Annotated in this window: 49 protein-coding genes and 2 pseudogenes (2 of these 51 only partly in view); 41 read left to right on the top strand and 10 right to left on the bottom strand. The window is 34.9% G+C overall.

Translation table 11 applies throughout. The annotated features are described in order from the left end of the window. A protein-coding gene (locus GRQ40_RS08950; RefSeq protein WP_159719788.1) for an aminoglycoside 6-adenylyltransferase crosses the window boundary here: on the top strand, positions 1-489 show its 3' portion. It extends 348 nt beyond the left edge of the window; only the last 489 of its 837 coding nucleotides appear in the window; its start codon lies off the left edge, out of view; its stop codon occupies positions 487-489. A gap of 698 nt (positions 490-1187) precedes the next feature. Here GRQ40_RS08950 and GRQ40_RS08945 read toward each other — a convergent pair. Then, on the bottom strand, positions 1188-2399 hold the full coding sequence (locus GRQ40_RS08945) for an MFS transporter (RefSeq protein ID WP_159719787.1): 1212 nt from the start codon (positions 2397-2399) through the stop codon (positions 1188-1190). Between the two features lie 207 nt (positions 2400-2606). On the opposite strand from GRQ40_RS08945, the gene GRQ40_RS18525 reads away from it, so the two are divergent. The 7 genes and pseudogenes from GRQ40_RS18525 (at position 2607) to GRQ40_RS08910 (ending at position 6180) form a co-directional block, all read left to right on the top strand. Continuing rightward, positions 2607-2993, top strand: coding sequence for a transposase (locus tag GRQ40_RS18525; RefSeq protein ID WP_236546429.1), 387 nt, complete (start codon positions 2607-2609; stop codon positions 2991-2993). Next, positions 2960-3148: a hypothetical protein gene (locus GRQ40_RS08935; RefSeq protein WP_159719786.1), complete on the top strand. Its 189-nt coding sequence runs from the start codon at positions 2960-2962 to the stop codon at positions 3146-3148. Before GRQ40_RS18525 ends, GRQ40_RS08935 begins: the two co-directional genes overlap by 34 nt. Positions 3149-3261: 113 nt before the next feature. After that, positions 3262-3720, top strand: a complete 459-nt coding sequence (locus GRQ40_RS08930; protein WP_159719785.1) for an integrase core domain-containing protein — start codon at positions 3262-3264, stop codon at positions 3718-3720. Between the two features lie 282 nt (positions 3721-4002). Beyond that, positions 4003-4170 (top strand): hypothetical protein, encoded by a 168-nt coding sequence (locus GRQ40_RS08925; protein WP_089097674.1) that lies wholly within the window; start codon positions 4003-4005, stop codon positions 4168-4170. A 145-nt stretch (positions 4171-4315) separates the two neighbouring features. Then, positions 4316-4837: a GNAT family N-acetyltransferase gene (locus tag GRQ40_RS08920; protein ID WP_159719784.1), complete on the top strand. Its 522-nt coding sequence runs from the start codon at positions 4316-4318 to the stop codon at positions 4835-4837. Between the two features lie 166 nt (positions 4838-5003). Further along, positions 5004-5590: pseudogene (locus GRQ40_RS08915) on the top strand (GNAT family N-acetyltransferase). Positions 5591-5703: 113 nt separating this feature from the next. Next, positions 5704-6180, top strand: coding sequence for a GNAT family N-acetyltransferase (locus tag GRQ40_RS08910; RefSeq protein ID WP_159719783.1), 477 nt, complete (start codon positions 5704-5706; stop codon positions 6178-6180). Positions 6181-6326: 146 nt separating this feature from the next. On the opposite strand, the gene GRQ40_RS08905 is transcribed toward GRQ40_RS08910, so the two are convergent. Continuing rightward, positions 6327-6950: a LysE family translocator gene (locus GRQ40_RS08905; protein ID WP_159719782.1), complete on the bottom strand. Its 624-nt coding sequence runs from the start codon at positions 6948-6950 to the stop codon at positions 6327-6329. Positions 6951-7356: 406 nt separating this feature from the next. On the opposite strand from GRQ40_RS08905, the gene GRQ40_RS08900 reads away from it, so the two are divergent. Next, complete coding sequence (locus tag GRQ40_RS08900) at positions 7357-8064, top strand: SAM-dependent methyltransferase (RefSeq protein ID WP_159719781.1); 708 nt, start codon at positions 7357-7359, stop codon at positions 8062-8064. Positions 8065-8428: 364 nt separating this feature from the next. Here GRQ40_RS08900 and GRQ40_RS08895 read toward each other — a convergent pair whose 3' ends face one another. Further along, complete coding sequence (locus tag GRQ40_RS08895; RefSeq protein WP_236546428.1) at positions 8429-9262, bottom strand: MFS transporter; 834 nt, start codon at positions 9260-9262, stop codon at positions 8429-8431. 592 nt (positions 9263-9854) lie between these two features. On the opposite strand from GRQ40_RS08895, the gene istA (GRQ40_RS08890) reads away from it, so the two are divergent. The 15 genes from istA (GRQ40_RS08890) to GRQ40_RS08820 all read left to right on the top strand — a co-directional run bounded on the left by istA (GRQ40_RS08890) (position 9855) and on the right by GRQ40_RS08820 (position 28806). Further along, the gene (istA, locus tag GRQ40_RS08890; protein ID WP_370514191.1) at positions 9855-11441 is read left to right on the top strand and encodes an IS21 family transposase; all 1587 of its coding nucleotides are present in this window, start codon (positions 9855-9857) and stop codon (positions 11439-11441) included. Further along, complete coding sequence (gene istB, locus GRQ40_RS08885; protein ID WP_159719780.1) at positions 11438-12202, top strand: IS21-like element helper ATPase IstB; 765 nt, start codon at positions 11438-11440, stop codon at positions 12200-12202. Before istA (GRQ40_RS08890) ends, istB (GRQ40_RS08885) begins: the two co-directional genes overlap by 4 nt. Positions 12203-12267: 65 nt before the next feature. After that, positions 12268-12804, top strand: coding sequence for a hypothetical protein (locus GRQ40_RS08880; protein ID WP_236546427.1), 537 nt, complete (start codon positions 12268-12270; stop codon positions 12802-12804). A gap of 267 nt (positions 12805-13071) precedes the next feature. Beyond that, positions 13072-13353 (top strand): hypothetical protein, encoded by a 282-nt coding sequence (locus GRQ40_RS08875; protein WP_159719779.1) that lies wholly within the window; start codon positions 13072-13074, stop codon positions 13351-13353. Positions 13354-13438: 85 nt separating this feature from the next. Continuing rightward, the gene (locus GRQ40_RS08870; RefSeq protein ID WP_020755374.1) at positions 13439-13684 is read left to right on the top strand and encodes a hypothetical protein; all 246 of its coding nucleotides are present in this window, start codon (positions 13439-13441) and stop codon (positions 13682-13684) included. Between the two features lie 544 nt (positions 13685-14228). Then, positions 14229-14753 (top strand): sigma-70 family RNA polymerase sigma factor, encoded by a 525-nt coding sequence (locus GRQ40_RS08865; protein ID WP_236546426.1) that lies wholly within the window; start codon positions 14229-14231, stop codon positions 14751-14753. After that, entirely contained in the window at positions 14750-15814 is a 1065-nt protein-coding gene (locus GRQ40_RS08860) for an anti-sigma factor (protein ID WP_159719778.1), read from the top strand. Before GRQ40_RS08865 ends, GRQ40_RS08860 begins: the two co-directional genes overlap by 4 nt. A gap of 22 nt (positions 15815-15836) precedes the next feature. Continuing rightward, positions 15837-16100 (top strand): hypothetical protein, encoded by a 264-nt coding sequence (locus tag GRQ40_RS08855; protein ID WP_159719777.1) that lies wholly within the window; start codon positions 15837-15839, stop codon positions 16098-16100. Between the two features lie 305 nt (positions 16101-16405). After that, positions 16406-16723: an ABC transporter permease gene (locus GRQ40_RS08850; protein WP_159719776.1), complete on the top strand. Its 318-nt coding sequence runs from the start codon at positions 16406-16408 to the stop codon at positions 16721-16723. A gap of 279 nt (positions 16724-17002) precedes the next feature. Beyond that, the gene (locus GRQ40_RS08845) at positions 17003-17464 is read left to right on the top strand and encodes a hypothetical protein (RefSeq protein ID WP_201295984.1); all 462 of its coding nucleotides are present in this window, start codon (positions 17003-17005) and stop codon (positions 17462-17464) included. Positions 17465-17713: 249 nt separating this feature from the next. Beyond that, positions 17714-18070, top strand: coding sequence for a hypothetical protein (locus GRQ40_RS08840; protein WP_236546425.1), 357 nt, complete (start codon positions 17714-17716; stop codon positions 18068-18070). Between the two features lie 668 nt (positions 18071-18738). After that, the gene (locus GRQ40_RS08835; RefSeq protein WP_236546448.1) at positions 18739-22257 is read left to right on the top strand and encodes a tetratricopeptide repeat protein; all 3519 of its coding nucleotides are present in this window, start codon (positions 18739-18741) and stop codon (positions 22255-22257) included. A 935-nt stretch (positions 22258-23192) separates the two neighbouring features. Beyond that, positions 23193-23471 (top strand): SunI/YnzG family protein, encoded by a 279-nt coding sequence (locus tag GRQ40_RS08830; protein WP_159719774.1) that lies wholly within the window; start codon positions 23193-23195, stop codon positions 23469-23471. A gap of 378 nt (positions 23472-23849) precedes the next feature. Continuing rightward, positions 23850-24665: a hypothetical protein gene (locus tag GRQ40_RS08825; protein ID WP_159719773.1), complete on the top strand. Its 816-nt coding sequence runs from the start codon at positions 23850-23852 to the stop codon at positions 24663-24665. 1549 nt (positions 24666-26214) lie between these two features. After that, positions 26215-28806: a DEAD/DEAH box helicase gene (locus GRQ40_RS08820; RefSeq protein ID WP_159719772.1), complete on the top strand. Its 2592-nt coding sequence runs from the start codon at positions 26215-26217 to the stop codon at positions 28804-28806. Between the two features lie 782 nt (positions 28807-29588). Here GRQ40_RS08820 and istB (GRQ40_RS08815) read toward each other — a convergent pair. Both istB (GRQ40_RS08815) and istA (GRQ40_RS08810) read right to left on the bottom strand, forming a co-directional pair. Continuing rightward, positions 29589-30353: an IS21-like element helper ATPase IstB gene (gene istB / locus GRQ40_RS08815; protein ID WP_066329639.1), complete on the bottom strand. Its 765-nt coding sequence runs from the start codon at positions 30351-30353 to the stop codon at positions 29589-29591. Next, the gene (istA, locus tag GRQ40_RS08810; RefSeq protein ID WP_066329642.1) at positions 30350-31612 is read right to left on the bottom strand and encodes an IS21 family transposase; all 1263 of its coding nucleotides are present in this window, start codon (positions 31610-31612) and stop codon (positions 30350-30352) included. The genes istB (GRQ40_RS08815) and istA (GRQ40_RS08810) overlap by 4 nt, the downstream gene beginning before the upstream one ends. Positions 31613-31834: 222 nt before the next feature. On the opposite strand from istA (GRQ40_RS08810), the gene GRQ40_RS08805 reads away from it, so the two are divergent. From GRQ40_RS08805 to GRQ40_RS08795, 3 genes and pseudogenes are all read left to right on the top strand, one after another. Continuing rightward, positions 31835-32434 (top strand): GNAT family N-acetyltransferase, encoded by a 600-nt coding sequence (locus tag GRQ40_RS08805; RefSeq protein WP_159719771.1) that lies wholly within the window; start codon positions 31835-31837, stop codon positions 32432-32434. Positions 32435-32520: 86 nt separating this feature from the next. Next, positions 32521-32964 carry a GNAT family N-acetyltransferase gene (locus GRQ40_RS08800; protein ID WP_159719770.1) on the top strand — a complete coding sequence of 148 codons (444 nt, stop codon included), beginning with the start codon at positions 32521-32523 and terminating at the stop codon, positions 32962-32964. A 117-nt stretch (positions 32965-33081) separates the two neighbouring features. After that, a pseudogene (locus tag GRQ40_RS08795) lies at positions 33082-33487 on the top strand (group-specific protein). 911 nt (positions 33488-34398) lie between these two features. Here GRQ40_RS08795 and GRQ40_RS08790 read toward each other — a convergent pair. Continuing rightward, positions 34399-35559, bottom strand: coding sequence for an MFS transporter (locus GRQ40_RS08790; protein ID WP_159719769.1), 1161 nt, complete (start codon positions 35557-35559; stop codon positions 34399-34401). A gap of 138 nt (positions 35560-35697) precedes the next feature. On the opposite strand from GRQ40_RS08790, the gene GRQ40_RS08785 reads away from it, so the two are divergent. From GRQ40_RS08785 to GRQ40_RS08760, 6 genes are all read left to right on the top strand, one after another. Continuing rightward, positions 35698-36615: a LysR family transcriptional regulator gene (locus GRQ40_RS08785; RefSeq protein WP_159719768.1), complete on the top strand. Its 918-nt coding sequence runs from the start codon at positions 35698-35700 to the stop codon at positions 36613-36615. 1011 nt (positions 36616-37626) lie between these two features. Further along, positions 37627-39483: an ATP-dependent nuclease gene (locus GRQ40_RS08780; protein WP_003250528.1), complete on the top strand. Its 1857-nt coding sequence runs from the start codon at positions 37627-37629 to the stop codon at positions 39481-39483. Positions 39484-39489: 6 nt separating this feature from the next. Then, entirely contained in the window at positions 39490-41034 is a 1545-nt protein-coding gene (locus tag GRQ40_RS08775; RefSeq protein WP_159719767.1) for a UvrD-helicase domain-containing protein, read from the top strand. A gap of 238 nt (positions 41035-41272) precedes the next feature. Next, positions 41273-42967: a hypothetical protein gene (locus tag GRQ40_RS08770; RefSeq protein WP_159719766.1), complete on the top strand. Its 1695-nt coding sequence runs from the start codon at positions 41273-41275 to the stop codon at positions 42965-42967. A gap of 242 nt (positions 42968-43209) precedes the next feature. Further along, a complete protein-coding gene (locus GRQ40_RS08765) occupies positions 43210-43494 on the top strand; it encodes a hypothetical protein (protein ID WP_159719765.1) in 285 nt (94 codons plus the stop codon). A gap of 238 nt (positions 43495-43732) precedes the next feature. Beyond that, positions 43733-44278: a hypothetical protein gene (locus GRQ40_RS08760; RefSeq protein ID WP_159719764.1), complete on the top strand. Its 546-nt coding sequence runs from the start codon at positions 43733-43735 to the stop codon at positions 44276-44278. Between the two features lie 497 nt (positions 44279-44775). Here GRQ40_RS08760 and GRQ40_RS08755 read toward each other — a convergent pair whose 3' ends face one another. From GRQ40_RS08755 to GRQ40_RS08745, 3 genes are read right to left on the bottom strand one after another with little or no spacing between them, the layout of a single operon-like run. After that, entirely contained in the window at positions 44776-44949 is a 174-nt protein-coding gene (locus tag GRQ40_RS08755; protein ID WP_155116388.1) for a helix-turn-helix domain-containing protein, read from the bottom strand. A 50-nt stretch (positions 44950-44999) separates the two neighbouring features. Beyond that, positions 45000-45287, bottom strand: a complete 288-nt coding sequence (locus GRQ40_RS08750) for a hypothetical protein (RefSeq protein WP_062677906.1) — start codon at positions 45285-45287, stop codon at positions 45000-45002. A 1-nt stretch (position 45288) separates the two neighbouring features. Beyond that, entirely contained in the window at positions 45289-45567 is a 279-nt protein-coding gene (locus GRQ40_RS08745) for a hypothetical protein (protein WP_159719763.1), read from the bottom strand. Positions 45568-45700: 133 nt separating this feature from the next. On the opposite strand from GRQ40_RS08745, the gene GRQ40_RS08740 reads away from it, so the two are divergent. The 8 genes from GRQ40_RS08740 (at position 45701) to GRQ40_RS08705 (ending at position 56836) form a co-directional block, all read left to right on the top strand. After that, positions 45701-46027 carry a helix-turn-helix domain-containing protein gene (locus GRQ40_RS08740; protein WP_159719762.1) on the top strand — a complete coding sequence of 109 codons (327 nt, stop codon included), beginning with the start codon at positions 45701-45703 and terminating at the stop codon, positions 46025-46027. 142 nt (positions 46028-46169) lie between these two features. Further along, entirely contained in the window at positions 46170-47648 is a 1479-nt protein-coding gene (locus tag GRQ40_RS08735) for a type I restriction-modification system subunit M (RefSeq protein ID WP_159719761.1), read from the top strand. 7 nt (positions 47649-47655) lie between these two features. Further along, entirely contained in the window at positions 47656-48843 is a 1188-nt protein-coding gene (locus tag GRQ40_RS08730; protein WP_159719760.1) for a restriction endonuclease subunit S, read from the top strand. Between the two features lie 42 nt (positions 48844-48885). Next, positions 48886-52227: a DEAD/DEAH box helicase family protein gene (locus tag GRQ40_RS08725; RefSeq protein WP_159719759.1), complete on the top strand. Its 3342-nt coding sequence runs from the start codon at positions 48886-48888 to the stop codon at positions 52225-52227. Between the two features lie 126 nt (positions 52228-52353). Beyond that, entirely contained in the window at positions 52354-53679 is a 1326-nt protein-coding gene (locus GRQ40_RS08720; protein ID WP_159719758.1) for a deoxyguanosinetriphosphate triphosphohydrolase family protein, read from the top strand. Positions 53680-53704: 25 nt separating this feature from the next. Continuing rightward, positions 53705-54082, top strand: coding sequence for a hypothetical protein (locus tag GRQ40_RS08715; RefSeq protein ID WP_201295983.1), 378 nt, complete (start codon positions 53705-53707; stop codon positions 54080-54082). A 586-nt stretch (positions 54083-54668) separates the two neighbouring features. Next, on the top strand, positions 54669-55181 hold the full coding sequence (locus tag GRQ40_RS08710; protein ID WP_159719757.1) for a hypothetical protein: 513 nt from the start codon (positions 54669-54671) through the stop codon (positions 55179-55181). Positions 55182-55372: 191 nt separating this feature from the next. After that, positions 55373-56836 carry a tyrosine-type recombinase/integrase gene (locus tag GRQ40_RS08705; protein ID WP_236546423.1) on the top strand — a complete coding sequence of 488 codons (1464 nt, stop codon included), beginning with the start codon at positions 55373-55375 and terminating at the stop codon, positions 56834-56836. Positions 56837-56875: 39 nt separating this feature from the next. Here the strand turns inward: GRQ40_RS08705 and GRQ40_RS08700 are convergent, their stop codons facing one another. After that, a protein-coding gene (locus GRQ40_RS08700) for a tyrosine-type recombinase/integrase (protein WP_159719756.1) crosses the window boundary here: on the bottom strand, positions 56876-57671 show its 3' portion. 110 nt of this gene lie beyond the right edge of the window; 796 of the gene's 906 nt are visible here — the last part of the coding sequence; its start codon lies beyond the right edge, outside the window — the gene reads right to left on this strand; the stop codon is at positions 56876-56878.

Below are 57671 nucleotides of genomic sequence, written 5' to 3'. Positions count from 1 at the left end.
CATCCTTCCGTATGGTTGAAAAATATAAAAATTATAAAAGACACGAATGGAATGCTGGCAGATATTTTAAATAAATCAATGGCTTTATCCTATGAACCAACAATGGAGGAATTTGAACTTTGGCGATCAAAGTTTTTTGCGTATTTTCATGAAGCTTATCGCAGAGTAATGAGAAAAGAGTATTATTACGCTTTGAAATGTATTGACAGCTTACGTTTATCAATGGCAACAGCTTGGTATATGGAAGCAGGAATCCAACCAAATACGTTTGGTGATTGGGCAAAATACGAAGGGAAAAGAAGTAAACTAGAAGCTTGGCAACTATCCCTCCTTGAAAGTTGGGAGTGTGGTAGAAATCCCCTTGAAATGATGAATGTGATGAAAAGTATCGTTCCAGAATTTAAAAGAGTCCATAAAAATCTTTGTAATAAGCTCGGAATCGAAGAAAATCCTGAATGGATAAATGGAATTATTAATATGGTTATTTAAGCAAAACACCCGCAAATGTGCGGGTGTTTTGCTTATAATCATTTTTAACTATCCCAAAAATTAGTATTCAATCTCAAAAAGAAAAACGGAATATCGATTTTTCCACAACGGAAGATTAACCGCTGGTAAAAAAGGTTCAGTAAAAATAGAAAAAGTAAAAAATTATGTTTCAAAATATGCCCCTGATTTATTAGTAGAAGATAAAATATACTTAGGTTCTCTTCCAAACAACATGTGTATCAGTTAGGACCAAGGACAACAATTTATTATGAATTTACTTTTGTACGCTAATATACGCGACAAACTTAGAAACGATATTAAAAAAAGATAAGCTGTTACAAAAGTATACATTTAAGAAAACACCCGAAATTTACCGAAAAACTCTGCAGAGAAAAATCCCTGCGGAGCTTTTCTTTTTTATTTATACTTGAGAGGGGAAAGATAAGATACAACGGTGACAATCAGTAGTCATTCAATGATGTGGCTAACAGAGCCATAAGAAAAGACCTGCTAAGAGGTTCGGTTCAGATTATAAAATATTAGCATTTTTCACCACTTATCTTAAATTATAGGAAATCCATTAAGTTTTCAGTGACAAACACTGCATAATTGTTTATTGTATGCAAAATACACAGGTAGTTCAACAACTCCTAAAGAACCTGTAACGCCAACTAATATATTCAAGCTTAACACCTCCTTTACATTACAGTTTCTCTTGGCGTACCTTTTCTCTCATTAATTAATAACGAAGATAAACTAGTAACTATACCCAAAGCACCTGCAATGAAGAAAAGATATTTTATATTGAAATAATCAACACTGACCCCAAAAATAAACTGGGCTACTGGCGTTGAAAGCATTGAAATCGCCATCATAATACTATTAACTCTTCCTAATAAATGAATAGGCACAGAACGTTGAACAAAAGTAGGTATAAGGACTCCTATAAAACCAGTAATTAAGCCAATTACAAAAACGAAAATTAGAATAATCAAAAAATTTTGGGTGAAACATAGTGCGGCAATACCAGCAGCTTGTAAAAGAAAAGATAAATAAATAATCTTCAATTCAACCCTGTGAATGCTTTTAACTGAAAAGATTAAACCAGTTAACAAACTTCCCATTGACATCGATGAATATATATATCCTAAATACTTAGCATCATCACTAACATTTTTAGCTAAAAAAGGGAACAATACATTAACCCCGTTTGCTCCAATATTTACAAAAAACATAGTTATAACCAAATAAAAAATCATTTTTTGTCTATTCAAAAAACTAAAACCAAGTCTTAAATCCGAAAAGTAAGAAGTTTTGTCATTATTATCGTTCATATTTTCAAGATGACTATTTTTAGAGTCAATAAACAAAATTAAAAAAGTTGAAAATACATATAAGATAGAAATAGCTATCAAGGAATGTTCTATTGAGATTGATTCAACCATCCAAGCGGCGATTAAAGGGCCCAAAATGATCGTTGTTCTTACAACAGTGAAGTATTGACTATTGAGACGACTCAAATATTCAGTAGCGACTAATCTTGGCTTTATTGATTCTGAGGCTGACCAATAAAAAGCATCAATCGCTCCAAACAAAACGGAGACCATTATGAGAATTACAAAAGAGATAGTATGATCCCATAACAGAATAGCCAAAACTAACACAATGATTGCCCTTATCATGTCTGACAACCATAGAAATAACTTTGCCCCTATTCGATCAATAACCGGTCCGCAAAGAAGCCCAGCAATAAATCTCGACAAACCTAGGGAAAATAAAACTGCTCCCATCAAAAACCCTGATTGCAAAACGTCAGCAATATACCAAGCTATAGCAACACTGTATATGACATCCCCAAAATTTGAAAGAAACGTTGCTATACAAAATTTCGTAGCGTTCAAAATGATCACCCCTAGAAAGATTAAGACTAGGCATGTAATGCACTTGTGAAACAGAACAAAATCATAGCATAGGGTAAGGGGATGTTGTAATATAGCTAAAAATTTAATATATTACAATTATATACAATAATTGTATTGAAAAAATAAAGTAATACAAAGAATTTTTTGTAATATAAGCAAGTTGGTGAAAGAAGCATTAGAAGCTGGAAATAAAGCATGGTAGCTAGAAAATACGAGCTTAGCCCGAATCTTGTGCAAAGATGGGTGAAGGCATATGAAGAAGGAAAACTAGGACAAGAAATGGTTTCCTCTCCCTCTTCAGTTGAAATCAAACGGCTGGAGGAAGAAAACGGGCAGCTCACGAAGCTATTAGGGGAAAAAGATTTAGAAATCGCGATTTTGCGTGATTTGATAAAAAAGAAGAACCCTTACACTTACCGAAAAATTGGAAGTAGCCGAGCAGTGGATCAAGAAAGGATATCCGATTACAAAAGTATTGGAGATTCTAGAAATCCATCGCTCAACCTACTATTATCAACAGAACGGAAAAGTCGAGAAGAAAACAGTAGGTGGGGGGGCGTCCAACACCCGGCTACTCTCTAACGGCAACTAGCGAAAAAGTGCCAGACGAACAAATCGAAGAATGGCTCTCTGAGCTTGTGATGGGAGAAGGATTTGCCTACGGATATCACAAGCTGACCATTCAGTTAAGAAGAGACCATCAGCTTGTGATGATCAGTAAGAAAAAAGTATATTGATTGTGTAAAGCGATGGACTTACTACGTCCGCAGCGAGAGAAACGGATTCCATATCCGAAGAAACTCGCTCGGAATCGCATCATTACAAGCTAAATCAGTTATGGGAAATGGATGTGAAATATGGATATATCGAAGGAGAAGAACGCTTTTTCTTGGTTTTGTCGCTCATCGATGTGTATGACCGTTCGGTGATTGATTGCCATATTGGGTTGAGTTGTTCAGAAAGTGATGCCGTAAAGACGCTTCAAAGAGCGTTATTCAAGCGTCAGCAATTTGAACAGGCAAATAAACCTGTGATTGCCTGTGAGCGATTTGGAATCGAACATGAACGGATTCCACTACGGACGCCGAATATGAATGCGCATATTGAAGCGTTTCATCGTGTACTGGAGGAGGAATGTCTAGGAAGAATGGCGTTTGACAGCTATGAAGAAGCTTATCAAGCCGTGATGGAGTACATGAAATTTTATAACGAGCGAAGGATTCATTCGAGTATTCTCGATCTTCCACCGCATGAATTTTACAAAAAAGTGCAAACGGAATCGTTAATCATCAAAGAAGTTCGCGTATAAGGCAAGAGGATTTTGTCTTCTTGCCAAGAAAAAACGAGAAATTTTGAGAATAACCTAAAATAAGATAGGATGTGTCCAAATTTAGGAGGTCAATCCGGGTGGTCATTTGTCTGAATGGTTAGTTTATGAAATCAGTTAGTGTATCCAGCAACTTTTTTAGGGTATTCGGATTATCTGGTGGAATACAATTTAGGTTTAGCATCTTCAAATAGTGTTTTGTGACACTGTTTTTTCGCAATAATTAATTGGTACCCATTTTCAATTTAAGGGGTGCGTATAAAATTGGATGATAAAAAGAAACAGATACAAAAACAGGTACAAAAAAGATACAGAGAGATAAAACAGCAAAGAAAAGAAGAAGAGGAAAAAAACAGTAAAGGAGAAGTGCTTATCGTCATTGCTATCGTTGTTTTATTTATTTTCCTAAATGCTTTTTTCAAAGCTTTATAACACGTAAATCATCTTCATGGTAACATATCCTATGGAAGCTTCCATAATCTGTGTTGAAACCTGCTTCATGGTTGGTTAAGGGGACAGAAAAGGTTAAAGGAGAAAGAAATTAAATAATTAAACCAAAGGGGAAGGGGATGGGTAAATGGTTGTTCTTGAAACACAAAGGTTGATATTAAGACAGTATAGAGATGAAGATATTACTTCTCTGCATCATATTTTTTCTGACCCAGAGACCATGAAGTTTTATCCGGCCCCTTTTAGCATTCAGCAAACCCAAGACTGGATTAAACGAAATCAAGATAGATATCGGAATGATGGTTATGGATTATGGGCGGTTTGTTTGAAAGAAACGAATGAATTGATCGGTGATTGTGGTCTTGTTAAACAAAAAATAAATGGCAGTATAGAAGTAGAGATTGGATACCACATGAACAAAAAATATTGGTCCAAGGGATTCGCAACAGAAGCGGCTAAAGCGTGCAAGGAATATGCGTTTGATACATTGGGTTTAAATAAGCTGATCAGTATTATTGATCCAAGAAATGTTCCATCCATTCGTGTGGCAGAGAAGATTGGTTTCACTAAGGAAAAAGAAGTATTTATTTTCGGTAAGAACCATTATATATACTCGGGGGTTAAAGAAAGTAACGAAGGGTTATATTGAACGAATGGTGCGATAGTTAAATAAAAAAATATGTACAAAAAAGCTGCCTTATCATCATAAGGTGGCTTTTTCATTGGTCTAAAATCAACCATTAGCGATATAGAGCCTTTTTAGAAAAGGAATAATAGCATGGATTGTTGAATTCTGTAAGATAGGGAGTGGATATATGTTACAAAAATTGTCGCTGACAGGAAAAAGAATATCTCTGCGGACACCGACGCAGGATGATTTGCCAATTCTATATAATCTGATATATGGTGTGGAGGATCCAGAATAGAAAAAGTATGATGCTCCTTATTATCCGCTTGAATTTTGTACCTTTGAAAAGTTTTCTAAGAGAATGGAAGAAAGAATGAATTTTACGGATGTACCAAGCCAAATGATTATGGAATATCAAGGACAAATTAGCTATTATTGGGAGGATAAACGTACACGATGGCTTGAAATGGGATCGTCATATATTCTCCTGAATATTGAAATGGTGGATTTGGAACCGAAGCATTATCTTTATTGATTGACTATCTCTTTGAAAATCTAACTATCGAGAGAGTGGGTCTGACAACTTGGTCTGGAAATTCACGAATAATAAGATGTGCGGAAAAATTGGGAATGCGATTAGAAGGGAGAATGAGAAAATGCCGCTACTATAATGGCGAATACTATGATTCCATCCGAATGGGTATTCTTCGAGAGGAATGGGATGAGTTGAAAAAGAATAATCCCTTATTCAATTCTCATGGAAGAACAAGTTAACTTCCATCATCTGTGGAGAAGCTTGCTTCATGGTTGGTTAACGAGTTAGTTGAAGAATAGCACTAAATTTGCTTTTATGATAGTCATACTTTTACAAATGAAGGGGGATTAAGATGGAAATTCGTTCAGTGAAAGGGTCAGACTACTATGTCATCTCTCCACTAATCAATGAGTGGTGGGGCGGAAGACAAATGTCTGATAAGTTGCCAAAATTATTCTTCGACCATTTTAAAAATACAAGTTTCATCGCCGAAAAAGATGGAAAAATCATTGGATTTTTGATAGGTTTTCTATCTCAAACATATCCAGAAGAAGCATATATACACTTTGTTGGGGTTCATCCAGATTATAGGAAACACGGTATTGGAAAACGACTGTACAATGAATTTTTTAATATTGTTAAAAAGAATGGCCGGAATATCGTCCGTTGTGTAACTTCACCAGTGAACAAAGTTTCCATTGCCTTTCATACGAAAATGGGATTTGAAATCGAAAAAAACGGAGATAAAAAAGTAGACGGAGTTTCTGTACATACTGATTATGATGGACCAAATCAAGATAGAGTTTTATTTGTGAAGAGGTTAATTTAATGATGAGCTTGTTCAACTAACGGTTGGCGATAGTTGAACAGGACATACACAAAAAAGACCGATTGATTTCGGTCTTTTTCTGTGGTCTAAAAATCAACATTGAAATTGAACAGAGACATTTATTAAAAGATAACACTCTAACGATTTCACTTTTCACTAAACGCAATCTGTATACCAATCAGCCCTAATAGCAAACCTTTTACAATGTTCATTCGCTTTGCTATGAACGAATTGGTAAGCAGGACATGGCGCAGTTTCTCTGAAAACACGCTGACCGCAACAAAAATCACTAAAGCCTGAACCAGAAAAATAACTCCCAAAATAAACATCTGTAACGTAATGTGACCCAGCGATTTATTCACAAATTGAGGCAACAATGCCAAAAAGAACAATGATACTTTTGGATTAAGCAGGTTCATGAGAATTCCTTTTTTATACAATGACGGATACTTGAAAGGCTTGTTATGGTTAAAAGCAAAGCCTTTTTCTTTTTCCTTGAATGATTGCCATGCTAAATACAGCAAATACGCCGCACCCGTATATTTGATGACGGTAAAAGCCAAAGCGGATTGATAAATGATGGTGGAAATCCCAAGCGTTGCAGCCGTGATATGTACAATAAGGCCTGAACAAAGTCCCAGTGCCGTTGCGATTCCCGCTTTTTTGTCCTGCGAAATGCTTTGAGCAATCACAAACAAAATATCTGGCCCGGGCATTAACGTCAGCAATATCGCCACTCCTAAAAAAGACATGGTTAGTGCAAAATCCATTTACAACACCTCTCTTGGATGGAATGGACACCATTCTTTGCTTCCTTTTCCTTCATTTGTCTTCCTGATTTATTTCGAGGGAAACCGCTTCATTCCTTCTTAATGGGCGATAAAAAATATAAATTGGTGTTTATCGGAATTAAACATCGCTATCAAGCATGTAGAGGCGCATCCGCATTTGTTAACATGTGAGGGGCAATTTCTCCTTCTTTAAAGGTTCTGTTAAGGAATGATGTTGATTTTCTTGTTAATCTATGGTGAAGATCGTTTCATGATTGGCTAACGAGCAGTATAACGCAAGATTAATGTTTTTAACCAAAAAGGCATTTTATATGTGCTAAATTATGTATATTTGGTATATTATTTACAGAGCTTAGTTCAGATTAGTTAAGAAAGGTGAGTGGAGATGAGTAAAGTTGAGTCAGTTAACAAGTGGGATTTAAATCGCATTGTCTTTATTGGTAGGACTTGGGATGAATACATGCGAATGTTTGGCCTTACCAAAGAAGATTTAGTGGGGCGTAAGATTCTTGATTGCCCTGCTGGGGCATGTTCCTTTACAGCAGTATCCAATCAACTTGGAATGGATGTTACAGCATGTGATATTGCTTATTATCTTCCTATTGAACAATTAGAGCAAAAAGGTTTACAAGATATTGAAACCACCATGTCTAACATGGAAAGGGCTGATATTCAAAAAAATTTTTTGTGGGATTATTTTAAATCAGTTGATGAGTTGAAACAGATAAGAACACAAGCAATGAATCAATGTATCTCAGACATGAAACGGAATAAGAATCGTTATATTCCTGCCGTTTTACCGACCTTACCGTTTGATGATAAGCAGTTTGACTTGACACTTTCAGCAAATTTTCTATTTCTTTATGAAGATAAACTGGACTATGAATTTCATTTACAGACTATAAAAGAACTTATGCGTGTAACCAAAGATGAAATAAGGATTTTTCCTACAACTAACTTTGCTTGTGAGAGATATAAATACTTGGATGAACTAATCCGTGATATACAAAATTTAGGATGGATTACAGAAGAAATTAAAGTTCCTTATGAATTTCAAAAGAACACCAATACTATGTTAAAAATTATGAGGTGAAAATAACTAAAAGGGGGTGTCCTGAAAGGGATTGCTTTTGGGACACCCTCAGTTTTATACTTTACAAAATCAACATTAAACATTGACAGAGACACTCATGCTAATTTTTTGGTACAACGATGCATTAAAATAAGCTGTTTCGTCCATACTATCAGGTTCATATCTTTGTATACCGTTTATTTTCAGAGTAGCCTTTTATTAAGAAAAAACTCCAAGCGGTCTTGAAAAGACCACTCGGGGTTTATTTTTTATATCCAAGTCTCTGTGAAATTTCATTGTTTATTTTTGACACCGATTGAGTATAAAGGTGATCCATATTATGTTTTTGTCAAATTTCGAGATAGTCTTTATTTCATTTGATTTTTCATGTTTTTTCTCGCTTGCCCGCGCTTTCTTTTGATGACACAATCCTCCATTGTCCCAATAAGGTCACTAATATTAGACAACCGGCAGCAAACGGAAGTCGGGAAGGTGCCAATCCGGCTAGCATCACCATCCCACCAAGAGCGGAACCTATTGCACTGCCTAAATAATTAGCGGAACTGTTTAACGCAACGACAGCTGCGCCGTGATTAGATTGTGAGCGAAGTAATTCATGTTGTTGCGGAGCTTGCGAGGCCCACTCCATCGCCCCCCAAAGAATGAAAGGCAGGAATGATAGCATCGGAAATGGAAGTACGAATGGTAAGCTAAACATGGCTAAAGCCATTATGGCTAAAATGCCAGCCATGAGCAAGTCTGGCCTCCCCGTTCGGTCAATCAAAGTGCCGATGGAAAAGCTCCCAATTACACCACCAATGCCCCATGCCCAAAGATAAGGTGTGACGATAGTAATGTCTGCCAGATTATCCAAAATGGTTGCGATATATGTATAGAGTCCCAAGCTGGCAATGCTGGTCATAAAAGTGATGCCAACAATTGCTGCAACCCGCCCATTGGTCATCATGGCAATACGTTGGCGTAATGAAGGTGGCGCCGAAGCTGGAAAATTTGGAAACCATATGACAATTCCTACCATGGCGATAAGACCTAGTGTGGTGATGAACCAGAGAGTTGCGTGCCAATCTAGATGTTCAGCAATGATCAATCCAAGTGGAACCCCTATGACCGTTCCCGTGCTCATGCCACCTAGCGTCATACCAAGAGCGCGGCCGCGTTTCTCTTTAGGAACAAGGGATGCGGCAGCTGTAGCGGCCAACGAGGAATAAAGCCCAGCTCCGATACCTGCTTTAGCTCAGTAAGTGTCTATATAATTCCTAGAAGAGAGTTAAATAATGTAGAGGAATAAGAACTTATCTTAAATCAAAGTTAACACACATTGAGAAAAAAAACAGTAAGGTAAAAAAGAATTGATACTTCTGCCACAAAAGGAATCAAAAAGAGACATCATTCTTTTCTTACTCAATTCCCACCACCGTCTTTGGTGTCGCGAAATACGGTATGGGTGGTGAACGAGAGCATTACTTCAATAAACAGGAAGTAAGGCCTTTTTTATTGAAGTGAAGAGCAGTTTAATTTAAGAACGAATATCAGAAAAATGGAAATTATGTTATAATTAACAAAACAGTTCAGGGAGGATTATTATGAATAAAAAAATAAAAATTGGTATCGGTGTATTCGGCATATTCGCATTAGGTATAGGGCTTTTTGCTTTTGCATTTGTACAATGTAACTGCTAAAATAAAGTGGACAGTTTCCGCCCAATAAAATTGGACACTTATTTACCAATTTTACTCCTAACAGCTATGATAGATGTTGAGATTTTATCTAGCTGTTGGAGGGACTGAAAGGTGGATAAGTGGGAAATGTATATGGAAATTTATCAACTTTTAAAACAAGGGTTTAGTAAAACATCCGTCGCTAAAAAATTAAAGATATCCAGAACGACATTATATAACTATTTAAAGCGTTCACCTGAGGACATGACAACATGGTTAGCTTCTACGAAGCAACGAAGAAAAAAGTTAGACCCTTATCGAGAGCTTATTTTACATTGGATTCAGAAGCATCCAGATTTATCAGCGTCTCAGGTACAAGACTGGTTAGAGGAACGTTATCCTGACCTTTGCGTGGGAGAAAGTACGGTTCGGAGTTATGTACGTAGTTTACGAGAGGAATGGAAAATCCCAAAGGAACCCTCGATTCGCCCATATCAAGCAGTGCCAGATCCACCAATGGGTCACCAAGCGCAAGTCGATTTTGGAAAAGTGAAAGTAAAACATCAACAAGGCAAGGATATCGATTTATATTTTATCGCCTTTGTGCTTTCGCACTGCCGTTATAAATACATGGAGTGGCTGGATCGTCCTTTTACAACGAGAGATGTCATTCAAGCTCATGAGAATGCGTTCCAATGGTTTGGTGGAATCCCAAACGAACTTGTTTATGATCAGGATAACCTGATTGTGGTTAGTGAAAATGCCGGGGACCTCATTCTTACCGCCGAGTTTGAAGCCTATCGAAGACAGCGCAACCTCACTCTTCATGTATGTCGAAAGGCAGACCCGGAAAGCAAAGGGAAAATTGAGAATGTCATAGGATTTATCAAACACAACTTTGCCAAACATCGGATATTTACGAATCTCGATCTGTGGAATGAACAAGGATGGGAATGGTTACGGCGAACAGGTAATGGGAGAGTTCATAACACAACAAAAAAGAGACCAGTCGACGTGTTTGAACTCGAAAAACAACACTTACGACCGATCTCTCTATCAGTGGACGTGACCTACGTCCAAAACCCAAACCTCACAAACAGTATAACAAGAACGGTTAGAAAGGACAATACGATTCTGTACAAATCGAATCGATATACGGTTCCGTGCGGAACCTATATGCCGTTTGGAAAAACAGTACAAATTGTCATACAAAGGGAACAGGAGCTCTTCATCTACGATTCTGAAACAGGGGAATACTTAGGAAAGCACACGATCGCTCATGGCAAAGGAAAGCTGATTCAAAACCGAAACCATTTGCGAGATCGAACGAAAGGCATCAATGCCTATATCAAAAGGGTTGCCAACCAGTTTGAACAACCAGATGTGGCAAAGGAATATCTAGAACACATACGAAAAGCCTATCCGCGATATATACGCGATCAATTGCAGCTCATTCAAAAAAAATTGGCTCACTCTCCGACGTCCCTCTGCAGCCAAGCACTACAAAAGTGCATCGAATTACAGCTGTATAGTGCTTCAGAGTTTACAGATATGGTCGGTTACTTACAACGGCAACATCGATTGAACACTTCCGGCAAAGCCGTTCAGGTAAACCGAATCCAATCATTGCAGGAGGAGAGTCATTCTATCCTTTGTGCACAACCAGCTGTAAGAAACGTTAATGAATATATCGGGATTTTGGAGGGAAGAACGAAATGAGCCAGTTAACGAATGTACAAGAGTTATTACGAGTATTACGTTTGACAGAAACGGCTTCTCATCTGCCTATATTAGTGAAACAAGCAGAGACGAATGAGGTGACATATCTACGTTTTTTATACGATGTGTTACGTTATGAACAACATCGTCGGGAGGAGAAATTACGGGAGAGGCGTTTGAAATGGGCGTCTTTCCCCTACTACAAGACGTTAGATGAGTTTCAACTACAAGAACAGCCATCACTGACGAAAAGACAATTTCACCAATTGCGAGAACTCTCATGGTTAGACCAACTCTTTAATTTGATTCTGTTAGGACCGCCAGGTGTCGGAAAAACCCATTTGGCGATTGGACTCGGGATTGAAGCGATTCATCAAGGGTATAAAGTGACGTTTATTACGATGGGAGAGTTGATTCAAGCGTTAAAAACGGAGGAAATTACTCGGAAATCACAAATTCGTCTTCAACGACTGAGGGAATCGAACTTAGTGATTATCGACGACTTCATGTTTATAGCGATGGATCAACGAGAAGCGAATTTATTCTTTCATTTGATTAATGACTTGTACAATCAATCGTCGATTATCCTAACATCCAATAAAGGGCCGAGTGAGTGGGGAGAATTACTCGGTGATCCGGCTATCACCACAGCTGTATTAGACAGAATCATCCATCGTGCCGAAGTGATTCATTTAAATGGAGACAGCTATCGAATGAAGCACAGAATTTCCATTTTTAGTGATGAAACTGTTCAAAATTAATGATCAAAAAGTGTTCAATTTTACTTGACGGTCACATACAAAGCATGAAGCCAGATGAGGATGAAGTGAAAAAGGTAAAAATACAAGCGCAGGAATATATAAAAAATACATTTAAAGATGAAATTGTTATTTATGATACACTATTTGATAATATGGGCAACTTCCCAACATTTGATTACGCTGCTAAAGCAGAGAACAAAAAGGATCATACACAGTTTTTAGTCTACTACAATGAAGAAACAAAACAGATGGAAGACTCTTATATTGCGGAGAAGTGGGAAAAGGAATTAGAAAACCATATACGTCCTTATATTGAGCAAAAGCTTGAAGTGTTGGATGAATTTTCGGTGCATTATGACGAAAGAACCGGAATAACGTATAACGTTAATCCAAATGAGCCAAGTAGTTATAAAGAATACGATGCGGCACCTACTATTATCATATCTGTACCTAGAAAGCCGGCTAAAAAGGATGAAGAAATTTTTAACGAGATTGTATCATTTATTCAAAAGAACGCTGGATTAAAACATGGAATGATTTCCATTAGTTATGTTAAAAAAGGTGTACCATTAGATGATAAAGAATGGCACAAGACCTTTTAACAAATTCTAAAGAGCATATTTATAAAAAGTCAAGTCCAAATTATTTTGTAAATTTCCCTTTGATAGACATCATGGGCCTGATGATTTGACGTATGGTAGGCAAGTCTGAAAATTAATATTTTCATTCTTCTGATGGTGCCGTATAGATGCGGCATGGTTGTCTCTCATGGAAGAACGAATGAACTTCCATCATCTGTAGTGCCGCGAAATGCGGCATGGGTGGCTATGATTCAAAAAGTTATTATCAACAAAAAGGTGGGGGTAATAGTGTTAGACAAGAAAAAAGTAGGAAATATATTAGGTGTCACGTCTTTGTTGCCTGTAATCATAAGTATCATTATTTTCTATGTTGAAAGAGGTCCAAATGCTGATGTTTATTTCGTGATAACAATTTATGGCATCTTATCAATTATTGGTATTTTATTAGCGGTGTTCTCGTGGTTGATGACAAAACGTTTCTTTCTGCCAATTATCAGCTTGATAGGAAATGGAGCGGTTTTGGCCATTGCTTTTCTTTTGCTATTGGCAATGGGGATTAGTGAACCATAAAAAATATTCTTATTCAAAGATTCTGCCCGTAGTCGCAATCTTTCTTTTTCTCCTGTAAATACACGAAAGTAGGTGGCATATAAAAATGGAAATGAGTAAGTTTATACTTCTTGGCGATATATTGATTATGAAAGTAAAGATTGATGGCGTTGATTATACATTTAGCATTAGGTGGAAAGCACCGAAGAAACCTTATGATGAAACTTGGGAACTTGTATCATATGCGAAAAATTCGACTGGTGAAAAAGATTTAAGTGAAGAACAAATTAAGAAGTTTATGGATACAGTTAATCCTAAAATGAATTGGAATATAGCAGATTTTCAAAAGTAAACTTCTTGAACTAACGGGTGTTTAGTTTAGTAAAAGATAAAAAGAACATACATATTATACATGACTAATATGTACGTTCCTTTATTTTTTAAGGCTTTTTATAATTTAGGTCTTGATAAGCAATGGGTTCTTTTTTATTTGCTAAATTATCAACATTATTGTTTAACAGAGCTTAAATTTTAAATTAAGTCTTAAATATTATAAGTGAGCCACAAATGTAGATAGGTTTAGATTGAAAAACAGACATAAGCAAGCTTAAAATTCTGCAAAACATGCTTTCTCCCTCCAATACTCTCCTCATTTCATACGAATCAAAATCCTCTTCATTTGATCGCTTCACTAATAAAAAATAACCTTATCCAGTGTTCAAGAAGGGCTATCATAAAAGTCTAGCGATAACCGCTTTATATAGTAATTAAAGTATGTATAGATGCTGTTTCAAAATGATGTTCGATGATCTTTCTAATTAATACATATGTTTCATAAAAAATTTTGGAAAAACAGAAACTTTTTTGTTTTTAATGCGTCTTTTATCGGAAGGAGGGTGGAAACCATTGCCAATAAATTTGAATTGGATATACTTATGCGCTTGTATTCCAAATCCCTTTTTCGCTATCTGTACAGATTAACCAATGATTATCATTTGGCAGAGGATCTCCTGCAGGAAACATTTTATAAGGTTTATTTACATGTAAGCGGCATAAGCGACATAGTACAAATAAAGCCATGGCTTTACCGGATCGCTTATAATACCTTCATCGACCACTGCAGAAAAGCCAAAAAGATGCAGCTTGTACAAGTGGATGATTTCTTTGCGTCGTTAAAGCTTGATCCATTATTAGAAACGGAAAACGCGTTTTTGCAAAAACATGAGCTGGAGTTGATTTATAAACATTTGTCCAACATGAAAGAACTGCAACAAAAAGCCATTATGCTCGTCGATATAAAAGGATTTAGCTACAAAGAAGCGGCGGAACTGTTAAACGTAAAACTCCCTTATTTAAAAAGCCTTGTGTTTCGGGGCAGGCGGGAATTAGAAAAACGATTACGCAATGAGGTGAAGGGATGAGAAAAGACGAGTTAAAACCATTATTGCAGAAATATCAAAATGGCACACTAAGCAAAGAGGAAGAACAGAAAATAGAGGAGCTTCTGGAAAGTTTTGACGTATACCATGAATTTCTCCATGAAACCCTTCATGATGAAGGGTTGAAGGAAGCCGATCTCGCAAAAATGATGAAAAAGGCCCAACAAAAATTCTTTTTTCGAAATACGCTGCTTGTTGTATCGTTTATACTCACGATTGTTCCCTTATTGACTATGTTTACTTTTGTTTATTACGGCTGGGGGCGAGATCATAACAGAGGGAACGAATTGATTGAAACCATTCAAACGGTTAGTGAAATGATGTCTCCAAATGTGTATGTAGATTACGATACGGTCGATGTTGAGATCAAGCCCTTTACCATGACTGTCACGGCCGACAAATATAAATGGATGGATGATAAAAGAAGTTATGTAGGTAAGGATACTTACAAACTATTTTTCAATGATGTGTTTGCTAAAGAATCGAATTATCGAGCGATTGGGTATTCGCTTCATCACATTGGAATCAACTTTATTCATCCGAAAGCCAAATACTTTTTACCTGACGAACGAAGAAAAATTGAATCTCTCCCAAGCGATTGGCCGGTTGAAATCTATATTTCCCTGAATCAGTCCTATTCCTTAAAAGAGATAAATGAAAAATTCAAGGTATATAATATAACATGGCTTGCGTTGGACACAGGTGTAGAGGAACAGATGAGGAATGATTTAGATTTCATCCAAACACCAGCAATTGGCTTCCCATACAAAAAAGTGCATGTAGATTCTGTATTCAATCGCTCGTTTACTGATTACGAAGAAGTAGTCAAAGGGCTCGAGCTATTGAGCAAAAACGAAAAATGGGCAACACAACTAACGGAATACAAAGACTTAAAGATGGCCGAGCGGCTAAAATGGATAAAAAAACATAAGGAATTGAAGATTTATGGAATCGCTATGACGGGAACCGCCAAAGATGTTTTGTCTCTAGAAAAGATGAAGGAAGTCAACGTGATTCGATTAGGTCAGATCCATTTGCCGTAGCAAAAGGAGGGAATAGTCGAAAATGATAATGGTAAGAATCAATATGCTAAATACATTGGTGGCTATATTTTTACTTATTTTGTTAAATGTACAAATTATAGCGGAGATTCCCGTTTTTGATATCCGTTACATTTGGATTTCATTGTTCGGATTGCTCATATGCTTGCTTGGCCTCCTAAAAGAAGATCGATTCTACTCCTATTTAGGCGGCATCCTTCACTTCATCCTAATCGTTTCTTGTATGGGAATGATTTGGTTTGGCATAGGAATTAACTATCAGCCATAAGAAAACTCATGGAAATCACAAACTGTCACCTTGCAAATTCACATGTTAAAACACTTACCAATCCCTATGTTAAAATTTATATTTCCATCTGATAAAACAGAAAGTTTCATGGATATTTATATTAAAATTAGAAGATATTTCATGAATGTCTATTGAATATATTTTATGGAGTTTACCCGATAACAAGTACTTATTATTAGAGATATATTAAGGAGGATTTCTTTATTAATTAAATGGAAAATGTTTAAAAAGGTCATGGAATTTTATGTTAAACTAAAATTAGAGTATTGATTAAGGGGATTACTGTGGATGGAGATGGATTAGTTTGGCTTATTATTTTGATACTACTTTTACTTTTTAACGGAACAGCTATTTACCTAAATAAAATTAACAAATTGCATTTTATATGGTCAGGAATAATTATATCTATTTTAAGTCCAATTCTTGCTTATTTAATAGGAGCTATTTTCGTAAAGATGAACCACAATATGGGCGGTACTGGAGAAGGTGGAGCATTTGCAGCTGCATTTATTGGTTTAATTATTGTTGGGAACGGGATTCTTTATTTTTTAATTGGATTAATATTAAAAATTTCAAATTACATTAAAAAATCGTCCAGTTAAATACTAGGCGATTTAGGTGAATGTCTGTAACCCATTTTGTTCCTAAACAGGGTATAATTCCTCATCAAAAACTTATTCGCACCTTTGTATCTCCTATGAAGAATTAATTAAACGGCATTTAAACGAATATAAAACAAATACGTGCAAACTGATTTCAGCAGGACTAAAGAAAGATTGGGACATAATCCAAGACATTGTACGAGCCGCTAAAAGAAGATAAGTTCAAAACTGAACAATAAAACGTATAGTGATGACTATGAAGTTAGAGAGGTTGTTGAGATGAGGATGAGAGTTATAAAAGGAATTGTAATTGGTGTTATTTATGGATTTGTCCTTTCTTTTTGTTCTGCATTGTTGTTTATGTTAATTGCACAATCGTTAGCAGGGGGAATAACAGTATTTTGGGGAGAAAATTGGCTTTATTTTGCTACTATTGTTCCGTTTATAATCACCTTTTCAATATTAGGGTATTATTTATCCAAACAGGAAAAAGTGACAAATAAAAAACTTTGGTTATTAAGCCTTTTATCAGCTTTCTTCATTACACTTTACAGCGGAACAATTGGTGCTATTTTCGGAGAATATATCGTAAGAGGTAGCATAGAAACAATAAATATAGATGGCACATTAAAATGGGGAACAATCTATGCTTTTGTTTTACTTCCGCTAACTGCTTCTTTTGGGCATTTGATAATTCATTTCTTTTATATGTTGTTAAATAGATTGAATATCTCCAATTAAGTTAAGCTAGGGATAGTGCCAGTGAATTAAGCATATAAGGACTTCCAGGCGTTGGAGATCCCGTTTTTTTATATAAATATCAACACAATTATCTTTAACAAAGCCTTAAAATTAATAGGAAAGCAGTTCTTTGATATGTAAGAAGTTAAGGTGCAAATGCAAAAAGAATATAGATACATATTTTTCTTTTTATCTTAATTTGCTTACACAAAATTTTATACATCATCTTTAAAAGCCCGAGGATTTGAAATGTACTTAACCAAAAACGAAAAACATATTCGTTTATATATGAGCGGCAGAAAAACGATTAAGGAATTTTATGACTGGATTTATCACGATAAAGGATTATATTTAAAACGCAAATTTGAAGCGTTCCCAGATAAAAATATGGATGCAGAAACATTGCAAAATGCGAAATTTAAAAAGATAAAACAAGCTGTTGTAGCAAGAAAAAAAGCTTTTATCGATGAATATCGAAAAACTTATTGCGTTCATCAAGCATGTGAAACAGTTGGAATTACATTAGGAACGTATTATACATGGTTGAAGCGTGACAAATCATTTAGCGAAGAATTTTATAAAATTAAAGAAAGGGAAGTTAAGTAGCCAATAACTGCTTTATGTTTTTTGGATTTTAGTTTACATAATATAAAGTGAAGGATAAAAAAATGATAAGTCAGTATGTTGACTTAATAATCGGGTATAAACTTTGATAATTCGTATAAAAAAATGATAATTGAAGCTAAAAACAAATTGAAATAATTTATGTAAATATTAGCACATGTGTTCCTATTTGTCCAGATATAAACAAGAAAATATGTAAGGGGAAAGCAGACTAAAATATTCTGACTATTTAATCCCTCATACCATTATTTTCACGATACATAAAACCAATGGCTTTTTTTGTTTGAATTTCTACCAAAATCATAACAGGATCTAAGATGTTTTCATTTGTTGTCTTAAAAGAGACGCAATTGAAAAGATGATAAATACTTGTTCAAAGTAATTCAATCCTTGTTAAACTAACGGAGCGATGCTTAAATAAGGCATCGCTTTTTTATTCATCTAAAGGAGCAGGATAGTTTGATAAGGGTTTTAATTTTACTCTTCTAAATAATATACGTCTTTATGAGATTAAAATAATGAGGGGATGATGGCATTCAACTGTCATAAATCAGAGGTTGCTTTATTTTTATCAATAGAATTAGAGTATAATAAAAGCATATATGTTTTGGAGTGAAGTTATAAAGATTTTAACAGTGGGAAATTAGGTGATGTATGTGGATATAAGTTTACTACTAAAAGGTCTAGCAAGTGCTTTTTTTACTTTCACTATACCTAAACTAAAAAATTTAAAAGCTGTTCGTGATTTTAAAGATAAGTGGATAAAGGATAATTATTCACAGAAAATAACGCTTATGTTTCAAGCTGGTGTAGACGATGCAAAAGCGATTTTAGATCTCCCAGATGAGGTAATAAAGGATTTACTTGAAGATAAAATAAATAGACAAGAAATTTTTAGATGGATTATTGAAGGAACATCGGATGATGCCTTTAAACCAGATCATTTCTTTTTGGACCCTTATTTTGAAAAATATCCTCAACATCAGGATAAATTACTGCCATTTTTTCAATTGATACTACTAAAAATAAATGAGTATAAAGAAAAAAATTGGGATCCAGAATTCCAAAATATCTTACATGGGATGGAAAGGATAAGAGAGGAACTTCGAACTGGCTTCGAACGTTTAGAAAAACAGAATGAAAGAAACATGAATCAAATTCAAGAAAATATACAGTCAACAATTCTTAATGCACTTGGTCCAGTTGGATATGATGATTTAAAAGAACTCCTTGAAAAAGAAAAAGTCATTACCGCACGAAAAAAAGCAGAGGAACGAATTAAGCACGCTCATTCTAATGAAGAAAAGCTAGAATTAAATGCGTTGATAGCAAACAGTTATATGTGTTCTGGTAACGAAAATGAGGCCATCCCATATCTATATGCAGCCATCTCTTATTGTCAAGATGAACCAAGAAAAAATCGGCTATATGCTCTTATCAAAATCATCGAAGATAAACTAGATGAAGCTCTTGTATATGTTAATAAAAATATAACTTTAGAAGGCTATACCCCAAAAAATATTGAACTACTTTTAAATATTTATTTTTTACAAAAGGATTATGAGAAATGCCTTTCTTTATTAGAAAAACATGGTGATACGGGTGTAAGGGAATTAAAAGCTCGAATATTACTATTCATAAATAAATTCGATCAAGTCTTAAATTTGACTAATGAGGAACTAAATCAAAACCCTCTTTCAAAAGAATGGATGTTGTTAAAAGCAGAGGCTCATGTTTTGCAATTGGAACATTTAATATCGAAGGGAATGCTAGTAAACCACGAAGAAACATTCAAGCTTGTGATCCCACTATTGGAGAAAATTGGGGAAGAAAATGAAAACAGAAGACATTTAAGAAGAGTAAAGGAGCTCTATGCTGCTCTTTACTTCCGAACAAGACGCTTTAAAGAAGCAGCTTTATGTTATGAAGAGTTATATAAACTTACTTCGGACGATAAAAAAGATTCCTATTTTCAGAATTTGATTTGGTCTTATTATCTTTGTAAGGAATGGGAAAATGTAATTGACTCACTTGAGAATAAGATTAAAGATAGTAATTGTGTAGAACATGTCACCTTATTAGCTAGAAGTTATATGGAATCAGGAAATCCAAAGAATGCGTTACAGACATTAAATGATTATGAAGATTTAATAGAGGTAGACGAGGACCTCCCAATAGAATATTATTTTGTGAAACTTGAGGTTCTCTATCGTTTATTTAAGCACAAAGAAATCATTTCCTTTATAAAAGAAGTAGAAGAAAAAGGCCAAGATCACCTTAAAGCTGTTATTAAGGGATATTATGCAATTTTACAAGATGACTGGGATACAGCAATTTCAAATTTTGAGTATGCAGTAAACCACTGGGAGGGCCGAAATCTATTAGAAATAAAAATTCAATTAGTGGATGCCTACAGGAAAAAAGGCACCTTTGATGATTATCAAAAGTTAACAGAACTAATTCCTACTATTCCACATTGGATTCATCATGAATTATTTGTTAACACTTATACTCTCTCGTTGTACAAGCTTGGTCAATACGACAAAATTATATCTCTTTACTATAACGAATTAAAAGAACCAACTGTATTTGTTCAGGATATAGTAGCTTCGATATTTTTCCAATCAGATTGGTACGAGATTTCAAAAGAAATGTATGAAAAGCTTTTCCATCAAACAGAAGATATCAAGTTCCTGTTTCGATACTCTAGTTGTCTTTTCCGACTTGGCGATACAGAAGGGTGCTTAAACACCCTAAAATTGGCAGAAAAGAAAGTCAGTGAGAATGCTTCTATTGAAGATTTGCAACTACTAACCTTTGCTTATTTGGATGCCATGGAATATGAAAAAGCATTGGAGTATGCTTATCAGACCTTCAAATACGGAGAAAAAAACCCTGATGTTTGGCGTGCTTATTTTGGGCAATTCGTAGAAATAACACAAATGCTTGAAAAACCTAAACAAGAGCATGTTGATGCTTTTCATAAAGTTATGAAAGAATTTCACGAAACATTTCCAGAAGAAGAAAAATTATTTGAGCAATATCAGGTGATTGAAAATGGTCAATTATCAAAGGACTTCCTGTCAAGACTTGAATCCCTTCAAACTTCACAAAAAGAGGTAGAGGATCTTTTTGTAAAATATAGATTACCTTTACAAATTTTCTGTGACTTGATGCAGGGAAAACCCAATTTAACATGGGGACACGTAGCAACCCAAGAAAAACTCCATTTTTGGGCTTACGAAACAGGAAATATTGAGGAAGTACAAAAAGGACTACAATGTGTTTTATCATCAAAAAATATACTATGTGATATATTTTCCATCCTGACACTTGATTATTTAGGTTTACTTGAACATTTATCTAAAGAATTTCGTGTTTATATTTTTCAAGAACAATTTAGTTCACTGTTTTTTGAGTATTCGCAGTTAAAGTTATCTCGTTATAAAGGACTTACGAGTATTTCATATGCTAATGGAAGAATTATAGCTCATGAATGGACGTCGAAGGAAGTAGAAGAATCACTTGCAAAGATGGAAAAGCTCATAAAGTGGATCAATGAAAACGGTAGAAAAGTTGGAAAAGCCTTGATTAATCCATCAAACAAACAAGAGAAGAATTTTTTTGATGACCAACTTCAATTATGCAAAGATAGTTTATTTACCATGATAGTGGACAGTTTTATAGTAAATAAATATGCAAAGTCTCAATATAAAATCAATACGTTTACAGTTGTTGATTTTGTGAATTATTTACTGTTAAAAGGGGTGTTAGATAAGGAAACCTATTATGAAACGATTGGAAAATTAATCATGATCGGGTACCGTTATATCACGGCAAAAGCGGATGTTTTCATTTATTTTCTTAGGAAAAACCAATTTAACTTAGAAGGAGAAGTTGAATGGTTGTTTAGATACCTTCGGGAAGAAGAAGTAAACAGAGAATACGTCTTCTCCATAGTATTAGAAATTCTAGACTGGTTGTCGGAAGAACAAATGGAAAACGTAGAACAATTATTAGAGTACTTATGTGATGTATTAGTAGGGGAAGAGAAAAACATCGAATGGTTAGATAAACTTTTTTTGATGTGTGAAAAAGTATTCAAAGGAAACGATGAATATCTCAAAAGATTGAAAAAAGTACTGGAAAAGAAAATTGCGGGTGAATAAGTTATTTTGAATAACATATTGAAGTTGACCCAACAGGAAAATTATCGAGTTTGGGTCATTTGGATATGAAATGGAAGAATTGGAATAATATCACCTCTTCAAATTCCTAAATCATTAAAAACCCAAAAACAACTATTATCTCCTTGATTCTTACAAGGTTGTTGTTTTTGGGTTTTCTGCATCCTGTATTCTTAGAAAGCAAAAGAATCCTTGTAAGAGTAATGAAATGCAAGCAAAAAAATTAACATTTTGGTTTCGAACGGATAATTTAGACCATTATTTTTCTAAATAATCAATCAAAATATAAAAGATATACAAATATAATAAATGATTCATCTACAAATACACTATTTCCGTTTGTCCTCGGCTTTCACTGAAGCGGCAACGCGATTAAATTCCCGAATCCGCTTTTTTCTAAGAAACAGAAGTGTAGATTATAGTGTGCAACCATATAACTTATGTTCGTCAAATAAATAATAAAATAAATCAGTTACTGTATTAGTTAAAAGTCAAAGGCGTTCCTTTCCCGGAACATTTCTGATTTTTAGGCTCTTATTGATAGGGATTATCTATAATTGATTGCAGATTAATTTTCCGATTATAGATGGTGTTGCTTATGGGACATAATTCTGTCGTTACAACTACAAAAAGAAAAGAATTCTGTCTCTATGTATAATAAGTTTGCGTGAAATTCTAATTTAACGAAAACTTACAGACGGATAGATTTATTATTTGGTATAATTTTCTTATATCATATATATTTTCCTATTTATCAATTAAAAGTCACTTAGTGATACTTCTCCTAATAAATATTTTCGGTTCATCGGATTATGTGGTGGAACTGTATTAGAACAAAAGTTTATCCAGCAATTGAGGGATTCGTTCAATAAGTAATATTTATATTTATAACAGTAACAAAAGACTGGAGAGATGTTATGTTAGGGATAAAAGTAGAAAAATTAAGTGATAACTTGGTGATTAGTTGGCTGTTATCGAAAATAGAAATACCCATTTCTGATATTGTAGAAGTAACACTTGACGATACTTATGCTGGGAAGGAGAAAACAGCTATCAGAATTGGTACACCATATGGTGAAACGGATAGAGTTGTCATTCAAACACATTCTAACACCTATATTTTATTTACGACTGATGCAGTCTCCATTAAAAATAAAATCTATTCGTTTATAAACGATGAACTCAAACAGAAATGAAACTCTATTTCATGGCAAATGTAAAAACAAATTTTTGTTTTAAAATAAAACGACAAAATAACTTTCCACCACACAATCCGAATCCCTATATTTATTTTCAAAGAAAAAATTAAAAGAAAGTTCGAAAGGATGGTTTATATTGAAAACTAATTTTATGATTGTAAATGCAGTTGTAGGTTTAATATCCGGTGTTATGTTCATCATCCTTTAAACGGTTTTCTTGTGCTAATTACTTTAGTTGCTTTCTTTTTACAATTTCTTTTTGGTAACAATGAAGAAAACAAAGAAACCCTAGAAACAGAATAATCTCTGCTATCGATATGAAAGTGTTTTAGAGTGATTTATATAATTTTTGAAGTAACAAATGCTTAAAGGAGATTGGTAAAATTGCTTTTAAACTGTCTAGACTATAATACGACTATTCAATCATTAGAAAATATTTTAAAAGTAAATACTGATAGGATTAGTGAGTTTCTCGATCAATGTAGGTTTAAAGTTACCGTTGAAGGTCCTTTTCGGTCTTTTGAACGTATAGAAATGCATGAAATTAAAGAGTTCTTTAATATTGACCAGTTTGATTTTAATGAGGTAGTGGTACACCATGTTGCAGCTATTATTAATAAAGAAAGTTATTATAGGAACGGAATATTGAATTTAGAAAATTTAGCAACGACGGATAATAGTTTTTCGGAATTTCTTGCACAATACGACATCTCATTAAAGATTAATCCAAGTGGCACCATCTACATAATGAAAGATGGAAAAGAAATAGGTTCGGAATACACTGCATACAGATTCAGTAAAGATCAGTGTATTAATGGTTTTCTTCTAGGTGAGTCTGCGCTTATAGACACCAATGTTAAATATATTAGGAGATGTCCTGAATTAATTTCTCATATTGGTAGAGTGATTATTCGTAATTCTGAAATTGAAAGAAATTGGACTGAAAGGGCAATCCCTTCACTTATCTCTTTTAGAGTTCCAATAGAGCAAATAGATGCTACAACCTTCCATGGAGAACTTGAATACCATGAAAAACAAGAATTTTTTATAATAAAAGCTCTTGAATATTTACTTCTTAAACAAACCGATTACGGGATAGAAAATCCCATGATTTTTCTAAAAGAAAAAGCAACTGTTCCACCGGAAAACATTATTTCTATTGATGAACTATACAATAAAAATACTATGTAAACTTCTCGTTATAATTGGATATAACGTAAACTTCGATACAAATCGACAAAGGGCGGTACCTTCTATTGGCAACGACATCACTAGAGCGTCGAAAACACGAACAGCGACTAGATCCATAAGTTTGCTTTCCTTTCAGTTTCGATAAATAAAAGACACACTCTCCAAACAAGGGAAAGTGTGCCTTTAGGGTCATCTTTTTTAATTCAAATAAGCAGTATACAGTGTTATTCACTAGAAAATATTGCTTGCTACCTCATTCATTAATATTATACTTTCAACTAAGCACGTTTTTAACTACCAGCTCGTGATTTAAACGTGTAACTCAAATATTATTATCAGTAGACTGGTTATAAAAATTCATATTATCAGAGTGGCCTTGTAAAGCAGTGCACCAATCTCTAGGACAAATTGTCCTAGAGACGATTTTTATCTTCTGATATACTCCTGAATAGACATAAAAAATTTTAGCAAATTAAATATTTTTTTAGTGAATAGATATGGTTTACTCAATCTTTTCTGAGTAAACCTTGTAGTTAAGAATGCCAAATTTGGCATTCTTATTTTTTTAGTTTATGATGCATTTAATGATAAATAGGCAATTTAATTAACAAAGATATTATTAGTGAAAGCTTACAATGAGCTTCACACTGAAAGCTTTTTGTATGCACTCATGTAGTCATGTTGCGAGCACCTGTAAGTAGTATAGAATCATTGGATTCGGAGACTAATAAATGAGCATTAAGAGCTTGCTTATTTAACTAAACATCCAGACCAACAACTGGATTCACTCTAACATCTTTTCCTTCAAAAATGAAATGGCCGGTACCCCTTCATTCCACCTTGTAGTATCATAGGTTCGCTTGTTATACGGGCTCACAAGTCCCCACCAGCCTGAATCATGTTTCTACAAGTAGGTGGGCAAACTGTTTAGCCGATGGGACTTATGTCCCACGGGCAGGGATGTTCTGCCTCGGCTATCGTTATAATAAAACCATATAAAAAATGGTCAACCGGAAATATCTGGATGACCTTATAAGACGAACGGATGCGTTAATGGAAGAAGGCATATAAGAGGGTCTGAAAAAAAGTCCTTTTTCTTTTGGTTCAATCATGTCTTCCGATCATGTTGCGCTATGTCAACCTGACATGAGTAGGATATGCAGCCAAAGTCCTCAACCATTGTTTCTCTCCGAATGGTGCAATTAGAAAAAAAGGATAGTGCTGAGATGGATTGGGGATCAATTATTTTTCAATTGGTCATATTTGCTTTTCTTATTGCTTTTGAAAGTGCGGTGTTCTTTGTAGTCAAATCATTAGTCGTGAAACAATGAAGTGAGATTGAAAAGAAGCTGGATAGAATCATTGAACTCTTGGAGAAACTCTTAACCACATCCGTGAAGTGGGAAACAATGTTGAAGATAAGGGGAATCGAGGACTTATACCAAAAAAGGCTGATTTTAGGTAACAATCGACAATTTAAATGGCGCTTTAACAGTTTTTTTGTAATATAATGAAAATAGTGATAAATATTAGTAAGGGGGGGTAATAAATGGCTTTCAAAAAAAAGATAAGATCAAACGTGTCTATTGAAAGTCCTATAGCTTTATTTAGAGATTTAAGGAATAGAAAAGTAAAAGGTTTGCTTGACCATCAATCTGAAATGTTAGAAATTTACCAAAAAGAATTTATGAATGAAGATAATATTGCTATGGAATTACCGACAGGTAGTGGAAAAACTTTAGTAGGTCTTCTAATAGCTGAATATCGCAGAAGAGTAAATAATGAGAAAATTGTTTATCTCTGTCCTACAAAACAATTAGTTAATCAAGTAGTTGAAGAATCAAAGGAAAAATACGGAATAAAAACAGTAGCTTTTACAGGTAAACAATCTGAGTATGATCCTATATCCAAAGCTGAATACAATAGAGCCAAAACGATTGCAGTTACTACCTATAGTAGCTTGTTTAATACCAATACTTTTTTCTCTAATCCAGATGTAATTATTTTAGATGATGCCCATGCTGCTGAAAATTATATTGCTTCCTATTGGTCCTTATCAGTAAAGCGAAAAGAATATAAACAGCTATACTTACAAATTATCGAATTGATAAAGGGATCTTTATCCCACGGACATTATCAAACAATGGTTGCTGATTCTCCACTTTATGAAGAAACTCTAATTATAGAGAAATTACCTACAGAAAAATTTTATGAACATTTAAATGATTTAACTGTTTTACTTGATGGGAACGTCGGGAATACAACCCTTCAATATCCATGGTCAGTTTTAAGATCAAACTTAGAAGCTTGTCATCTTTACATTAGTTGGAGCGAAATTTTAATAAGACCTATTATTCCGCCATCTTTAACCCATGAACCTTTTGCTAATGCAAAACAGAGAATATTTATGTCAGCAACTTTAGGTAATAGTGGTGACTTGGAAAGAATGGTTGGAATACCTAAAATTAAAAGGTTTCCTATTCCCGAGGGATGGGATAAACAAGGATTAGGGAGAAGATTGTTCTTTTTCCCAGAAACTATTATGCAAGAAGATGAGGCAATCAATTTTTCACTAAAGATGACTAAACAAGTAGAAAGAGCCCTAATATTGGTTCCCGATGAGAAGACACGTGAAGATATTGAAAGCTTAGCTAGAGAAATTACGGATAAAGAAATATTAACATCTAGAGATTTAGAAGTGTCTAAGAGCAGGTTTACAGAGAATGAAAATGCAATAGCTATTTTAGCTAATAGATTAGACGGTATTGATTTGGCAGATGACCAATGTAGGTTACTTATTTTAATTGATATTCCTAGGGCGACACATTTGCAAGAGCGGTTTTTAATGTCACGAATGGCAGCATCTGTGTTATTTCATGATCGTGTAAGAGCTAGAATAATACAAGCAGTTGGTAGATGTACGAGAAGTCCTGTAGATTATGCAGCTGTATGTATTATAGGGCAAGAGTTAACCGATGAGTTAGTTGAAAATAAAAAGATAAAATTATTTCATCCAGAGTTACAGGCAGAAATAATCTTTGGTCATGATCAGTCAATGCTTATAAAGGATAAGGAGGAATTTCTTGAGAATTTAAAAATATTCTTAGAACATGATGATGAATGGAATGCCGCAGAAGAAGAGATTTTTAATGAACGTGACTCCAGAAAACAAGAAATATTAGGGGCTTCTAAGAAACTTCTAGAGGCAGCTCAACACGAAGTTTATTATCAGTACGCGCTCTGGCAAAAAAACTATGATAAGGCAATGGAGTCAATTTCAAAGGTTGTTTCAATTTTATCAGGTGATGATGTAAAAGGGTATCGAGGATTCTGGTATTATCTAGCCGGTAGTACTGCATGGTTAGCTTCAAAAGATGGGATTGCTTCATATGCTGCAAAGGTAGGAGAATATTATAATAAAGCAGCTAAATGTACAAACGTAGTTCCATGGCTAAATAAACTTGCAAATATAACTAATCGAGAAGAAAACGAAAATTATTCTGATACTTATGTTTTAAGTTTAGTAGAAGGGCTTGAAGCTCAGTTAGATAAGCTAGGTATTTCTAGTGATAGAAAATTTGAACAATTTGTCGCGGATATTTTGAATGCTTTAAGTCAGAAAGAAAATGGAAATTTATTTGAAAAAGGGCATGAAATGCTTGGTTGTTTATTAGGATACAATTCAGGCAATACCGAGGAAACATCAGGGCCAGACCCTTGGTGGATTGTTGATAATAAAATTTGTATTGTTTCAGAAGATAAATTATACGAACAAGAAGATAAGAGAATACCTGTTAAGCATGTACAACAAGTTGCTAATCATCCAACTTGGATTAGAAAAAAAATTATTAATTTGGAAGAAGATTGTAAAATAGTTCCTATAATGATAACGACAGCTCATTATATAGATCGTGATGCAGTAACTTTTGCAGATAATGTACTGTATTGGAACTATGATGAGTTCTTACGCTGGGCTATTTCAGCTATTGATGTTATTAGACGTTTAAGACAAAGATACTCGGGACCCGGTAACCCTGATTGGAGAAATGAAGCAGTGGCTGAATACAAAAAATACAAATTAACCCCTTTGGAAATAATCAATAGTTTAAAAGATTCTTTGTTAAAAAATCTTCCTAACTAATGAAGGATTATATTATTTGTAATATTAAAAATCCCCTTTTTGACATAGTAATATTGAAAACGGCTGTGATTGTAAAGGTGTATATACTCTTGATTGATTATATAAAGTATATAAAGTATCAACAAGCGATTTTGTGGACTTACATAATTATGTTATGGATAAAGTCCAGTAGGCTCAATTATATCTGAGTAAACCTTGTGTTAGACTTAATGATAAACAGGGAATTAATTAACAAAGATATAAGGAGAACATATATTTAGTGAGAGCTTGCAATAGGTATCACATTGCAAGCTTTTTGTATGCACTCGTAATCATGTTGCGAGCATTTTGTAAGCAGTATAGAATCATTAGGTTCTGAAACTAATAAATGAGCATTAAGAGCTTGCTTATTTAACTAAACATCCAGACCAACAACTGGATTCACTCTAAGTCCTCCTCCAAAAATGAAATGGACGGTAACCCCTCATTCCTCCATGTAGTATCATAGGTTCGCTTGTTATACGGGATCACCAGCCCCAACCAGCTTGAATCATGTTTCTACAAGTAGGGGGCAAACTGTTTAGCCGACGGGGTTTATGCCCCACGGGCGAGGACGTTCTGCCTCGGCTATCGTTATAATAAAACCATATAAAAATGGTCAACTAGAAATATCTGGATGACCTTATAATACGAAGGGTAAGATAGTTAAATAAAAATAAAATATGTACAAAAACGCTACCTTATGTCAATAACGATTTAAAATTCCCCAATTTCAACGAAATGAAATTCCCCATTATGAACGTTTAATTAGGCAACTGGGCAGGATAAACTCCTGCTTTTTTCTTTTCTCGTAGACGATAAGAATCACCTTTGATATTAAAGGTAATGGCGTGATGTAATAGGCGATCTAAAATCGCTGTCGCTAGTACATCATCACCGAATACTTTCCCCCATTCGAGATAGGATTTATTCGATGTGAGGATCATAGAGCCTTGTTCATATCGTTTCGATACGACCTGAAAAAAGACATTCGCCGTTAGCTCATCAAAAGGAAAGTAACCGACCTCATCCATAATGAGTACATCTGGACGACTCCAACGATTCACTAATCGCTGGAGAGTCCCTTTTTCGTTTGCCTTTCGGCATTCAGCCACTACATCGTCTGCGGTTAAAAATAAAGCGGTATACCCTTGAGTGATAGCTTCCACCGCAAAGGAAATCGCTAAATGCGTTTTTCCAACACCCGGTGGGCCTAGTAAGATTCGATTTTCCCCGTTGGCAATAAACCGACAGGTCAGCGTTTCTTTGACTCTCTTTTCACTGATACTCGGTTGAAAGGAAAAATCAAAGTCATGAATCGTTTTGATAGAAGGTAATTTGGCTCGTTTCATTCGCTTTTCTAGTTGTTGAGACTCTTGATATTCAATTTCTTGTAAAACAATAGTGTTTAGAAACTCAGAATATGATACATTATCTCTAGAAGCGTCTTCTAATAAACTATCTAGTTGGTGGGCTGTGTGGTGCCAACCAAGCTTTTTTAAGCGTTCGATTAACAGCTCGTTCATCATACAGTCTCACCTTCTTCCAATGCTGCGTAAGCAGCGAGAGGGCGTTGTTCTACTTTAGGAGATGGGGCAGAAGAAGAAAGGTCGTTGGTCGCCAAACCTTGAACGCCTTTTCTTCTCTGTCCTTTTTCTTTTGTATGTAAGCCCTCATAATGTTCCATTTGAATATGAGCAGTTGCTTTTCCTGTCAAAATCGGATGTTTGGCAATACACTCCTGTTCATCATAAATCTCGATATGATGGTCGAGAGTTTCTTTCACTTTTACAACCTGTCCTGCATAGCGATACGGAACGGAATATTTTTTTCCTCTGTATGAAACAAAACAATCTCGACTTACCTCTCGTGTCTCCCAGCGACATGTCGGGAATAATGGTTTGACTCCCCATGCTTGAAGGAACTTCTGTTCCTGTTCCAAACGTTGAATTGGCGGTTCATTCGTCGTTTGATTCGGCTTTCGATTGGCCACTTGATCCAGCCATGTACGAACAGCTTCATTTAATGCATAGAGAGTAGGTTCGTGTTTTCGCTGAAAGAAATTATCTTTCAAATACTTTACCACTCTTTCTACTTTTCCCTTTGTTTGTGGACGTTTCGGCCGACATGCTTTTGGAACAATACCGTAATACGCTAGAAAATCCTCGAACGTCCGGTTAAATCGAATTTCGATGGGACTATGTTTCAGAACAACGGTTTTCATATTGTCATAAAGAATCTGTTCAGGAATGCCGTTAAAGTAAGCAAATGCGTTCATATGACATTTCATTAATGTTTCTACATTCATATTGGTCGTAAACTCCACATACTTCATTCGGGAATAACCAAGTACCATCACGAAAGCATAAATATCTTGATATTGACCATCCACCAAGTACTTTCCCACATAGGCCCAGTCCATTTGAGCTTGTTTGCCTGGTGGTGTTTCATACCGTAAGGTAGCTTGTTTCTTTGGCTGTTCTCGATACGGTCGAACAAAATCTCTTAATATCGTCATCTTGCCAGTGTATCCCATCGCTTGGATCTCCTCAAGGAGAACAACACAATTCGTCGTACCTTCTTGTATTCGTTGAAGAAGATAGCTTTTATAAGGATCTAGTTTGCTTTTTCTTTTTTTCTCACTGACTTTACGCTCTGGAAGCTTGTCCCCCTTTAGATACTTACGAATGGTTTTCCGATCAAAACCTGTTTCTTTGGCAATCGCTGTTTGAGTCCAGCCTTTCTGATATAACTCTCGAATCATAAAAAACTCCCCTACCTTCAGCATCGTTTCTCCACTCCATTTAAGATGTTGTTTCGAAACGATTATCTGTTATTTTTGGGGAATTTTAAACCGCTGTTATTGGGGATTTTATCACCGGTGATTACACCTTACATCATAAGGTGGCTTTTTCATTTGGTCGAAAATCTACAATTAACGATAATAGAGCCTTTTAGAAAAGGGATAATAGCATGGATTGTTGAATTCTGTAAGATAGGGGGGGGATATATGTTACAAAAGGTGTCGCTGACAGGAAAAAGAATATCTCTTCGGACACCAACGCAGGATGATTTGCCAATTCTATATAACCTGATATATGGTGTGGAGAATCCAGAATGGAAAAAGTATGATGCTCCTTATTATCCGCTTGAATTTTGTACCTTTGAAAAGTTTTCTAAGAGAATGGAAGAAAAAATGAATGTTACCCATGTACCAAGTCAAATGATTATAGAATATCAAGGCCAAATTATAGGGATGGTTAGCTATTATTGGGAGGATCAACGTACACGATGGCTTGAAATGGGAATCGTCATATATTCTCCTGAACATTGGAATGGTGGATTGGGAACCGAAGCATTATCTTTATGGATAGACTATCTCTTTGAAAATCTAACCATCGAGAGAGTGGGGCTGACGACTTGGTCTGGAAATCCACGAATGATAAGATGTGCGGAAAAATTGGGAATGCGATTAGAAGGTAGAATGAGAAAATGCCGCTACTATAATGGTGAATACTATGATTCCATCCGAATGGGTATTCTTCGTGAGGAATGGAATGAGTTTAAAAAGAATAATCCCTTATTCAATTCCCATGAAAAAACGAGTTAACTTTTATCATCTGTGGTGAAGTTTGCTGCATGGTTGGCTAAAGAGGCAGGGAAGTTGAAGAATTATATTGGGAGGAGGAATTTTTAGTGACAGAAACAATTGTACCAATTACAACAGATAATTTGGAACAATGTATTGAACTATATATTAAAGTTTTTAATAGTGAGCCTTGGAATGAAAGTTGGACGTATAAAACTACTAAAGAAAGGCTTACGGATTTGTTACATACTCCTAAATTTACGGGGTTTTTTTGGAAAAACAATGAAACTCCAATTGGTTTTATAGCAGGAAACAGCAAAACAACATATCAAGGAATAACTTTTTATTTAGCAGAATTATGCATCAATAATGAAATTCAAGGTAAAGGTTATGGTTCCAAACTTCTCCAATTTTTAGAGAAGGAATTACAGAAGAAAAACGTTAAAAGCATTTATCTTTTAACTTCCAATGGAGGACTCGCAGAAAACTTCTATAGAAAAAATGGTTATGTTGTGAATAACAATAGGATTGTTATGAAAAAGAATTTGTGAATTGTATTGAGCTTGTTCCACTACGGGAGCAATATTTCAAAAAACGATATCACTTTTATCGTTCAGTAAAAGAGCAAAATAGCTAAGGCGATAAACAATAAAATTGGAGGATTAAAGATGAAGTTTTATATTGCATCCAGCTTTAAAAATATCGATGCGGTTAGATATGTAAGTGAAAAGCTAAAAAGCAGGGGATTTATTCATACATATGATTGGACTCAAAATGAAAGAGCTTCGACCATTGAACAGCTAAAAGAAATAGGTCAAAAAGAGAAAGAGGCTGTAATGGGCTGTAATGGAAGCTGATTTTCTCATCGTCTTACTTCCAGCAGGGAAAGGAAGTCATATTGAATTTGGAATAGCGCTTGGACATGGCAAAAAAATTTATCTTTACTCACCAAATGACGACGTGAACAACTTTGAAACGACCAGCACGTTTTATCATTTACCTGAAGTTGAAAAATGTATTGGAACACTCGAAGAGTTCATTGATATTGTTTCTGTGAATTCAAAAGTTTATTGAACTAAGGGTGACGATAGTTAAACAAGACTGTCAAGAAAGACCGATTTATTTCGGTCTTTTTCTGTGTTCTAAAAATCAACATTGAAATTTGACAGAGTTATTCATAAAAATATTAAAAATTTATAATTTTTTATATAATGAAAGAGTGGATTAAGAAAAAGAGGAATATTACATGTTTGGAACCAGAGTTTTTTCAAAGTTTCCTCGATTTGACCGAAGCATCTCGATTCGATTTATTGGTGAAATGGCTAATAGTTTCCGTGGTACCTACTCGGGTGTTTCCAATCTACACATGATATTGGGAAGCATGATTGGTCCTGCTCTTTCCGGGTACTTTTTTGATATAAGACAGGGATCCCATTTCTATTGCTAATGGGTTTCACATGCATATTTTCTGGACTTGCATATGCTCTAATCAGCAGGTCAGTGGAGTCAAGAAAGTCATTTTCTCTCTAAGCTTTGTTAAAGAACAATGTTGATTTTCCTTATTCAACTTCTTCCTTCATCTGTGGTGAAGCTCGCTTCATGGTTGGTCAACGGGTGCTTTAATTGAACAAGTAAACAAGAACAACCAAAGATCGTAACACAGTAGTCTTCTTCTTTTAATCAAAAATCAGCAAAGGAAATTTAAACAGAGACACTCATGCCAATTTTTGGGCACAACGATGCAATAAAATAAGCTGTATTGCCCACACTATTAGGTTCATATCTTTGTATAACTCTTATTTTCAGGGTAGTCTTTCATTAAGAAAGAAACTCCCAGCAATCCTGAAAAGACCACTAGGGGTTTCTTTTGTATATCCAAGTCTCAGCGAAATTTCATTGTTTATTTTTGACACCGATTGAGTATAAAGGCAATCCATATTATGTTTTTGCCAAATTTCGAGATAGTCTTTATTTCATTTGATTTTTCATGTTTTTTCTCGCTTGCCCGCGCTTTCTTTTGATGACACAATCCTCCATTGTCCCAATAAGGTCACTAATATTAGACAACCGGCAGCAAACGGAAGTCGGGAAGGTGCCAATCCGGCTAGCATCACCATCCCCCCAAGTGCGGAACCTATCGCACTACCTAAATAATTAGCGGAACTGTTTAACGCAACGACAGCTGCGCCGTGATCAGGTTGTAAGCGAAGTAGTTCATGTTGTTGCGGAGCTTGCGAGGCCCAACCCATCGCCCCCCATAGAATGAAAGGAAGGAATGATAGTATCGAAAATGAAAGTACGAATGGTAAGCTGAACATGGCTAAAGCCATTATGGCTAAAATGCCAGCCATAAGCAAGTCTGGTCGCCCCATTCGGTCAATCAAAGTACCAATGGAAAAGCTTCCGACTGCGCCACCAATGCCCCATGCCCAAAGATAAGGTGTAATGATAGGAATGCCTGCCAGATTATCCAAAATGGTTGCGATGTATGTATATAGACCCAAGCTGGCAACACTGGTCATAAAAGTAATGCCGACAATTGCTGCAACCCGTCCATTGGTCATCATGGCAACACGTTGGCGTAGTGATGGTGGCGCCGAAGCTGGAAAATTTGGAAACCATATGACAATTCCTATCATAGCGATAAGACCTAGTGCGGTGATGAACCAGAGAGTTGCGTGCCAATCTAGATGTTCAGCAATGATCAATCCAAGTGGAACCCCTATGACCGTTCCCGTGCTCATGCCACCTAGCGTCATACCAAGAGCGCGGCCGCGTTTTTGCTTAGGAACAAGGGATGCGGCAGCTGCAGCGGCCAACGGGGAATAAAGCCCGGCCCCGATGCCTGCAATTGCACGTGCCATAAGCAGCATGGAGAAACTCGAGGCTAGTGCACTAGCTCCATTGCCTACTGAGAATACAGCAAGTGCCAGCACTAAAACCCTGCGAATTGGCTTTCCAGCCAACAATGTCGCAAAAATTGGAGCTGCCAGTGCATAACAAAGGGTGAAGACACTTACTGCTTGCCCCGTTTGCGAAGCGCTTATTTTGAACGTTGCCCCTATATTCGGCAATAAACCAGCAATCACATAGGCATCAAACCCAAGAGCGAACATGCCTATCGTGAGGAGAAGAACTTTTCGCATGATAACCTCCATTTTTACTGAATCATTTGTTATGGAAGAGCTCTTCTATTTCCACTTTACAAAACTCATTATAATATGTCTAATATATATTTATATCGATATTAATATATAATAAGTATTAAAAAGGGAGGCAACGCGTTGGAACTGCGTCATTTGAAATATTTCATAACAGTAGCTGAAGAATTACATTTTGGTAAAGCGGCAGCTCGTTTAAACATGGCACAGCCACCATTAAGTCTTCAAATTCGCCAATTAGAGGAAGAAATAGGGGTGCCTCTTTTCCATCGAACGAAAAGGAAGGTAGAGTTAACAAAAGAAGGACAAGTGTTTTTAGAAAAAGCTTATCAGATTTTGAAGAATCTAGAGGAAGCAATCGAAACAGTAAGAATGATAAACCGTGGGGAGGCTGGGGAAATAGCGATCGGTTTCATAGCCTCAGCAGCCTATGATATTCTTCCAACCATTATAGAGCACTATCGAAAGGAATACCCTAATATTCATATAGATTTGCAACAGTTAACGACAGCGGAACAAGTGAAAGCTTTACACGAAGGCCATATTGATATAGGAATACTTTGTCATCCTATAAAAATAAAACATGACACCATTCAGGTTGAAGTGATTCGACAAGAACCAATGGTGGTTGCTTTACCAAAGGATCATCCTTTAGCTTCCGAAACATCCCCGATTAATCTTGTGGATTTATCCAATGATCCATTCATTTTAACGGGAAGAAAGGCAAATCAAAGTCATTATGATACAGTGATGAGCGGTTGTTATCAGGCAGGATTCCATCCAAAGGTAGTACAAGAAACACAAGAATTACCTACTGTCATCTCTCTTGTTTCAGCAGGAATGGGCGTAGCTCTCGTACCAGCTTCTATACAATATGTATTAAAAAATAAAGTTGTTTATCGTGACATTCGGAATAATCCTTTTACCACTACGACAGCCCTTGCTTGGAAAAGTGACAATCTATCACCAACTGTACATACGTTTATTGATCTAATGAAAAGATCTGTCATCCCACTCGTTAATCAGCATAATTGGAAATGATCTCTTTTTAGGTCAAGCAAGCCGTTAAATGTGAAGGGACACCAACATGAGAAAGGCAGGGACTCATTGGTGAACCATACAGGATTTGAGTTCCATTTTAAGTCCGAATAATTGTATAAAAAGGAAAACATGAAAAGAGCCATATTATTCCTTGTAGTATCATAGGTTCGCTTGTTATACGGGTTCACAAGTCCCAACCGTCTTGAATCATGTTTCTACAAGTAGGGGGGGGCAAACTGTTTAGCCGACGGGGTTTATGCCCACAGGCAGAGACGTTCTGCCCCGGTTACCGTTATAATAAAACCATATAAAAAATGGTCAACCAGAATATCTAGCTGACCTTATAATACGAACGGGTGCGTTAATGGAAAAAGGCATATAAGAGGATCTAAAAAAAACAGGTCCTTTTTCTTTTGGTTCAATCATGTCTTCCGATCATGTTGCGCTATGTCAACCTGACATGAGTAGGATATGCAACCAAAGTCCTCAACCATCGCTTCTCTCCGAATGGTGCAATTAGAAAAAAGGATAGTGCTGAGATGGATTGGGGATTAATCATTTTTCAATTGGTCATATTTGCTTTTCTTATTGCTTTTTAAAGTGCAGTGTTTTTTTTGTAGTCAAATCATTAGTTGTGAGACGATGAAGCTCTATTAAAAGGAAACTGGATAGAATCATTGAACTATTGAAGAAACTCTTAACCACATCCGTGAATTGGGAAAACAATGTTGAAGATAAGGAAAATCGAGGACTTATATCAAAAAAAGGCTGATTTTAATTAACAATTGACAAAAAACAAGCTCAAATGGACTGGATCTATGTTGGGAAGTTTAATGGATGGCTAATCAAGATATTCATACCTTCGTTATGGTAACTTGATTATTGGCAAATGGAATTTATAAAGGATTACGACAACCATCCCTAAAGAAAGATGGCAATCTTCTATTTAATTAATTCGCCTTTTTATGGTAAATTAAAAATGTAAGATTATTGAATTTTTGGAGGACAAAAATGTATATTTCCAAGATTTCGATTAAAAATTACCGTAATTTTGGAAACAAACCTTTTAAAATGAAGTTGAATAAATTTACTGCAATTATTGGCGAAAATAATGTAGGCAAAACGAATTTGCTTGATTCAATAGGATTAATTTTAAGTCAAGATATTACTATGTTCAAAAAAAGAATGCTTGAACTGGAAGATATAAACTATGAAAGCAGGAAAAAATTTAAGTACGATGTATTGAACGCTTCAATTAAGCCAGAGAACGTTGAATTTCCCGAAGTTGAAATCCAAATTATCCTTGAAGGCATGAATAAAAAACAACTGTCAGTAGTTGGAGATTGGTTTTGTGATACCTCATTGGAAAAAGCACGATTAACCTATATTTTTAAACCCAGAAGCGGTTTTGATCGAAAAGAATGGGTAAAAGAACAAAGAGAACTAATAGATAAAATCAGAAAGGAAAAAGGAATTGAAAATCCGGACTATCTTGTAAAACTGATAGAATTTCCGATAAAACAATACGAATATACAATTTATGGGGGCAATGACGTAACAAATCGCTGCGATCCGTATTTTCTGAGAATGTTAAAGTTTGAGTTACTAGATGCTTTGCGTGATTCTAAGCGCGAACTAATTGCCAACGGAGAGTCTAAACTGTTATACAAAATTTTAAATTACAGAAGTGAAGGAGCATATGAAGATATCAAAGAAGTTTTAAGTAGTTTGGATGAGAAAATGCAAAATAATCCTCGATTGAAGGATATTAAAGAAACACTAGTCAGTCAGTTAAATAAGCTTTCCTTACAAGAAAAGGAAGGGTATAACAATATTGATTTTCATTTCTCATCGCCCGAAACAGGGGAGTTGCTGAAAAAATTAAGTTTAATCTATGGACAAGATCCTATTACAATCGAACGAAACGGACTGGGAAGAAATAATTTGTTATATATTTCCCTGATTCTTTCTCGTTTGGCTGAGGATAAAATTTCAGAAGATATCTGTTTTCGGGTTGTGGGAATTGAAGAGCCGGAAGCACATTTGCATCCTCACTTACAAATGCATCTTGCAACGAATATCGAAAGTATAAATAGTGACAGAGATGACTTACAAATTATATTGACTTCTCATTCATCACATATTACTAGTTCATTAAATTTAGACAACATTGCTATTTTATATAAGGAAAATAATGAAATTAAGGCACATTACATAACTCATGGCTTTCAAAGCGATAAAAAAGGCAAAAATCATCGCCGATATCTTGAAAAATATTTGGATGCAACAAAGTCAAATATGTTTTTTGCCCGAAAAATTATCCTTGTAGAAGGCATTGCCGAACAAATACTTATTCCCAAGTTATTTGAATTACATACAGGCAAAACCTTAGAGCGCATAGGGTGCAACATAGTAAATGTAAATGGCGTTGCTTTTAGCCATTTCCTAGAAATAATAAGAAATGGCTATTTTATAAAATGTGTTGTTTTAACAGATGGCGATTTAGGAACCAAAACCGAAGAACGTGCGGAAAAACTCAAGGAAGAGTATGAAGATGATTATATCAAAGTAGAAATTAACAAAGAAACTTTTGAAAAAGAACTTATAGAAGCAAACAAAACAGGAGAAGGGAAGCAAATTTTACTGAGAGCCTTAAAGCAGACCAGAATCCAAAAAGGTCCTAAATATGAAGAAGAAATAGGAGATAGAGCATTGGATACCGACAGTTTTTTTACGTTAATTGAAGATTATAAATCAGAATTTGCTTTTAACTTGCATGAAGAATTAAAAGGACTGAAACAAGGGGAAGCAGCCTCGTTTAATCTGCCTGAGTACATAAGAAGAGCATTTGATTTCCTAGAGGGGTAATAAAGGATGTCCAAAAAATTAAAGCCGATACTAGTCATTGCGGGTCCGGGTGCAGGAAAAACTTATTATTTGGTTGAAAAAATTTGCGAAAGTCTTCCATCACTGGAATCTCACAGGTTTCTTGCAGTTATAACATATACAAACACAGCAACCAGCGAAATCAGGGAGCGTTTATCAAAAAAGATAGAAATACCGCAAAATGTATTTATCGGGACAATACATAGTTTTTTGATTCGTTTTATACTTAAACCATTCGGAAGTATATATGGAGTGTTGCCGAATAACCCAATATATAAAGAAGTAAATGTAAATGCCAAAGATAAAAAAGAAGAACATATTATAAAAAGCCAAATTGTAAAAAAGGGCGTTGTTCCTTATGAAAAAATAATTAGTTTGTCTAAGAATTTAATGAAAGACTATGAAAAGGTGAGAGTCCTTGTTTCTGAAAGGTTGCAATATCTATTTGTTGATGAATTTCAGGATATCGATTCTGGACAATATGAAATTTTCGAGAGTATTCGGAAACAACAAAAAACAAAAATGTATTTTGTAGGGGACCCTGAACAAAGTATTATGACTTTTCGAAATAACGGTCGTAAAAAGCCGCTAAATAAACGGCCAATTTATGAGGCTATGCAGTCTAAAATGATTGAAAAAAAGTTTTTATACAACAATCATCGTTCTAGTGTTACCATTATTGATTTTTTAAACAAATTTCATACTTCCTTGAAGCAAGTAGAAAGCAATGAAGAGATTGACTCACAAAATAAAGTTGTTTTTATTGACGCGCAAGATATTAGAAAGATAATTGAAGAATTTAACCGTCTCTGTAATGACCAAAAGTATTGCAGGAATAAACCTAAATCGCGTTTTTTTCTTGGATTTAAGGGAGATACCTATACAAAAGTTGAAAATGAATATGGATTAATACAAAAAGAGAGCAACGAATCAAACCAGCCTAAGTTCATTGAAGAAGCTTCACATTTTATTACTAAGCTCTTAAATACAAATCAGAATAATATTATTAGTTATATGGGTATTGACGATTTGCAATATAGAATGCTTTGTTTAAGTGTAATAGATATAATTAAGCAAAACCCGTTTATAAGCAGCAAAAGTTTGATTGATTATATAAAAGTAATATTTAAGGGGGATCCTTACAAGACAATTCATAACAAGATTCAGCATAAACCGGATGAACTTGCTGAAGAGTTTATAAAAAAAATTAATTCTGAATTACAAGGAAGGTTTAATTTACAAAAAACTGAAGATTACCACTTAACTATTCATAAATCCAAAGGGCTTCAGGCAGATGCCGTACTGGTTATTGCTAGAAGCAAAAAAGAATTAATGAAATGGCTTGAAACAGATGTGGAGGCTAGGCTGGCAGATAAACAGGATACTTGCCGCGTGGGATATGTGGCGTTTAGCCGTGCGAAGGAGTTTTTATGCATTGCTTGTTTGGAAAAAGTTGATAGTGAATTGCGTGAACATATGATTAAACTAGATATAGAGATAGTGCCAATAGTCGAGAAGTTACTTACAGTTTGAAGATATTTTTTGAGAGAAAGGGGAGCGGCACAAATCTGGAAGTGATAAATTGAATGACTGTAATAGTAATTCAATCTCAACTTTAGATTCCGAATCTTTTATGGGAATAAAAGCAAAAGAGTGAAGGTATTTCTTTTTAACTAACGGGTGTATTTCTGAAGTTTCTGAAACAAGAACAGCAATGCTTTTTACTATATTAATTTTAATTTACATTATTATAAAAAGGAAAGTGAGCATCATGGAGTTTACACGACAGCTTGAATATGAAATAAGATTAGCATGCTCTCAGCATATAAAGGACAAAGTAAAAAAATATTTAGATGACTTCTTCTATAACAATAGTTCGAAGATTGGTTTTTTAATTCATTATCCACTTTTATTACTAGAAACTTTATTTGATAAGGCATTTCCCGATTACTATAAAATTAATATCGATAGAAAAATTATTAGTTGGTTTATAAAAGAAATGAAAAAAAGAAATTTTGATAACAATAGCAATAAGTTTACTTTTAACGAATTAGATTTTAATAAATTCAAGGAGCAATATATTCAAATTAAAAAAGCATACAAAGATCTTCAGTATAGCAAACAACTTTTAGATATGTTTTCGATTTCAAGAATTGCATTCGAAAAAGAGGATCAAAATATAATTTTCAAAAAACCTTCTTTAAGTGATAAATACCCTGATGTACCGGTGTACTATTTAGGACTTGATGATGAAGAAAGATTTGAGGAAGAACAAAAATACGTAAATGCAGTTATAGAACATCTACATAAATACTATCCTTATTTTAAAAAGATTAATGTTCATCCATTTATATATCCAGAAAAGAAACACCTTAATAATTTGAAAAATCTTATCTCGAATTTCGATATTCATTTATTACACCTATGTATTGATCGTGTTAAACAAGATACCAAAAAAATAGGGGAAGTAGAAAGCCCTGTTATTAAGGATTTTGAAGAACTTAACAAAGTACTTGGTGTATTATATTATATTGGACAAGTTACTTATTACAGATATAAGGCATTTGAAGCACATCATAAGTTTAAAATCGAGGATATGTTGATTTCATTTGATAAAGATTGGCTAATTAGAAAGATATGCCAAGTTACTAATGTTGACAGCAATGTAGTTGAAAATTATATAAATTACCTTTCATTGGGTACAGATAATAAAGGTAGTCTTTTAGAATTCCCACTTATTGAACATCAAGAAAAGATACTATTTATACCTAGCTCAATAGTTTTAAATGACTGGCATTTCAGCTTAGTAAATGGACATTACTTCAAAAACTTACAATTTACTAACAGAGACGATACAATTTCCGCTAGTATTATTAAAAACCTAATAAAAAAAGTTAAGAATTACTCTAACATAGAATTTGTTTATGAAAAATACTATGAATTCGAATTAAATGGAAAAAAGGAAAATAGTGATATTGATTTTGCAATGTATGATATAGAAGCCAATAAATTATTAGTTATTGAGTGTAAATGGAAAGATAATGTTTATTTACCAGAAGAAAATTTCGAAAAAATTACTAGAGCAATAAATGAAATTTATAAAAATCAATTAGATAAACATAAGACATTTTTCGAAATGGATAAGTCAAACATAGACTATATATTTGATTTTCATCCAGAGATTGTTAGACAATCAAATGAAGTTGACATAACCTACGTGGCGTTAGACAAAAGGGCCCAAATACATTTAAATGATAAACATATGTTGCCTGTTTATACATTTATGTACCTACTAGACAATTATTCAGATGGTCAAAAATTATATTTAAATGATTTGATAATGGAAATCAAATCGTTAAGAACTAATATAACTTATGATACAAATACTGTAAAAGCGTGTATTAATAAAGAAGTAGCAGGATTATCATACAAAATAGAATTATTTGGGTTGAACTTAGATTATTGAAAATTGATATCAAAATTTTTGTAATTGTACAACTGCAGAATGACAGAGTTATACGGGGATTAAATACGAGAAAAGGAGATAAGTTAGAGGTTTTTTCAAATGAAACAAAGAGTGAAGACTGGAGGTTCAGAAAAGATTTAATAACTTCCTATCCAATTACATCGGTTTGGAGTTATTCTAAATCTCAGGTCTTAAAATATAGCGCCCCATAATGGCAAAGCGAAAAGGAAAATGAATTTCCAATGGCTAGACTCCACGCTTCACCTGACTGGTTAGCCCCTCAGCATTTAGATGTTTATATAAAAGATTTAAAGATTTTTGAATATCAAGGTGCGCAACATTATTTACCTATTGAGTATTTTGATGGAGAAGAAGCTTTACAAAGGCGTATTAAATTGGATAAGCGGAAAAAGGAACTTTGTCAAAAGAATGGTGTGGAATTAATAGAATGGATGTTTTATGAACCAGTCACGAAATTAGAACTGAAAAGGAAGTTACAATCCGTCAACCTATCATTAAAAAAATAATGTATTTTATACGTTAAAATTTATAAAAAGAGTTAAAATGAGTATTTTCAAAGGTTATAATATGTACAGAAAGTGAGTTAAAACCCTTGATATATCAACATTTTTTAAACAAGGTTTGTTTTATTGAAACTAAATAGCCTAAAAAGGAAAAACCTGAAAGGCGCACTTTCCCAATGTGGAGAGTGTGCTTTTCGCATTATTAAAACAAAAAATATTAAAAAGAATGAAGGAAAAAGACATGAAAGAACAAGATTTTATTTTATTTATTAAACAAGAAAATGAGTACATGCTTTGGAACAATGATTATTCAATCGCAGGAAAAAAAGTTAAAGTATATGCTGATTTCAGCGAAGAAGAAAATGGAGTTTCGTGGTCAGTTTACATCTTTAGTAACGAAATTCAGGGTCATCCTGATAACATAATTGCTAGTGATTCAGGAACAGAAAAACTTAAAGAAGATGCGTTGAGTCGCATTTTATATATTTTACGGAGCCATGGATTTGAACATTTACCTTTATTCATTATGTTTAGAGATGAAAGGATTACAACGTGGGAAGTGCCAACTCTTATTCTTAAATCATATTACTACCGATTTTACAATGAAGTAGATCAATTTGAATACACGCTAGATGGGAAATTTTTTATAGACATTGTAGATTTGAATAAATGCGTAGTTTATTCCCCTAAAAAACAGATTTTTTATGAATACAAAACTCTCTATGCTAAAGAAGCTGCATTGTTGTTTATACAAAACGATTATGAGAAATACATTTACAAATATTAGCATAAAATTCATTGTAAGAAAGGACAACACTCAAAAGACACACTTTCCCCTTAGCGGAAAGTGTGTCTTATCTAAACTAAAAAGATAAAACGGAAAGGTGAGAATGAAAATGAAATTTTACTAATAGGGAAAAGACGAATTCAGTCAAGTAGCACAGATATCATGTTTTACTATTCTTAAATGAATGTTTTCTGCAACTAAAAATTTAATCGAAATGCAATGAAAAAGCTTATCCCCCTATGTTTTATAAAATTAGATATAATCCAAATACCAATAAAAATTATCTCACCCTGTAAGGTTTGACATGGAGCCTCTGTGTGCATGGATTCTTTTGCGAAGGCCGCAGCACAAAAGGACTTCGCAGAGGCAACCAACTTACCATGCACGCCACTTCATGTAAAGCCATGTCTCTGAAATTATATTTTGTGAGAAAAACTGCCTGTTTTGTTTCCAGTTTTAGTGCTTGCTAAAGTTTTATTTTACATTGCATTAAACAGTCAATTACTTAGTTTATCGGATTCAAACATATTTTTGATTCTTATAACCTTACTTACGGGTATTTCCAATTGATCGGAAATTTGTTCAATTGTCTTTCCTGCAAGTAGTAGCTTTACCACTTTTATTGTATCTTCTTCGTTTTTCTTTAGGCTTCTTTCCAACCATGAAATCATAAAAGATATCTCCCTTCGATTAAATTTTGTACTTGCTCATTCCTAAAAAATTAGTCAATTCGAAAACGTTCTGTATTTGCTTTCGAATATACTTCTTGAGCTTTTCGCTCTCCTTCTTTTTTGAACTTTTCAAAATTTATAACATCGTATTCGTTGCATTCAAATCGTTCGGAAAATTGTAAGTAAATATCTTTAACAATGTAACCGCGCGCTTGCAATAGAGCGATTATTTCATTGTACAACTCTGCATCAAATTGCTCGTATTCTTCGTCTTTCCTTGAACCGTCAACAACAGTATAAACATTCGCACCTAGGAGTCCATGACATTTCACTTTCATGTTAATCCGTTACCCCCAAACGCTTCTTTGCTTCTTTTGTAGTTAACATAAAAGAAATCGTGTCTGCTAACGCTTGTTTGTAAGCTAGTAAAATTAGTGAATCAATTAAACAAAAGATTGTTCTTTGCAAATCATCAAAATCCTTCTCATTGATTTGAAGTTTTTTGAAACTGCGATCAAGCTCTTCGTAGAGAGCTCTAAGCTCAAGGTTTTCATCGTTTAGCATAATTTGCTCGACACGGTTGTAAACAAATTCATTAAATGCTTGCTCAAAGTCCATATTACCTATCTCCTTATTAACAAAATCGAATATTTTTTATTCATTTTTATAATAATACAAAATGGATTGATTGTAAAATGAGAAAACGATAAACTAAATAAGAACTAATAAGTAAAAGTTGGGGATGTAGTGAATGGATATAAATAAAAAAGTAGGAGAACGCATTAGGGAAGTTCGAAAAAAATATAATTTATCAATGATGCAATTAGCGGATGAGTTGGGAATTTCACAGCCGAGGCTCTCGAGAATCGAAAACGGAGATCAGGAAATTCCTATTAGCTTAATCCAAAAATTCTGTGAAAGGTTTGATATTCCGCTAAGCAGCTTTTTTAGGTCGTTAGAAAAGGATGAGAAAGCGGGAGATAGTCTTATAAACGAACAATTAGAACAAGTTTTAGCTTCATTAAATGACGAACAAAAGAAAGCGCTGTATATATTTATCACTTCTTTTCAAAAATAAATATCTTTACATTTTAAAGCCCCCATACCGGGGATTTTTTATTTGGTGGATGTTGTTTTCTTTCACTGTAACTTGTGTATATTATGTTGACTAAAAATGAAAAAGTATATAATAGAACTTGGAAATAAAAAGGAGGTACATCATGCTTACAGGTGAGTTGCGTAATAGAGTCGATAAAATATGGGAAACATTTTGGACAGGCGGGATTACCAATCCGCTGACGGTCATTGAACAATTTACATATCTTTTATTTATTAAAGGCCTCGATGAAGCAGAAAACAAAAGAGAACAAGAGGCTGCTCTGTTAGGAATTGAGTTTGAACGAATCTTTCCTGAAGATAAACAACATTTGCGTTGGAGCAAGTTCAAAAATTTAGGAGCGGAGCAAATGTACAAAGTTGTTTCTGAAGAAGTGTTTCCGTTTATTAAAAGTTTGCATGGCAATAAAAAATCCGCATATGCCAAGTATATGAGCGATGCGATTTTTATGATTCCTACGCCACAAATGTTGACAAAAATTGTGGATGGTATTGATAAGATCCCAATGAAAGATCGCGATATGCAAGGGGAGTTACGCGATATACAAGGGGATTTATATGAGTATCTACTATCAAAAATTGCGACAGCGGGAACAAACGGGCAATTCCGTACGCCGCGTCATATTATCAAGATGATGGTAGAGCTCATGAAGCCGACGCCGGAAGACATTATTGTTGACCCAGCCGCAGGTTCCGCAGGTTTCTTAGTAGCGGCAGGAGAATATTTGCGCAAACATCGCAGTGACTTATTTTTAGTCCAAAGTTTAAAAGAACATTTTAATAACCATATGTTCTACGGTTTTGATATGGACCGCACGATGTTGCGCATCGGTGCGATGAACATGATGCTTCACGGCATTGAAAATCCGAATATCGAATATCGTGATTCATTGTCTGAGCAAAACAAAGATAAAGACAAATATACCCTTGTCCTTGCGAATCCGCCTTTTAAGGGTTCATTAGATTATGAGGCCGTTTCAAGTGACTTATTAAAAATTACAAAAACAAAGAAAACAGAGCTTTTATTCTTGGCCTTATTCCTGCGCATCTTAAAAACGGGTGGACGCTGCGCCTGCATCGTGCCAGACGGGGTATTGTTCGGCAGTTCCAAAGCACATAAGGATATTCGTAAAGAAATCGTGGAAAATCATAAATTAGAAGCGATTATTTCTATGCCAAGCGGTGTGTTTAAACCATACGCCGGCGTTTCGACGGCGATTATGATTTTCACGAAAACGGGAGTCGGTGATACGGATCAAGTATGGTTTTATGACATGAAAGCAGATGGCTACTCTTTGGACGATAAGCGCACCCCGATTGAAGAAAACGATATTCCAGACATCATTGCGCGCTTCCATAACCGTGAAGCAGAAAAAGAACGGAAGCGCACGGAGCAGTCGTTCTTTGTGCCGGTAGAAGAAATTCGTGAAAACGACTATGACCTTTCGATTAACAAATATAAAGAAATTGAGTATGAAGAAGTGCAGTATGAAGCACCGATTGTGATACTTGAAAGAGTGGAAACGTTGGAAAAAGAGATTATGCAAGGATTACAGAAGTTAAAAGATTTAATTAGAGGATAGTGATAGTATGCCAATTAGAGAGGTAAAACTTGGAGATATTTGTACGATTAAAGGGGGATATGCTTTTAAAAGTGGCGAATTTACCAAGAGTGGTATCCCTGTGGTAAAGATTGCTAATATAGTTGGTAGAGAAATAGATTTTAACGAAGATTCAAGTTTTCTTTCTCCCGCTAATCTAGAACAATATAAAGAGTATATAGTTAATAAAGGGGATATTTTAGTTGCATTATCTGGTGCAACAACAGGAAAGTTTGGAATTTATAAGTTGGATGAAATCGCTCTTCTAAATCAGCGTGTAGCAAAAATTGTACCAAAGAATGAACAGGTTTGTTCTAAATATTTGTTTTATTATATGTATAAACTGCAGAATAAAATACTACAAAAAGCTGGTGGAGCTGCTCAACCAAATATTAGCCCAAAAGAAATAGCTCAGTTTACGATACCTTTACCTTCAATTGACATACAAAATAGAATTTCGGAAATTCTTGATAAAGCCCAAGAACTCATAGACAAACGAAAAGCCCAAATTGAAGCACTAGACCAGTTAATTCAAAGCGTGTTTTTGGAGATGTTTGGGGATCCAGCTACTAATCCTAAGAAATGGCCAATGGGTTTTATAAAAGATTTAACGCTAAAAACACAATACGGAACAAGCAAAAAAGCAAGCGAGGATGCAGGGAAATATCCTATCTTGAGAATGAACAATATTACTTATGAAGGACATTGGGATCTTACAGATCTTAAATACGTTGATTTAGATGAGAAAGAAGTTGAAAAATATCTAGTTCATAAAGGAGAACTTTTATTTAATAGAACAAATAGCAAAGAGCTAGTAGGAAAAACAGCTGTGTATCGCTTTGAAAAACCAATGGCTTTTGCAGGATATTTAGTTAAGGTAATTCCTAATGAAAAAGCCAATGCTGAGTTTATATCTGCGTACTTAAACTCGAAGTACGGAAAAAGTATTTTATTTTCAATGGCTAAAAATATCGTAGGAATGGCAAATATCAATGCTGAGGAACTAAAATCAATAAAAATATATATACCTCCTAAACAACTCCAAGATCAATTCGCTAGGATTGTACAAAAAATAGAATCCCAAAGAGAACTTTTTAAAAAAGGATTAGTTGAGCTAGAAAAAAACTTCGACTCCCTCATGCAACGCGCATTTAAGGGAGAGTTATTTAGCGATTAGTGAGCGGTAAGAAATTAGTTTCGGTCAAGGGAGGGGTTTTTGTTGTTATCTAACTTCCATTTTTTGATAGGTAAACCTCATTATGAGAGCTTTACGAATGCGTGTTTAGAAGCGGAGAAAAGTTTAGTGGTGAGTCCGGCGACGTGCGCGATTTTGACGCGCCGTGCGCTGGAACTTGCCGTTAAGTGGGTGTATAGCTTTGATAGCGCTTTAAAAGTTCCGTATCAAGATAATCTTTCCAGTTTGATTCATGACAACGTCTTTTTGTCCATTATTGATGAAAACTTGTTACCGCTGTTGCGTTACATTGTCAAATTGGGAAATGTTGCGGTCCATACGAACTCGATGATTACGAGGGAAGAAGCGATTTTTTCCCTCCATAATCTTCATCAATTTGTGTCTTGGATTGATTATTGTTACTCCGATGAGTATACTGCTACGGACTTTGATGAATCGTTGCTGCCAATAGGAGAAGAAAAGCGCGAGCGTCCAGAAGAATTGAAAGATTTATACGAACGCCTAAGTTCCAAAGACAAGCGTCTTGAGGAAATGATGAAGGAAAATGAACAGCTTCGCGCTCTTCTCACCGCTAAACGGGAAGCGAATACAAAAGAGTATCACTTCCAAGTGGATGAATTAAGCGAATGGGAAACAAGAAAGAAATATATTGATTTGGACTTAAAGTTAGCGGGTTGGGAATTTAAAAAGGACGTTATTGTTGAATACCCTGTGGTTGGTATGCCGAATCAAGAAGGAGTTGGCTATGTCGATTACGTCCTTTTTGGCGATAACGGGAAGCCGCTTGCGGTCATCGAAGCGAAGCGGACCACCGCTGACCCGAATAAAGGAAAGCAACAAGCCAAACTATATGCCGATTGCATTGAAAAAATGCATGGTCAACGTCCAATCATTTTTTACACAAACGGTTTTGAAACGTATATTTGGGATGATCTTAACTATCCGGCGCGGAGAGTTTCCGGCTTTTACAATAAGGAAGAATTAAGCTTGCTTATTGATCGACGGACGATGAAGAAGCCGCTAAAAAATGTGCAAATCAATGACAACATTACGAATCGCTATTACCAAAAAGAAGCGGTGTTAGCCGTATGTGATGCATTGGAGAAAAAACGACGCAAAGCATTGCTTGTCATGGCGACGGGGAGCGGCAAAACCCGGACGGCGATTTCGATTGTCGATGTTCTCACTCGCCACAATTGGGTGAAAAACATCTTATTTTTAGCAGACCGCAAAACGCTTGTGGCGCAAGCAAAAAATAGCTTCAGTCATTTGCTTCCAAACTTGACGCTTTGTAATTTGTTAGATAACAAGGATAATCCGGAAGAAAGTCGGATGGTGTTCTCGACGTATCCAACGATGATGAATGCGATTGACGAAGCGAAACGAAAAGACGGTAAACGTCTCTTTACCGTTGGGCATTTTGATTTAATCATCGTCGATGAATCCCACCGCAGTATTTATAAGAAGTACAGAGCGATTTTTGACTATTTTGATGCGATATTGCTTGGGCTCACCGCCACACCAAAGGACGAAATTGACCGCAATACGTATGAAGTGTTTGATTTAGAAAACGGTGTGCCGACCTATGCCTATGAATTAGATCAAGCAGTTCAAGATGGATATTTAGTGGATTATCGTACGATTGAAACAAAACTAAAGTTTCTTGAAGAGGGTATTCATTATGATGACTTATCGGATGAAGAAAAAGAATTGTACGAAGAAACATTTGATGATGAAGTAGGCGAGGATATTGACAGTGCCGCATTAAACGAATGGCTGTTTAATGACGATACGATTGATACAGTGCTGAGAGATTTGATGGAAAAAGGAATTCGCGTGGAAGGCGGAGACAAACTCGGTAAAACGATTATTTTTGCGAAAAACCATCGTCATGCGGAACGGATTGTGGAGCGCTTTGATCAATTGTTCCCTGAGTACAAAGGCGGCTTTGCACGGGTCATTGATTACAGCGTCAACTATTATCAAACGTTAATTGATGATTTTTCTGATCTCAATAAACTGCCGCAAATTGCCGTATCGGTCGATATGCTGGATACTGGAGTGGATATTCCGGAAGTTGTCAACCTTGTGTTCTTCAAGAAAGTACGCTCCAAATCAAAGTTTTGGCAAATGGTTGGACGCGGAACTCGCTTATGTAAAGACTTATTCGGAGTCGGGCAAGATAAAACGCATTTCCTTATTTTTGACTATTGCGGCAACTTTGAGTTTTTTCGCGAAAATCCAAAAGGAATCGAAGGAAAAGCGGTAGAAAGTTTAACGGAGCGTCTATTTAACGCCAAAGTTGAAATCATTAAAGAACTGCAACATTTGCAGTACCAAGAAGAAGAGTATATTGCCCATCGCAATGAATTAATTGATGAAGTGCTAGCGGAAATCAATAAGTTAAACGAAGAAAACTTCCGCGTACGTCAACATATTCAATATGTACACAAATTTAAAAATCGGGCTAAATGGGATTCTTTAACGGCGATGGATTTAAATGAAATTAAAGAACATATTTCGCCGCTGATTGTTCCACTAAACGATGATGAATTTGCGAAACGTTTTGATTTACTCATGTACACCATTGAATTGGCAAAACTGCAAACGAAAAATGCGACGAAGCCGATTCGGAGCGTGATTCGTACCGCAGAGACGTTGTCGAAACTCGGTTCGATTCCTCAAGTGATGGAACAAAAATACATCATCAAAAAGGTACAGACGGAAGAGTTTTGGAGTGAAGCCGATATTTTCGAGTTGGAAACCGTTCGCGAAGCGTTGCGTGATTTAGTGAAATTCCTTGAAAAAGAAACGCAAAAAATTTACTATACGAACTTTAAAGACCAAATTTTAGAGGTCAAAGAAAACGGGCCAATGTTTGATGTCAATGATCTGAAAAATTATCGGAAAAAGGTGGAACATTATCTTCATGAACACCGTGACCAAATGGCGATTTACAAGTTAAGAAATAACAAAAAGTTAACGATCCAAGACTTAAAAACATTAGAAGATATTCTCTGGAAAGAACTTGGCACAAGAGAAGATTATGAAAAAGAGTTTGGGGACACGCCAATCACCAAACTCGTCCGTCAAATCGTCGGTCTTGATCCACAAGCGGCTAACGAGGCATTTTCCGAGTTTTTATCCAACGAACGACTCAACATTAACCAAAGCCGCTTCGTTAAACTGATTATTGATTACTTTGTTAGATACGGGGTCATGGATAAAAAAGTATTGCAGGAAGAACCATTTAAAACTGTCGGCAGCATTGTCGAACTCTTTAAAGACAACATGGACGACGCACGGAAAATTATTAGCATCATTGATGAGATCAATAAGAATTCGGAAGATATTGTTGGAGCATAACCATACTAATAATTACTTCAGGCATCTTAGAGTTTACTTACTGCTCTAAGATGCTTTTTTAATTCAATAAATTTTTCATTAACTAATTAACAATTAATTAAAAATTAAAGAGGAAGGATGGATAGAATGGAAGAACAAAAAATATTAACAGACTTTGTTAAAAGTAATTATTTCCCATTGTTGAATTTAGACAAGAGATTTCATAAGGAAAATCCTAACTCAAGGGCAAGAAATGAATACCAAAGAGATTATTCAAGGATTCTATATTCATCATCTTTTAGAAGATTGCAAGGCAAGATGCAATTATTGGGTGTACAAAACGATAAATTTTATCGAAACCGCCTAACACATAGTCTTGAGGTTTCGCAAATCGCAAGAGGGATTGCAGGGAGATTGAGAGAAATTACAGGAATAGAAAACTTGTATGTTGACGACATATATGTTATTGAAGCAGGGGCTCTTGCTCACGACATTGGTAATCCACCTTTTGGGCATCATGGGGAACGGGTCTTGAATGAATTAAGTAAAGACTTTGGAGGATTTGAGGGTAATGCTCAATCTTTAAGAGTACTAACTGAATTAGAGAAGAAATTACCCAATAATAAAGGTCTTAATTTAACCTTTAGGACATTATTAAGCATAGTCAAATACTTTGTTCCTTTTAGAGATGGGAAGAAAAAGTTTATATATAACGAACAATATGACTTTTTACTAGAGAAATTAGCTGAATTTGATTCTATACTTCCAAGAACTTTGGATGTTCAAATTGTTGATTTAGCTGATGAAATAGCTTATGCTGCACATGATCTCGAAGATGCGCTTAGTTTAAAGTTGTTTACCATAGATGAATTCATGTTTGAATTTCAACACTTTATGGATAAAAGCGAAGATTTTAGGTTTGCATACAAAAAATTAGAAGAAATTGTCCAAAAAGCTAAAAAGGTAGCAAGGTCAGCGTCAAACTATAACTCATCTGAAGAGTTTGGGTTGTTGCTTCGAAAAGAAATCACATCTAATATAGTTGATATTTTAATTAAAGATATTGGTGTAGTTAACGTAGATGAAAAGCATATTGATAAAACAGGTACAAAACATAAAGAAGAATTAGGGTTTAAAACACTTGGAAAATTAGCAAGTGGATTGAAGGACTTTACATTTAAATCAATTAATCGAAGTAATCAAGTACAACTGTACGAAAAACAAGGTGAAAAAATAATTAAAGGTTTATACGACGCTTATTTAGATAGAGAATTTAATAAAAATGGTCTTCTTCTACCAGTGGAATTTAGATCTGAAGATGAACAAATACAAAAAAGGTATGTTATTGATTATATTTCTGGGATGATGGATTCTTTCGCTATTAAAACGTATGTTGACTTATTTGGCAGCTCATCTTTGGACAAAATTTATGATAAGAAGTATTTTGGAGGTTATAAAACAAGCTTATATTAACTAAGAAGAGCACAGTCGTGAACGATTGGATGAGATTGAGCGGGAGCGTAGCATTCAGTTACAGCCAATTAAAAGGATTGCTCAACTTCGACTAGAACCTTCGGAGGAAAATAACGGTCGAGTCATCCCTGATGATGTTGTCGATCTTGTAAAGGAATATGAGTATAGGAACGGCAGATTAAATATCCGACAACAGAAAGCGTTTAGGCTTATTGATTTTACAAGTGAAAGTACAAACGAGGAAACAAGATTTATCATCGTTACAAATTCTCTTTCAGATTTATTAAGAAATATCAACTATGAAGACTATGTTGGCATCGATAATTCTGTTTTTATTTATGTTGTGGAGAATAATGAGATTAAAGAAGAGATACAATTAGAAAAAACGCTTAGAATTCTGTAGTTCATGTAAATAAATCACTCAAAAGCTCCTAGCGTAACGATCTAGGGGCTTTTGATTTTTATTTATTAAGAGTCCATTTTTGATGGAAAAATTCGAGCTTATAAACCAGCCAAAAACAGGTCTTTTAGAATATAGTAGTCGGCATGTAGGCTCATTTTTTGGATCGGAGAACCCTTTCATAGTACTGAATTGTTACAATACAGGCCTATGAATTGGTTCATAGGTACAATTGGGTATCCTCTAGATATACCCAATTGTACCCCGTGTAGAATATCTATGATCGCCATATTCATTCTAAACCTAAACTAAATAGTAAATTAAACTAATCTAAATGGTAAATTAGATTAGTCTAGTTTATAAATTAGACTAATCTAAATGGTAAATTAGATTAGTCTAGTTTATAAATTAGATTAGTCTAATTATCTCTACTGATTAATCGTAATTAAGGATTAGCACAAGTGCAATTAAAATTCTTAGCTAATTCTGCACTAAGGTTAAAATGTGAGAAAAGTAAAGATATAATGTTTTAAAATTAATATCCATTCAATATTTAGAATTACAGAAAGGAGAATTTAATTATTAAATTATGGAAAAGAAAAACGAAAAGTTAAATATAACAAAAGACACGCTTATAAAAGACATACTTGATGCACTAAATTCAGGTATAACAAAGCAGGAGATTTCAGAGAAAAGCGGAATTCGACTCAAAGATTTGGAAAACAAACTAAGTAACGCGGGCATTACACAAAATAAAGATGGGATGTATATCGCCAATTCTGATAAAGCCTTGAACAAACGGCTAAGTGACAGAATATATAATGTCTATAGAATACGGGAGGCAAAATCAGAAGAAGTGGGTAAGTCAGATTTAGAACAGCTTTTCTTTGAGGTTCGTGAATTTATGAATGCTGAAAGAGAAAAAGCAAAATTATATAAGCCTTCCAAAGCAATTTGGGCTCAGGTAAAAGCTTTGCAAAAGTTATTATTGAACGTTCAGCAGGATTGGCTCATTGATGCTTTAATTAAACGAGCGTTAAATACACTATCCGTTACAGATGATTTACAAAAATATTTAGCTGAAAAAGAAACGAATCTATAAAATTTTGCAAAATAGTTGTTGACTTTTCATCATAATCTGATAAAATGGAAAACAAATAAATAACTTAATATACGACAAGGGAAAACCCCATGCTTTACAGCGCTACTTATGCGTATATACACGCATAAGTAGTGGTGTTTAGCTTGGGGTTTTTTGCGTTTTAAAGAAAAACTTTAATACGGAGGTAACAGATGATGAAAAAAACAACAATTACACCTGAATCTACACTTCTTGAAGGCTTTAATGAATTCGAAAAGAGCCAACCTTGGTCGAAGAATACTAGACGTAGCTATCGAAAAAATGTAATTAATCTGTCAGATTATATGTTAAAACAAGGATTAGAACCAGTTTTTAGAAATATCGATTACGAATTTGTGAAAAAATGGGAAAATGATCAACGAAAACGATATAGTCCGGTATCTATCAAACAACACAAAGGAACGATGCAATCCATGTTATCATATTATAACCAACTAGGAGTAATCACTGGGAACCCATTCTCAGCTTTAAAAGTAGTAAATGCTAATAAACCAAAACATCATTCCAGAGCATTAAATATCGTTGAATTATACCAAGTTTATAAAGCTGCATTCGAGCTACAAGAAAACGGTGTTAATGTATTAATTCCAGTCCTTGTAGATATGTTTACAGCTCTTCGTGTCACATCACTTGAGAAACTAACAGTTCGTTCCGTTTCAACAACTATGAACGGGTTAGTTTACGAGTTTGATCCAAAAAAAGATCGAGTAAAAGAAGACAAACTACTTGACCAATATCTAGAAGAGGAAGGGGATAACCACACTGACAATTCACCGAACAGCAAAAACAAAGATTTCTTTATTCCATTGCCACCTAAACTGATGCAATTACTCATCAAATACACAGAACATATGAAACCAGAGGATGCGCTCCTATACGGTTTAAGAGGGAAACCGCTCGTTAACAAGCAAATGAATTATATAATTAATAAAGTATGCGAACATCTTGGATGGATGAAAGTAGAATACGAAAACTCTGAGAATGCGGATCATAACAACGTAAAAGGGAAGAAAGGAAGAATAGGGACAAAAACAGTCCATAAAACCGAGAAACATTTCACGCCACATGGACTCAGATACACTCTTTCTACTTTGTTTCATGAAATGGGGGTCTCAGATGATGCTATACGCTTTCTGCTTGGCCATTCCAGATATGAGTTAGGTGCTCTTCAACATTACATTTTAAGCGATGCAAAGTATATTAAAGAAATTCGAGCGGCTCAAGTAATAATCGAAACTCTTTTTGAAACTGCGATGGAACTTGAGTCGAATTATAATATCACTCTAAACTTAGAAGAAATTTATGATGAAATTCCTAATGTATTTAGGAATCAATTGAAAAACAAAAATTACATCAATCTGTTTAAAGAACATCTCGTAAAGTATGCATTTACAGCATTACAGCAAAAAATACTTAAGGAATCGGGGAATAATTATTCTGATTATTTCACATTTAAAGCACCAGAACTTTATAATCAAATTGCTATGGCGCAGCAAGGGTATTTTCCACATGCTCCAATGCCTTATCAGCAAACTCATGGAATGAACCCAATGCCATACGATCTCACGCATCTAGTACCTTTGTATCCGCCAACTCATATTCACATGGGGAAATAACTACCCGGCTAGGGTAGTTATTTCCGTACTAAGCAGGTTTCAAAATATGTTAAATGTTTCAATCGCTTTTTTCTTTTGCTCAAAGTCAACATGCGTATATACTTGCGTCGTGACTAAACTTTCATGACCGAGTAGTTCTTGTACGGTACGCAAATCAACATTTTCTTTATTTTCTTGTATCAACAAGGTAGCAAACGTATGCCGTAAATGATGGAGTGAGAACCGTTGAGGTGGCAGACCTGCTTTTTGTAAGATTTCTTTAAATATCTTATGTAAACCACGCGGATTTAGTTTTTTGCCGTTTTTATTTAAAAATACCGGTTGGGAAGGATGGAGCTGATATTCCTCTAAACTTTCCATATAACTTCTAATTAAAGGGACAACCATGGGATGAAGGGGGAGTAAGCGCTCTTTTTTTCCTTTTCCATATATACGTATCGTGTTGTTAGATAAATCAATTTGTTCCCAAGTTAGTTCAACAATTTCAGATCTTCGCATACCCGTAGTGGCTAACAGTTTAAACAGAAGGTGGTTTCGCATCGCCAATCGGCTATTGTCTTGCTCCAAAAAATGAAACAGCTTTCGTAGTTCAGACAAAGACATATAAGTCGGTAATTTACTATCCGTTTTAGGAGTATCAATTCCGATCATAAAATCGTTGTCGATTAGATTTTCTTTGACACAGTATTTACTGAACGATTTTAAGCAAGAAATTCTCCGATAGATCGTTCTAGGCTTGACATTTCCTTTTATAATCTGATGCTGAATGAAGCGACGAACATGCGTTTTTGTAATGTCATTAAGTTGTACAGAATAGCCATGTTGAATTAAGAAG

The organism is Anoxybacillus sp. PDR2 (genome assembly GCF_009834045.1).
GTDB lineage: Bacteria > Bacillota > Bacilli > Bacillales > Anoxybacillaceae > Anoxybacteroides > Anoxybacteroides rupiense.
This window is presented reverse-complemented; position numbering and strand designations above follow the sequence as displayed.

Excerpts from the sequence above, each read along its gene's own strand:
- GRQ40_RS18525 (WP_236546429.1), top strand. The coding sequence starts at position 2,607 with ATGGTAGCTAGAAAATACGAGCTTAGCCCGAATCTTGTGCAAAGATGG.
- GRQ40_RS08720 (WP_159719758.1), top strand. The coding sequence starts at position 52,354 with ATGGAAGAACAAAAAATATTAACAGACTTTGTTAAAAGTAATTATTTC.
- GRQ40_RS08750 (WP_062677906.1), bottom strand. The coding sequence starts at position 45,287 with ATGAAAGTGAAATGTCATGGACTCCTAGGTGCGAATGTTTATACTGTT.
- GRQ40_RS08855 (WP_159719777.1), top strand. The coding sequence starts at position 15,837 with ATGATAATGGTAAGAATCAATATGCTAAATACATTGGTGGCTATATTT.
- GRQ40_RS08805 (WP_159719771.1), top strand. The coding sequence starts at position 31,835 with ATGTTACAAAAGGTGTCGCTGACAGGAAAAAGAATATCTCTTCGGACA.
- GRQ40_RS08830 (WP_159719774.1), top strand. The coding sequence starts at position 23,193 with ATGTTAGGGATAAAAGTAGAAAAATTAAGTGATAACTTGGTGATTAGT.
- GRQ40_RS08900 (WP_159719781.1), top strand. The coding sequence starts at position 7,357 with ATGAGTAAAGTTGAGTCAGTTAACAAGTGGGATTTAAATCGCATTGTC.
- GRQ40_RS08790 (WP_159719769.1), bottom strand. The coding sequence starts at position 35,559 with ATGCGAAAAGTTCTTCTCCTCACGATAGGCATGTTCGCTCTTGGGTTT.
- GRQ40_RS08755 (WP_155116388.1), bottom strand. The coding sequence starts at position 44,949 with ATGATTTCATGGTTGGAAAGAAGCCTAAAGAAAAACGAAGAAGATACA.
- GRQ40_RS08845 (WP_201295984.1), top strand. The coding sequence starts at position 17,003 with ATGAGGATGAGAGTTATAAAAGGAATTGTAATTGGTGTTATTTATGGA.
- istA (WP_066329642.1), bottom strand. The coding sequence starts at position 31,612 with ATGCTGAAGGTAGGGGAGTTTTTTATGATTCGAGAGTTATATCAGAAA.
- GRQ40_RS08860 (WP_159719778.1), top strand. The coding sequence starts at position 14,750 with ATGAGAAAAGACGAGTTAAAACCATTATTGCAGAAATATCAAAATGGC.
- GRQ40_RS08905 (WP_159719782.1), bottom strand. The coding sequence starts at position 6,950 with ATGGATTTTGCACTAACCATGTCTTTTTTAGGAGTGGCGATATTGCTG.
- GRQ40_RS08740 (WP_159719762.1), top strand. The coding sequence starts at position 45,701 with ATGGATATAAATAAAAAAGTAGGAGAACGCATTAGGGAAGTTCGAAAA.
- GRQ40_RS08705 (WP_236546423.1), top strand. The coding sequence starts at position 55,373 with ATGATGAAAAAAACAACAATTACACCTGAATCTACACTTCTTGAAGGC.
- GRQ40_RS08775 (WP_159719767.1), top strand. The coding sequence starts at position 39,490 with ATGTCCAAAAAATTAAAGCCGATACTAGTCATTGCGGGTCCGGGTGCA.
- GRQ40_RS08710 (WP_159719757.1), top strand. The coding sequence starts at position 54,669 with ATGGAAAAGAAAAACGAAAAGTTAAATATAACAAAAGACACGCTTATA.
- GRQ40_RS08780 (WP_003250528.1), top strand. The coding sequence starts at position 37,627 with ATGTATATTTCCAAGATTTCGATTAAAAATTACCGTAATTTTGGAAAC.
- GRQ40_RS08730 (WP_159719760.1), top strand. The coding sequence starts at position 47,656 with ATGCCAATTAGAGAGGTAAAACTTGGAGATATTTGTACGATTAAAGGG.
- GRQ40_RS08765 (WP_159719765.1), top strand. The coding sequence starts at position 43,210 with ATGGCTAGACTCCACGCTTCACCTGACTGGTTAGCCCCTCAGCATTTA.
- istB (WP_159719780.1), top strand. The coding sequence starts at position 11,438 with ATGAGCCAGTTAACGAATGTACAAGAGTTATTACGAGTATTACGTTTG.
- GRQ40_RS08745 (WP_159719763.1), bottom strand. The coding sequence starts at position 45,567 with ATGGACTTTGAGCAAGCATTTAATGAATTTGTTTACAACCGTGTCGAG.
- GRQ40_RS08760 (WP_159719764.1), top strand. The coding sequence starts at position 43,733 with ATGAAAGAACAAGATTTTATTTTATTTATTAAACAAGAAAATGAGTAC.
- GRQ40_RS08735 (WP_159719761.1), top strand. The coding sequence starts at position 46,170 with ATGCTTACAGGTGAGTTGCGTAATAGAGTCGATAAAATATGGGAAACA.
- GRQ40_RS08835 (WP_236546448.1), top strand. The coding sequence starts at position 18,739 with ATGTATGTGGATATAAGTTTACTACTAAAAGGTCTAGCAAGTGCTTTT.
- GRQ40_RS08820 (WP_159719772.1), top strand. The coding sequence starts at position 26,215 with ATGGCTTTCAAAAAAAAGATAAGATCAAACGTGTCTATTGAAAGTCCT.
- GRQ40_RS08870 (WP_020755374.1), top strand. The coding sequence starts at position 13,439 with ATGGAAATGAGTAAGTTTATACTTCTTGGCGATATATTGATTATGAAA.
- istB (WP_066329639.1), bottom strand. The coding sequence starts at position 30,353 with ATGATGAACGAGCTGTTAATCGAACGCTTAAAAAAGCTTGGTTGGCAC.
- GRQ40_RS08920 (WP_159719784.1), top strand. The coding sequence starts at position 4,316 with ATGGTTGTTCTTGAAACACAAAGGTTGATATTAAGACAGTATAGAGAT.
- GRQ40_RS08770 (WP_159719766.1), top strand. The coding sequence starts at position 41,273 with ATGGAGTTTACACGACAGCTTGAATATGAAATAAGATTAGCATGCTCT.
- GRQ40_RS08910 (WP_159719783.1), top strand. The coding sequence starts at position 5,704 with ATGGAAATTCGTTCAGTGAAAGGGTCAGACTACTATGTCATCTCTCCA.
- GRQ40_RS08840 (WP_236546425.1), top strand. The coding sequence starts at position 17,714 with ATGTACTTAACCAAAAACGAAAAACATATTCGTTTATATATGAGCGGC.